The sequence below is a fragment of the Shinella daejeonensis genome (genome assembly GCF_024281235.1).
Classification (GTDB): domain Bacteria; phylum Pseudomonadota; class Alphaproteobacteria; order Rhizobiales; family Rhizobiaceae; genus Shinella; species Shinella daejeonensis.
In genome coordinates, this window is record NZ_JAHWXY010000009.1 from 113157 (window position 1) to 163602 (window position 50446).

General features: G+C 63.3%; 45 protein-coding genes and 1 tRNA gene. 35 read left to right on the forward strand and 11 right to left on the reverse strand.

Annotated features, from left to right (window positions below):
• The first annotated feature begins 187 nt into the window (after nucleotides 1-187).
• The 5 genes from KYK29_RS18160 to KYK29_RS18180 all read left to right on the forward strand — a co-directional run bounded on the left by KYK29_RS18160 (nucleotide 188) and on the right by KYK29_RS18180 (nucleotide 5844).
• Complete coding sequence (locus KYK29_RS18160) at nucleotides 188-1603, forward strand: helix-turn-helix domain-containing protein (protein ID WP_254692306.1); 1416 nt, start codon at nucleotides 188-190, stop codon at nucleotides 1601-1603.
• A 181-nt stretch (nucleotides 1604-1784) separates the two neighbouring features.
• A complete protein-coding gene (locus tag KYK29_RS18165; protein WP_254692307.1) occupies nucleotides 1785-2879 on the forward strand; it encodes a polyamine ABC transporter substrate-binding protein in 1095 nt (364 codons plus the stop codon).
• Nucleotides 2880-2959: 80 nt separating this feature from the next.
• The gene (locus KYK29_RS18170; RefSeq protein ID WP_254692308.1) at nucleotides 2960-4102 is read left to right on the forward strand and encodes an ABC transporter ATP-binding protein; all 1143 of its coding nucleotides are present in this window, start codon (nucleotides 2960-2962) and stop codon (nucleotides 4100-4102) included.
• 4 nt (nucleotides 4103-4106) lie between these two features.
• Nucleotides 4107-5018, forward strand: a complete 912-nt coding sequence (locus KYK29_RS18175; RefSeq protein ID WP_254692309.1) for an ABC transporter permease subunit — start codon at nucleotides 4107-4109, stop codon at nucleotides 5016-5018.
• A gap of 4 nt (nucleotides 5019-5022) precedes the next feature.
• Complete coding sequence (locus KYK29_RS18180) at nucleotides 5023-5844, forward strand: ABC transporter permease (protein ID WP_367881007.1); 822 nt, start codon at nucleotides 5023-5025, stop codon at nucleotides 5842-5844.
• A 12-nt stretch (nucleotides 5845-5856) separates the two neighbouring features.
• On the opposite strand, the gene KYK29_RS18185 is transcribed toward KYK29_RS18180, so the two are convergent.
• Nucleotides 5857-7686, reverse strand: coding sequence for an AsmA family protein (locus KYK29_RS18185; RefSeq protein ID WP_254692311.1), 1830 nt, complete (start codon nucleotides 7684-7686; stop codon nucleotides 5857-5859).
• A 180-nt stretch (nucleotides 7687-7866) separates the two neighbouring features.
• On the opposite strand from KYK29_RS18185, the gene KYK29_RS18190 reads away from it, so the two are divergent.
• Entirely contained in the window at nucleotides 7867-9819 is a 1953-nt protein-coding gene (locus KYK29_RS18190; RefSeq protein ID WP_254692353.1) for an acetoacetate--CoA ligase, read from the forward strand.
• A 26-nt stretch (nucleotides 9820-9845) separates the two neighbouring features.
• Here the strand turns inward: KYK29_RS18190 and KYK29_RS18195 are convergent, their stop codons facing one another.
• A complete protein-coding gene (locus KYK29_RS18195; RefSeq protein ID WP_254692354.1) occupies nucleotides 9846-11426 on the reverse strand; it encodes an ABC transporter permease in 1581 nt (526 codons plus the stop codon).
• Between the two features lie 254 nt (nucleotides 11427-11680).
• On the reverse strand, nucleotides 11681-15139 hold the full coding sequence (locus KYK29_RS18200) for a sensor histidine kinase (protein ID WP_254692312.1): 3459 nt from the start codon (nucleotides 15137-15139) through the stop codon (nucleotides 11681-11683).
• 244 nt (nucleotides 15140-15383) lie between these two features.
• Here KYK29_RS18200 and KYK29_RS18205 point away from each other — a divergent pair, with 244 nt between their 5' ends.
• Complete coding sequence (locus KYK29_RS18205) at nucleotides 15384-15833, forward strand: phasin (protein ID WP_254692313.1); 450 nt, start codon at nucleotides 15384-15386, stop codon at nucleotides 15831-15833.
• A 149-nt stretch (nucleotides 15834-15982) separates the two neighbouring features.
• Nucleotides 15983-16059, forward strand: a tRNA-His gene (locus KYK29_RS18210).
• A 24-nt stretch (nucleotides 16060-16083) separates the two neighbouring features.
• Here the strand turns inward: KYK29_RS18210 and KYK29_RS18215 are convergent.
• The gene (locus KYK29_RS18215) at nucleotides 16084-16344 is read right to left on the reverse strand and encodes a hypothetical protein (RefSeq protein ID WP_254692314.1); all 261 of its coding nucleotides are present in this window, start codon (nucleotides 16342-16344) and stop codon (nucleotides 16084-16086) included.
• Between the two features lie 298 nt (nucleotides 16345-16642).
• Between KYK29_RS18215 and KYK29_RS18220 the strand changes: the two genes are divergently transcribed.
• The 14 genes from KYK29_RS18220 (at nucleotide 16643) to KYK29_RS18285 (ending at nucleotide 32996) form a co-directional block, all read left to right on the forward strand.
• A complete protein-coding gene (locus tag KYK29_RS18220; protein ID WP_254692315.1) occupies nucleotides 16643-17464 on the forward strand; it encodes a carbohydrate ABC transporter permease in 822 nt (273 codons plus the stop codon).
• A gap of 62 nt (nucleotides 17465-17526) precedes the next feature.
• Nucleotides 17527-18828, forward strand: coding sequence for an extracellular solute-binding protein (locus tag KYK29_RS18225; protein ID WP_254692316.1), 1302 nt, complete (start codon nucleotides 17527-17529; stop codon nucleotides 18826-18828).
• A gap of 82 nt (nucleotides 18829-18910) precedes the next feature.
• Entirely contained in the window at nucleotides 18911-19828 is a 918-nt protein-coding gene (locus tag KYK29_RS18230) for a carbohydrate ABC transporter permease (protein ID WP_254692317.1), read from the forward strand.
• A 2-nt stretch (nucleotides 19829-19830) separates the two neighbouring features.
• Nucleotides 19831-22104: a propanediol/glycerol family dehydratase large subunit gene (locus tag KYK29_RS18235; RefSeq protein WP_254692318.1), complete on the forward strand. Its 2274-nt coding sequence runs from the start codon at nucleotides 19831-19833 to the stop codon at nucleotides 22102-22104.
• Nucleotides 22101-22523 carry a diol dehydratase small subunit gene (locus KYK29_RS18240; RefSeq protein ID WP_254692319.1) on the forward strand — a complete coding sequence of 141 codons (423 nt, stop codon included), beginning with the start codon at nucleotides 22101-22103 and terminating at the stop codon, nucleotides 22521-22523. Before KYK29_RS18235 ends, KYK29_RS18240 begins: the two co-directional genes overlap by 4 nt.
• A gap of 14 nt (nucleotides 22524-22537) precedes the next feature.
• Nucleotides 22538-23635 carry an ABC transporter ATP-binding protein gene (locus KYK29_RS18245; RefSeq protein WP_254692320.1) on the forward strand — a complete coding sequence of 366 codons (1098 nt, stop codon included), beginning with the start codon at nucleotides 22538-22540 and terminating at the stop codon, nucleotides 23633-23635.
• On the forward strand, nucleotides 23632-24423 hold the full coding sequence (locus tag KYK29_RS18250; protein ID WP_254692321.1) for an SDR family NAD(P)-dependent oxidoreductase: 792 nt from the start codon (nucleotides 23632-23634) through the stop codon (nucleotides 24421-24423). Before KYK29_RS18245 ends, KYK29_RS18250 begins: the two co-directional genes overlap by 4 nt.
• Before the next feature lie 36 nt (nucleotides 24424-24459).
• Nucleotides 24460-25608 (forward strand): phosphotransferase, encoded by a 1149-nt coding sequence (locus KYK29_RS18255; protein WP_254692322.1) that lies wholly within the window; start codon nucleotides 24460-24462, stop codon nucleotides 25606-25608.
• 6 nt (nucleotides 25609-25614) lie between these two features.
• Complete coding sequence (locus tag KYK29_RS18260; RefSeq protein WP_254692323.1) at nucleotides 25615-26922, forward strand: aspartate aminotransferase family protein; 1308 nt, start codon at nucleotides 25615-25617, stop codon at nucleotides 26920-26922.
• Between the two features lie 109 nt (nucleotides 26923-27031).
• Nucleotides 27032-27688 carry a GntR family transcriptional regulator gene (locus KYK29_RS18265; RefSeq protein WP_254692324.1) on the forward strand — a complete coding sequence of 219 codons (657 nt, stop codon included), beginning with the start codon at nucleotides 27032-27034 and terminating at the stop codon, nucleotides 27686-27688.
• A gap of 498 nt (nucleotides 27689-28186) precedes the next feature.
• Nucleotides 28187-29815, forward strand: a complete 1629-nt coding sequence (locus KYK29_RS18270; RefSeq protein WP_254692325.1) for an L-lactate permease — start codon at nucleotides 28187-28189, stop codon at nucleotides 29813-29815.
• A gap of 13 nt (nucleotides 29816-29828) precedes the next feature.
• Entirely contained in the window at nucleotides 29829-30023 is a 195-nt protein-coding gene (locus KYK29_RS18275) for a hypothetical protein (protein ID WP_254692326.1), read from the forward strand.
• Nucleotides 30024-30084: 61 nt separating this feature from the next.
• The gene (gene ggt / locus KYK29_RS18280; protein ID WP_254692327.1) at nucleotides 30085-31746 is read left to right on the forward strand and encodes a gamma-glutamyltransferase; all 1662 of its coding nucleotides are present in this window, start codon (nucleotides 30085-30087) and stop codon (nucleotides 31744-31746) included.
• Between the two features lie 140 nt (nucleotides 31747-31886).
• Nucleotides 31887-32996 (forward strand): mandelate racemase/muconate lactonizing enzyme family protein, encoded by a 1110-nt coding sequence (locus KYK29_RS18285; RefSeq protein WP_254692328.1) that lies wholly within the window; start codon nucleotides 31887-31889, stop codon nucleotides 32994-32996.
• Between the two features lie 124 nt (nucleotides 32997-33120).
• Here KYK29_RS18285 and KYK29_RS18290 read toward each other — a convergent pair whose 3' ends face one another.
• Both KYK29_RS18290 and KYK29_RS18295 read right to left on the reverse strand, forming a co-directional pair.
• Nucleotides 33121-33822, reverse strand: a complete 702-nt coding sequence (locus KYK29_RS18290) for a GntR family transcriptional regulator (RefSeq protein ID WP_254692329.1) — start codon at nucleotides 33820-33822, stop codon at nucleotides 33121-33123.
• Between the two features lie 375 nt (nucleotides 33823-34197).
• Complete coding sequence (locus tag KYK29_RS18295) at nucleotides 34198-35079, reverse strand: LysR family transcriptional regulator (protein WP_254692330.1); 882 nt, start codon at nucleotides 35077-35079, stop codon at nucleotides 34198-34200.
• A 104-nt stretch (nucleotides 35080-35183) separates the two neighbouring features.
• Between KYK29_RS18295 and KYK29_RS18300 the strand changes: the two genes are divergently transcribed.
• From KYK29_RS18300 to KYK29_RS18310, 3 genes are all read left to right on the forward strand, one after another.
• Nucleotides 35184-36680, forward strand: a complete 1497-nt coding sequence (locus KYK29_RS18300; RefSeq protein ID WP_254692331.1) for a CoA-acylating methylmalonate-semialdehyde dehydrogenase — start codon at nucleotides 35184-35186, stop codon at nucleotides 36678-36680.
• A 142-nt stretch (nucleotides 36681-36822) separates the two neighbouring features.
• Nucleotides 36823-37914, forward strand: a complete 1092-nt coding sequence (locus tag KYK29_RS18305; protein ID WP_254692332.1) for a YjgN family protein — start codon at nucleotides 36823-36825, stop codon at nucleotides 37912-37914.
• A complete protein-coding gene (locus KYK29_RS18310) occupies nucleotides 37904-38980 on the forward strand; it encodes a M48 family metallopeptidase (RefSeq protein ID WP_254692333.1) in 1077 nt (358 codons plus the stop codon). The genes KYK29_RS18305 and KYK29_RS18310 overlap by 11 nt, the downstream gene beginning before the upstream one ends.
• A gap of 61 nt (nucleotides 38981-39041) precedes the next feature.
• Here KYK29_RS18310 and KYK29_RS18315 read toward each other — a convergent pair whose 3' ends face one another.
• Entirely contained in the window at nucleotides 39042-40088 is a 1047-nt protein-coding gene (locus KYK29_RS18315) for a Fe(3+) ABC transporter substrate-binding protein (RefSeq protein WP_254692334.1), read from the reverse strand.
• Nucleotides 40089-40299: 211 nt separating this feature from the next.
• Between KYK29_RS18315 and rirA the strand changes: the two genes are divergently transcribed.
• Nucleotides 40300-40797, forward strand: a complete 498-nt coding sequence (rirA, locus tag KYK29_RS18320) for an iron-responsive transcriptional regulator RirA (RefSeq protein ID WP_254692335.1) — start codon at nucleotides 40300-40302, stop codon at nucleotides 40795-40797.
• A 132-nt stretch (nucleotides 40798-40929) separates the two neighbouring features.
• On the opposite strand, the gene KYK29_RS18325 is transcribed toward rirA, so the two are convergent.
• Entirely contained in the window at nucleotides 40930-41652 is a 723-nt protein-coding gene (locus tag KYK29_RS18325; protein WP_254692336.1) for a helix-turn-helix transcriptional regulator, read from the reverse strand.
• 386 nt (nucleotides 41653-42038) lie between these two features.
• Here KYK29_RS18325 and KYK29_RS18330 point away from each other — a divergent pair, with 386 nt between their 5' ends.
• The 6 genes from KYK29_RS18330 to KYK29_RS18355 all read left to right on the forward strand — a co-directional run bounded on the left by KYK29_RS18330 (nucleotide 42039) and on the right by KYK29_RS18355 (nucleotide 47744).
• The gene (locus KYK29_RS18330) at nucleotides 42039-43634 is read left to right on the forward strand and encodes an ABC transporter substrate-binding protein (RefSeq protein WP_254692337.1); all 1596 of its coding nucleotides are present in this window, start codon (nucleotides 42039-42041) and stop codon (nucleotides 43632-43634) included.
• A 90-nt stretch (nucleotides 43635-43724) separates the two neighbouring features.
• Entirely contained in the window at nucleotides 43725-44729 is a 1005-nt protein-coding gene (locus tag KYK29_RS18335; protein ID WP_254692338.1) for an ABC transporter permease subunit, read from the forward strand.
• Nucleotides 44730-44738: 9 nt separating this feature from the next.
• Nucleotides 44739-45629 (forward strand): ABC transporter permease subunit, encoded by an 891-nt coding sequence (locus KYK29_RS18340; RefSeq protein ID WP_254692339.1) that lies wholly within the window; start codon nucleotides 44739-44741, stop codon nucleotides 45627-45629.
• Nucleotides 45629-46483 carry an ABC transporter ATP-binding protein gene (locus KYK29_RS18345; protein WP_254692340.1) on the forward strand — a complete coding sequence of 285 codons (855 nt, stop codon included), beginning with the start codon at nucleotides 45629-45631 and terminating at the stop codon, nucleotides 46481-46483. Before KYK29_RS18340 ends, KYK29_RS18345 begins: the two co-directional genes overlap by 1 nt.
• The gene (locus tag KYK29_RS18350) at nucleotides 46480-47337 is read left to right on the forward strand and encodes a dipeptide ABC transporter ATP-binding protein (RefSeq protein ID WP_254692341.1); all 858 of its coding nucleotides are present in this window, start codon (nucleotides 46480-46482) and stop codon (nucleotides 47335-47337) included. Before KYK29_RS18345 ends, KYK29_RS18350 begins: the two co-directional genes overlap by 4 nt.
• Nucleotides 47338-47399: 62 nt before the next feature.
• Complete coding sequence (locus KYK29_RS18355) at nucleotides 47400-47744, forward strand: RidA family protein (protein WP_254692342.1); 345 nt, start codon at nucleotides 47400-47402, stop codon at nucleotides 47742-47744.
• Between the two features lie 75 nt (nucleotides 47745-47819).
• Here the strand turns inward: KYK29_RS18355 and KYK29_RS18360 are convergent, their stop codons facing one another.
• On the reverse strand, nucleotides 47820-48617 hold the full coding sequence (locus KYK29_RS18360; RefSeq protein WP_254692343.1) for a response regulator: 798 nt from the start codon (nucleotides 48615-48617) through the stop codon (nucleotides 47820-47822).
• Nucleotides 48618-48761: 144 nt separating this feature from the next.
• Between KYK29_RS18360 and KYK29_RS18365 the strand changes: the two genes are divergently transcribed.
• Nucleotides 48762-48962, forward strand: a complete 201-nt coding sequence (locus KYK29_RS18365; RefSeq protein WP_254692344.1) for a NepR family anti-sigma factor — start codon at nucleotides 48762-48764, stop codon at nucleotides 48960-48962.
• A gap of 179 nt (nucleotides 48963-49141) precedes the next feature.
• On the opposite strand, the gene KYK29_RS18370 is transcribed toward KYK29_RS18365, so the two are convergent.
• The gene (locus tag KYK29_RS18370) at nucleotides 49142-49402 is read right to left on the reverse strand and encodes a YMGG-like glycine zipper-containing protein (RefSeq protein ID WP_254692345.1); all 261 of its coding nucleotides are present in this window, start codon (nucleotides 49400-49402) and stop codon (nucleotides 49142-49144) included.
• A gap of 31 nt (nucleotides 49403-49433) precedes the next feature.
• Complete coding sequence (locus KYK29_RS18375) at nucleotides 49434-49589, reverse strand: DUF3309 family protein (RefSeq protein WP_254692346.1); 156 nt, start codon at nucleotides 49587-49589, stop codon at nucleotides 49434-49436.
• A gap of 181 nt (nucleotides 49590-49770) precedes the next feature.
• Here KYK29_RS18375 and KYK29_RS18380 point away from each other — a divergent pair, with 181 nt between their 5' ends.
• Together KYK29_RS18380 and KYK29_RS18385 are read left to right on the forward strand one after the other, a co-directional pair.
• Nucleotides 49771-49977 (forward strand): CsbD family protein, encoded by a 207-nt coding sequence (locus KYK29_RS18380; RefSeq protein ID WP_254692347.1) that lies wholly within the window; start codon nucleotides 49771-49773, stop codon nucleotides 49975-49977.
• A 68-nt stretch (nucleotides 49978-50045) separates the two neighbouring features.
• Nucleotides 50046-50210: a DUF1328 family protein gene (locus tag KYK29_RS18385; protein ID WP_254692348.1), complete on the forward strand. Its 165-nt coding sequence runs from the start codon at nucleotides 50046-50048 to the stop codon at nucleotides 50208-50210.
• The last annotated feature ends 236 nt before the right edge of the window (nucleotides 50211-50446 follow it).

Consider the following 50446-nt stretch of genomic DNA (forward strand, 5'->3'; position numbering starts at 1 on the left):
TTCGTCGCTGGATAATATGTGACAGTATTTACATCGCAGCGCACAAAGGCGCGATAGGAAAGCGAAAAACCCACCTTATAAAGAAGTTATGATGTCTTGTGTTTGTCGAGTTCCACATGTAAAAAAGTAAAGATTGTAAATTTCGCCATTTGACGCTTGCCTGAAGAGATGTAAGGAATTTTGACGGATGGCGGAAAACAAGATCTTCGCCGGCCCCCGGATCCGGCGCATTCGCAATGCGCTCGGCCTGACCCAGACCGCGATGGCCGAGGAATTGTCGATCTCGCCGTCCTACCTGAACCTCATCGAGCGCAACCAGCGGCCGCTGACGGTGCAGCTCCTGCTGCGGCTCGCCTCCGTCTACAAGGTCGATCTCGATGAGTTGCAGGGTGAAAGCCGCGGCAGCGTCCGGGCGTTGCGCGAGGTTTTCGCCGATCCGCTTCTCGCCGGCGAATTGCCCGGCGATCACGAACTCGTCGAACTGGCGGAGGCCGCGCCGAATGTCGCCGGCGGCGTCCTGAAGCTTTACCGCGCCTATCGCGAGCAGGCCGGGCGATTGTCCGACCTGGCCGAACTTCTGGCGCGGGAGGGCCGGGGCGCCGTGCTGTCGGGAGCGCTTCTGCCGCTGGACGAGGTGCGTGGCAAGCTGGAAGTCCGGCCGAACTATTTTGCAGCGATCGACGAGGCGGCGGAACGCTTTCATGCAGCCCTTGCCCCCGGAGACGACCTCGCCGCCGCGCTGAAGGCGTGGCTGCGCAAGGAGCATGGCGTCGTCCTGCGTACCCTGCCGGTCCATGCCATGCCGACGCTGCGGCGGCGCTTCGACCGCCATTCCATGCGGTTGTTCCTGTCGGAGCGCCTGTCGCCTTTCGACCAGTTGCGCGAGATCGCCATGGAGGCGACGCAGATCGCCCTGCGGGACGAAATCCTTGCCGAACTGGATCTTCTGGCCCTTTCCACGGACGAGGCGCGCCGCATCGCCCGTTTCGAACTGGCGCGCTATGCCGCCCATGCGCTGATGATGCCCTATGAGGCCTTCCACGCCACGGCGCAGCGCCTCCGCTACGATATCGACCTGCTGCGCTCGCGTTTCGGCGTTTCCTTCGAGCAGGCGGCCAATCGGGTGACGACGTTGCAGCGACCGGGCAAGGCCGGCGTTCCCTTCTTCCTGCTGGAGATCGACAATGCCGGGCATCGGTTCCGCCGCGCCGGTGCGCAGGGTTTTCCGCAGGCGCGCTTCGGCGGCGGCTGTCCCCGGCTTGGCGTCCATGCCGCTTTTTCCCAGCCGGGCCAGATCCTCGTCGACCGGGTGGAGATGCCGGACGGGCTTTCCTTCCTCACGGTTTCGCGCACCCTCGAGGGGCCGCAGGCCGCCTTCCACGAGCGGTTGCGCCGCACCGCGATCCTCCTGGGTTGCGAAGCGGACCATGCGGGCGAAACGGTCTATGCCGCGGGCTCCGCGGAAAATGCGGCCATTCCCGTCGGTGCGGCCTGTCGGCTGTGCGAGCGGCAGGGATGTCTTGCGCGGGCCGAGCCGCCTGTCACACGGCCGCTAGGTCTCGATGAGATGGTGGCGGGCCTCAGCCTTTTCGACTTCCAGTAAGTTTAGGCTTGATTTCCGTCACCGATGCGGGCCACATATGATACAAAGACTGCCAATGTGATACCAAAACCAAAGCCTTTCGCAATGGAATGAAACTTGTCGCGACCAAAAAAAGCTTCATAATCAGCGACTGTTCCTCATGCGATTTCACAGGCGCAAGTTTAAAACCGGGAGAAAATCTATGAAGAGAAACGTTCTTTTGGCGGCCGTTGCGGCGGGTGCCCTGCTGGCCGCCGGCAGCGCCTTCGCACAGGAGAAAGTCGTCAACGTCTACAACTGGTCGGACTATATCGATGCGTCGATCATTGACGACTTCACCAAGGAAACCGGCATCAAGGTCGTCTACGACGTCTATGATTCCAACGAGATCCTCGAGACCAAGCTCCTGGCGGGCGGCACCGGCTATGATATCGTCGTGCCGACCAACACCTTCCTGCAACGCCAGATCGCAGCCGGTGTCTATCAGAAACTCGACAAGTCGAAGCTGCCGAACCTGAAGAACATGTGGGACATGATCAGCGAGCGCATGCAGCCGTTCGACCCCGGCAACGAATATTCGATCAACTGGATGTGGGGCACCGTCGGCATCGGCTATAACAAGGCCAAGGTGAAGGAAGCTCTCGGCACCGACGAAGTCGATAGCTGGAAGATGGTCTTCGACCCGGAATACGCCGCCAAGCTCAAGGATTGCGGCATCAACTTCCTCGATTCGCCGACCGACATGATCCCGGTGGTGCTCGCCTATCTCGGGCTTGATCCCGACAGCCACGAGCCGGAAGATATCGCCAAGGCCGAAGAAGCGCTCCTCAAGGTGCGTCCTTTCGTCCGCAAGTTCCACTCCTCGGAATTCATCAACGGTCTGGCCAATGGCGACATCTGCATCGCGGTCGGCTGGTCGGGCGATGTCTTCCAGGCGCGCGACCGGGCCGATGAGGCCGAAAACGGCGTCGAACTGGGCTACAGCATTCCGAAGGAAGGCACGCAGATGTGGTTCGACCAGATGGCGATCCCCGCCGATGCGCCGCATGTCGACGAAGCGCACGCCTTCCTCGATTACGTCATGCGGCCGGAGGTGATCGCCAAGTCGACGGAATACGTCCATTACGCCAATGGCAACAAGGCGTCGCAGGCGATCCTGCCGGCGGACATCATCGAAGACCCGACGATCTATCCGGATGAGGAGACGCTCGCCAAGCTCTTCAGCAACACCACGCTGGACGCCAAGACCCAGCGCCTGTTCACGCGAACCTGGACCAGGGTCGTGACCGGGCAGTAGCCCTTGGGATGTGGATTGCCCGGAAGCTCGCTTCCGGGCAATTTCGTCCGCATGCCAGACATACGATACAGGGGCAGGCAATGAAATCTCTCGGCAACACCCGTCGGTCTTTTGCGCCTTGGACGGATCCGGACGCCACGCCGTTCATAACGTTTCGCAATGTCACCAAGACGTTCGGTGATTTCACCGCCGTCGATAATCTCACGCTCGATATCTATCACCGTGAATTCTTCGCATTGCTCGGCGCGTCGGGCTGCGGCAAGTCGACCTTGCTGCGCATGCTGGCGGGCTTCGAGAAGCCGACGTCGGGCGAAATCATCCTCGACGGGCAGAACATTGCCGGCATCCCGCCCTATCGGCGGCCCGTCAACATGATGTTCCAGTCCTATGCGCTCTTTCCGCATATGACGGTGGAGAGCAATATCGGCTTCGGCCTCAGGCAGGACGGCATGCCGAAAAGCCAGATTGCCGAACGGGTCGCGCAGATGCTGAAGCTCGTGAAGCTCGAGCAGTTCGCCAAACGCAAGCCGCACCAGCTTTCCGGCGGCCAGCGTCAGCGCGTGGCGCTCGCCCGTTCGCTCGCCAAGCGGCCGAAGGTGCTGCTGCTCGACGAGCCGCTCGGCGCGCTCGACAAGAAGCTGCGCGAGGAAACCCAGTTCGAGCTGATGGACCTGCAACAGGAACTCGGCCTCACCTTCGTCGTCGTCACGCACGATCAGGAGGAGGCGATGACCATGGCCGACCGCATCGCCGTCATGAGCCATGGCGAGGTCATCCAGGTGGCGACGCCCGCCGAGATCTACGAGGCTCCCAATTCCCGTTTCGTGGCTGATTTCATCGGGGACGTGAACATTCTCGAAGGCAAGGTCACGGCGAGCGGCAACGGCCGGGTTGAGCTTGCCGGCGCCGATGGGCTGACCATTCGCGCGGCAAGCGGCGAGATCCCGGCCAACGGCGTCAGCACCGGCTTCGCCATCCGGCCGGAAAAACTGCGTGTCGATCGCGCGGCGCCCGCGGATCCCGGGGTCAATGCCGTGGAGGGCGAGGTCTGGGATATCGGTTATCTCGGCGATATGACGGTCTTCCACATCCGGCTTGCCAATGGCAAGGTGCTGAAGGCCTCGATGCTGAATGCGAGGCGCGAGGTCGAGGACCCCATCGTCTATGACGAGAAGGTCTGGGTGTCGTTCGACGAGACCGCCGGCGTCGTACTGAGGGATTGACGACATGCGCAACCTCGGCTCCGCTCTCTTCAGCCGCCTGGTCATCATCGTTCCCTATGTCTGGCTGCTGTTTTTCTTCCTCGTTCCCTTCTTCATCGTCTTCCGCATCTCCTTGTCCACCATGGCGATCGCGCAGCCGCCCTACGTGCCGGTTTTCGGATTTGCCGACGGTCTGTCCGGGTTCATCGGCAAGCTTGGCGAACTGCATTTCGATAATTTCCTCTGGCTGACCGAGGACGCGCTCTATATCAACGCCTATCTCTCCAGCCTCTGGATTGCGGGCGTTTCGACGATCCTGGCGCTGCTGATCGGCTATCCCGTCGCCTATGGCATGGCAAAGGCCCCCCGCGCGCTGCGCCCGACGCTGCTGATGCTGGTGATCCTGCCGTTCTGGACGAGTTTCCTCATCCGCGTCTATGCCTGGATCGCCATCCTCAAGCCGGAAGGCCTGCTGAACCAGTTCCTGATGGGGATCGGCGTGATCAACGATCCGCTGATCATCATCAACACCAACTGGGCGCTCTATATCGGTATCGTCTATTCCTACCTGCCCTTCATGGTGCTGCCGATTTATTCGACGCTGGAAAAGCTCGATCATTCGCTGATCGAGGCGGCGCAGGATCTCGGCGCGCCACCGGTCTCGGCCTTCTGGAAAATCACCTTCCCGCTGTCGGTTCCCGGCGTGGTGGCGGGCTGCATGCTCGTCTTCATCCCGGCCGTCGGCGAGTTCGTCATCCCCGATCTGCTCGGCGGGTCGCAGACGCTGATGATCGGCAAGACGTTGTGGAACGAGTTCAACGCCAATCGCGACTGGCCCGTCTCGGCCGCCGTGGCGACGATCCTTCTCCTCATCCTCGTCGTGCCCATAGTGTTCTTCCAGAATGCGCAGGCGAAAGCCGAAGAGAAGGGGAGGTAGGCCCGTGAACAATACCTGGTCCCGTTTCAACATCGTGTCGGTGGTGCTCGGCTTCGCTTTCCTCTACCTGCCGATCCTGCTGCTGGTGATCTTCTCCTTCAACGAGTCGAAACTCGTCACCGTCTGGGCCGGCTTCTCCACGAAGTGGTATGTTTCGCTTTTCCATAATCAGGGTCTTATCGATGCGGCCTGGGTGACGATCCGCGTGGCGCTTCTCGCCGCCAGCGTGGCGACGGTGCTCGGCACCATGGCGGCGCTGGCGCTCGTGCGCTACACGCGCTTTCGCGGCCGGCTGCTGTTTTCCGGCATGGTCTATGCGCCGCTCGTCATGCCGGAGGTGATCACCGGCCTGTCGCTGCTCCTGCTCTTCGTCGCCATCGGTTTCGATCGCGGCTTCTGGACGGTGACGCTTGCCCATATCACCTTCAGCATGTGCTTCGTCACGGTGGTGGTACAGTCGCGGCTCCTGTCCTTCGATCGCTCCATCGAGGAGGCGGCGATGGATCTCGGCGCCACGCCGGTGCGCACCTTCTTCCAGGTGACGTTGCCGATCATCGCGCCGGCGGTGCTTTCCGGCTGGATGCTGGCGCTGACGCTGTCGCTCGACGATCTCGTGATCGCCAGCTTCACTTCAGGTCCCGGCGCGACGACCCTGCCGATGAAGATCTACAGCCAGGTGCGTCTCGGCGTGACACCCGAAATCAACGCGGCCTGCACGATTCTCATCGGGCTCGTCGCCATCGGCGTCCTTGTCGCGTCGATTCTCACGAAACGGCGCGCGGTCCAGCAGGAGCGCGACGAACGGGCGGCCTTTGCCGCCGGCTGACGCCCGTTGTCGTCAGTTGTCGCCGGTAAGGGCGGAGAGCGGCGAGATCACCGCATCCGGCCAGGAGCCGCCGACGAAGAAGTTGAGCGCGGGAGCCGCGGAACCGGAGCCCTCGTCTTTCGGCGTGTCGGCGAGCCGGCCGGCGAGCGCGAGGCTGCCGCTGCGGTAGGGGACGATACCGGAAAGCGACAGCGTCTTCTCGCTGCCGGTGATCGTGGCGCGGGTCAGTTCCGCAAGCCCCCGGTCCAGCCGCGCATCGACCTCCGCGCTGGTGAAGTCGAACGTCCCGCCGGCGGCCTGCCCGATGGTGAAGAAGCGCCGCTTGACGGCCAGGTCTTCGAAGGTCTGCCTGTCGAAACGCAGCAGGGCGCCCTGATCCATATGCAGGCGGAACCGGCCCGAAAGGTCGGAAAGCCCCGTAAGCGGCAAGGGCCGGTCGGTGGCAAGTTCGATATCCGCCGTACCGCGCCCGGACGGTAGCGGCCCTTCCAGCTTCAATGTCTGGATGAGGCCGCCGATATCGATGTCGCGCAGGCTTGCCTGCAATTGCCCGCCGCCCTGGAAGCCCTGATCCGTCAGGGTCAGGCGCCCGGAAAGCGAGCCGCCGAGAAGCGTGGCGTCGCCGATGTCGAAGGCGGCGCGTCCATCCTCGGTCCGCACGCCGGCGCCGAGGTTTTCCAGTGAAAAGGGTCCAAGCACCGCGCTTTTTGCCGAAAGACGCAGGTCGAGGCCGAACTGGCGGATGAAGGCGGTGTCGATACCGGCGGCGGCGACATCGGTTTTCTCCGGCGCCGGAGAAAGGGTCGCAAGCACCGCCATGAAATCGATCCGGTCGAAGGCGAGCGTGCCGCCGATGCGCGGCTTGCGGCCGGGAGGCATGCTGACGTCCAGGACGCCGGTCGCCTGCGCGTTCTCGAGGCCGAGGCGCAGATCCTCCAGTTTCGCCGCATAGTTTTCCGCGGTCACCCGGGCTTCGACGGTGATCGCCCCGGCACGTTCCAGAGCCGGGATCTCTTTGCCCTGCCAGGCAAGCAGGCGGCCGAGCGAGCGGGCCGATAGTTCCAGCTTGCCGGAGAGAAAGGTTTGCGTCGACAGGTTGGCCACACCGTCGAAAGCGATGGTGGCCGGATCGGCCGAAAGCTTGATCCGCATCGCTGAATCGCGGCCGGCGAGAAGCGCCAGCGGCTTGTCGCAGGTGACGGTCCAGCGCGTGACTTCGCCGTTGATCACCGCGGAGGCGGCAAGATCGAGCCGGCCGCTGATCGTCGGCCAGTCGAGCCGGCCGTTGATATCGGTGATGCGATAGACACCCCCCCGTCCGGTGACGATGAGCGCTCCGTCGACGATATTGAACTCGCCCATGCGCTTGTGCCTCAGGGGCGGTGTCTTTCCATCCCGTGCGGCCGCGAACGCGTCCACCGCCTCTGTCATCCAGCCACCGCGCCGCCAGTTGAGCGCGCCGCTTTCATCCGGTTGCAGGCGGATGACCGGGCGGGCGAGTTCGAAGTCCGAAAAGGCGGGGCGGCCGCGGACGGCTCCGAGAAGATCGAAAGTCGCAGACAGGCTGTCGATCCGGCCCAGTTCCTCCCGCCCGGCGCTTGCGGAGAGGAAGCGCACGTCCCCGAGCGTCACGCGTGGATAGGGCCAGAAGGAAAATTGCGGCTCGACGCCGATGACGACGTCGGCGCCCGTCCATGCCTCCAGCGTTTCCTCCACCGAACGGCCGACAAGATCGGTCTGGACGAGGAAGGGCACGGCGGCGCGCAGACCGAAGACGGCGGCAAGAACGGCGAGGATGCCCCACACGAGCTGTTTCGAGCGGATGAAACGGGAAAGGGTCATTCCGGCGCGATCCCCTGTCGCAAGCGTTCTGTTGTTCCGAGGTAAAGGGGGATAGGCGCTTGCCGGCCGGAAATCAAATGCGCCATCGCGCAAATGCGTCCTGTGACGACGCGATCCGTCGCCCGGCGCTTTTTATGGCAGCGCAACATGCTATAGAAATCCGTGGAGTGGAGGGACATGATGACGACGGAAAAGCTCCTGTGGGAACCTACGGCCGAAATTCTGGAAAAGAGCCCGATGGCCCTGTTCATGAAGGCTTGCGCGTCGCGTGCGGGGCGATCCTTCGGGTCCTATGACGATTTTCACGCCTGGACGGTTGCGGATCGGGAGACGTTCTGGAGCGCCATCTGGGACGACTGTGGCGTGATCGGTGAGAAGGGCGAGGAGATCCTCGAAAACGGCGAGCGCATGCTGGAGGCGCGGTTCTTTCCGCAGGCGAGCCTGAACTTCGCGGAAAACCTTCTCCGGCATTCCGGTCCCGGCGACGCCATCGTGTTCCGCGGCGAGGACAAGCTGTCCTATCGCTGGTCCTGGGATGAATTGCGCGCCCGGGTCTCGCAACTCCAGCAGGCTTTCGCCGCCATGGGAATAGGCGAGGGCGACCGTGTCGCCGCGATGATGCCGAATATGCCGGAAACCATCGCCTGCATGCTGGCGACGGCCTCGCTTGGGGCCGTCTGGTCCTCCTGCTCCCCGGATTTCGGCGAGCAGGGCGTGCTCGACCGTTTCGGCCAGATCACGCCGAAACTCTTCATCGCCTGCGATGGCTACTGGTATAACGGCAAGTTGCAGGACGTCTCGGAAAAGGTGCGGGTGGTTTCCAAGGCGCTCGGCGCGGCGGTTCTCGTGGTGCATTACGCGGGCGATGCCGAAGCCCTCGCCGCCTCCCTGCCGGACGGCCGCACCCTCGATGCGCTGATGGCGCCCTACCTGCCGAAACCCCTCAGCTTTGCGCGTCTTCCCTTCCGCCATCCGCTCTATGTCCTGTTTTCGTCCGGAACGACCGGCGTGCCGAAATGCATCGTCCATTCGGCCGGCGGAACGCTGCTGCAGCACCTGAAGGAGCATCGCCTGCATTGCAGCCTGACGGAAAACGAGCGTCTGTTCTATTTCACCACCTGCGGCTGGATGATGTGGAACTGGCTGGTCTCGGGCCTCGCCCTCGGCGCGACGCTCTGCCTGTTCGACGGCTCGCCGTTCTATCCGGACGGCAACGTGTTGTTCGACTATGCGCAGGACGAAGGCTTTGCCGTCTTTGGCACGTCCGCCAAATATATCGACGCGCTGCGCAAGGGCGGCTTCACGCCGCGCACGACGCACGACCTGTCGAAATTGCGGCTGGTGGCGTCGACCGGTTCGCCTCTTTCGCCGGAAGGCTTCGATTTCGTCTACGAAGGTATCAGGCCGGGCGTGCAGCTTGCCTCCATTTCGGGTGGAACGGATATCGTCTCCTGTTTCGTGCTCGGGGTTCCGGTGAAACCCGTCTGGCGCGGGGAAATCCAGGGGCCGGGCCTCGGGCTTGCCATGGATGTGTGGGATGAGGACGGCCGGCCGGTGCGCGGGGAAAAGGGCGAACTTGTCTGCACCCGGGCGTTTCCCGCCATGCCGGTGATGTTCTGGAACGATCCGGACGGTGTGAAATACCGCGCCGCCTATTTCGAGCGCTTCGACAATATCTGGTGCCATGGCGATTTCGCCGAATGGACCGCCCATGGCGGCATCGTCATCCACGGCCGTTCCGATGCGACGCTCAATCCGGGCGGCGTGCGCATCGGTACGGCGGAGATCTACAATCAGGTCGAGCAACTGGACGAGGTGGCGGAGGCGCTCTGCATCGGTCAGGAATGGGATGACGATGTCAGGGTCGTGCTCTTCGTGCGCCTGGCCGCCGGCAGGCTGCTGGACGAGGCGCTGGAAAAGACGATCCGCACCCGCATCCGCACGGGCGCCTCGCCCCGCCACGTACCGGCGAAGATCGTGCAGGTGGCCGATATCCCGCGCACGAAGTCCGGCAAGATCGTCGAGCTTGCCGTGCGCGAAGTGGTGCACGGCCGGCCGGTGAAGAACAGGGAGGCGCTCGCCAATCCGGAAGCGCTGGAGCTTTACGCCGGCCTGGAGGCGCTGAAGACCTAAGAAGGGGAGCGGCCCTCAGGCTCTGACTAATCCTCCCTGCCGCCGTCGAGCGAGCGCGAGACGAGAAAGACCGGGATCAGCCCGGCGACGACGATGATGATGGCCGGCACCGAGGCGTCTTCCACCTTCGCGCGCGAGGCGTCCTCGTAGACGAGCGTCGCCAGGGTGTTGAAGTTGAAGGGGCGCAGCAGGATCGTTGCGGAAAGCTCCTTCATCGTCTCGATGAAGACGAGAAGGGCGGCCGTCAGCGTCGCGGGACGCATCATCGGCAGAAGCACGCTCCGCAGCGTCTGGGTGCTCGTGCGTCCCAGCGTGCGCGACGCCATGTCGAGATGCGGCGAGAGCTTGTGGAAACCGGCATCGATCGTTCCCTCGGCCATCGTCAGGAAGCGGACGGTGCAGGCATAGACGATGGCGAAGCCGGTGCCGGAAAGAAGAAGGCCGGTGGAAACCCCGAAATTCGCCCTGAGGAAAGCATCGAGCGCATTGTCGAAACTGGCAAGCGGAAACAGCACGCCGATAGCCAGCACCGTTCCCGGGACGCCGTAGCCGAAGGAGGCAAGGCGGCTTGCCACCGCTGTCGTCTGCGAGCGCGTGATGCGGGCGGCATAGGCGAGAACGAAGGCGACCCCGACGGCGATGATGGCCGTGGAGGCCGATACGAACACGCTGTTCCACAGCGCCGACAGCAGGCGCGTCGACGAGAACTGCTCCAGGCGGTGAAGGGCGTAGCCGCCGAGGACGTAGACCGGGACGACGAAGCCGATGATCGGCGGCAGCAGGCAGGCGAGGGCTGCGGCCCATTTCTTCCAGCCGGAGAGCTTCAGCCGTACGGAATTCTGCACGGCGGCGGTGGTCTTCTGGCTGGTAAAGCGCTGGCTGCGGCGCGCGGCGCGCTCGATGAAGAGCAGGGCGGCGACGAACAGGAGCATGATGCAGGCAATCTGCGCCGCGCCGGCGAGGCTGCCGCGGTTCAGCCAGGTGTCGAAGATCGAAAAGGTGAGCGTCTGGACGCCGAGATATTCGACGGCGCCGATATCGTTCAGCGTCTCCATGCCCACCAGTGTCAGGCCGACCATGATGGCGGGGCGCGCCATCGGGATCTGCACCCGTGTGAACACCCTGAACGGCCCCGCGCCGAGCGTTCGGGCCACATCCGCCGCCGCGCGCCCCTGCATCAGGAACATCGAGCGCGTGGCGAGATAGATATAGGGATAGAGGACGCTTGCCAGCACGAGCACCGCGCCGCCGGTCGTGCGCACTTCCGGAAACCAGTAGTCGCGGCTCGACTGGAAGCCGAACAGGCCGCGATAGGCCGACTGCACGGGGCCGGTGAAGGAGAAGAATTCCGCAAAGGCGTAAGCGCCGAGATAGGACGGGATGGCGAGCGGCAGGACGAGAAGGGCGGAAAGGCTCCGGCGCAGCGGAAAATCGCAGCTTGCCACAAGCCAGGCGGTTCCGACGCCCACCGCCGCGGTGACGGCGCCCACGCCGGCAAGCAGCAGCAGGGTGCGCATCGTGGCGCGGGGAATGACGTTTTGCAGCAGATGCGGCCAGCTGTCCGTGCCACCGGTCGCCGCGATGACGAGGATCGCGATCACCGGCATGAGCGCGACCAGCGCGGCGAGCACGGCGGTGCCGGAAAGAAGGGGATGACGTCTTGCGGCGGAGCGTCGGACGCCCTGTCGGGCCGGTATGCTTTCGGAAGAAGCCTGCAAGATGTCCACCTCGGAGAAAGAAGGTCCCTGGGCAAGCCGGGGCCTCCGGAAGCCGTTCCTCATCCGCCTCTTGTGATCTGGCCGACCTTGCGGGGGAGGCGGCTCCGATGGGGCGTGCCGTCTCCCGCTCTAATCCAATCGGCTCAATCTGCCAACACGCGCGGTGACGGGAAGGACACTTCGATCAGTGTGCCTTCGTTGGGCGTGGAACTGATGGCGAAGCTCGCCCGGTTGGCTTCCACCATGGCTTTCGTCAGCGGCAGGCCGAGGCCGGTACCGTCGCCGCGCTTGCGGCCACCCCCCGTCGTCACCTGGCGGAACGGCTTCATGGCCTGTTCCAGTTCGTTGCGGGTCATGCCGATGCCGGTGTCGCGGATGCGCAGGGCGACGCTGCCGTTGGCTTCATAGACGGTGGAGACGACGATCTGGCCGCCCGAGGGGGTGAAACGGATGGCGTTCGACAGGATGTTCAGGGCGATCTGCTTGATCGAGCGCTGGTCGGCGACGATTTTCGGCACGGTGTTGGTGAGCGAGGTGCGGATGATCACGCGTTGCGCATTGGCCTGCGGCTGCACCAGCGAAACCGCTTCGGCGACCGTTTCGTTGAGGCCGACGGCGGTGAAATCGAGATCCATCTCCCCTGCCTCGATTTTTGAAATATCGAGCAGGTCGTTGACGATATCGAGCACATGGCGGCCGGAGCGGCCGATGTCATTGGCGTATTCGATGTAACGCGGATGGCCGACCGGCCCGAAACGTTCCGTCGCCATCATGTCGGAAAAGCCGATGATGGCGTTGAGCGGGGTGCGGATCTCGTGGCTGACGCGGGCGAGGAAGTCGCTCTTGTGGGCATTGGCCATCTCGGCGGCGCGCTTGGCGTTGCGCAGTTCTTCCTCGGTGCGTTTCCATTGCGTGATGTCGCGAATGACCGCGCAATAACCGGCGGAGGCCGAAAGGCGGCCCATCGTCATGAACAGCGGGATGAAACCGCCCGCGGCTTCCCGTCCGATCACCTCGCGACCGTCGTTGAGCACGCTGGCGACGCCATGGTCGGAAAGGCCGGCAAGATAATCGAGAACGGCCTTCTGGCTCTCATGGGCAAAGAGCATGGCGAAGGGCCGCCCGCGCGTCTCGTCCTCGTCATAGTTGAAAAGGGCGCTGGCCGAGCGGTTCATGGAGCGGATGGCTCCGTCCTGGCCGACGACCACGACGCCATCGGTCGCCGTTTCGAGGATGGAGCGCAATTCGCCGATCTCCACGCGCAGCGCCGTGGTGGCTATCTGTTCGGCATTGCCGGCCTGCTCGCCGTTTTCGTCCTTCCGGCCGTCTTCTGCTTCCGGCGCGGGCTTGCCGGCCGGCGTCAGCGCCAGCATCAGCGCCGTGCCATCCTCCCAGCGAATGGATTGCAGGCGGGCGCGGACCGGGATGGCCGCATGACCGTCGGCATGATGAAGCGCCATCATGCCCGCGCCATAGCGTCCTTCCTCCGCCGGCTGCTCGAAAAGCGTGTCGAGCCCGCCCGCCGTGTCGAGATCGGAAAGCGCGGCATAGCCGGTGAGGCGCAGGAACTCGGGATTGGCATGAATCAACTGGTCGCCGACGTGGATGAGCAGCGCCACCGGCAACGCGTCGACGACGGTGGCGGTAAGCCCGTATTCCATCCGGGTGCGTGCCGGTGCTATCCCGCCGTGGCCGTCGTCTACCGCATCGGCCGGTGCGGCTTCGGCGTCTTCCTCCGGGGCGGCGTCAGGCTCTAGGCGGCGGCCGGCGGCAGCGGCCGGGTCGTCATCGGCCATATCTTCATCGGCAGGCCCGCTGGTGGCCGGGGAGACGGCGTCGACGGGTTCCTGCGGCGGTGGCGTCACGGTTTCCGCGCCCGTTTCGCCGGTCGGGCTTTCATCCTCGTCGGACGGACGATCCTCCGGTTTGCGCTTGCCGAAAGTGTCGCCGAGTTGGCGGGCGATTTCGCGGAAGGCCGCCTGCTCGCTGCTCGACAGTCCCTCGAAAAGGCTGCGTTCGCGCCGCGCTTCAAGGCGCACGATCTTGTCCGGCTCGCGCCGGCCGGGATTTTCGACCAGCCGCAGGGCCGGTCGCTCGCCCTGAAAGGCGTCGTGCGAAAAGGTCTCTTCCTGCGCCGCTGCATCCGGGACGCCGGCCGGAGACGCGCCGGCTTCGTCCGGTGATGTTTCCGGGGGCTCGGCGCCATCGGGGCTGGAGACCGGTTCCGGTGCGGGGGGCGCGGCATCCGCCGCAACGTCTTCCCCTTCGGCTTCGTGCGAGAGGCCCAGCGTCAGGCCACGGGCTCGCGGGTCTTCTTCCGCATCGGCGATGCGCAGGATACCGAACCCGCGAAATCCATCGAACTCGCGCGCGCGGGAATAGGTCGGCAGCGCGGCAAGATCGACCGGCACGACGAGACTGGTGCCCTGAACCGGCCACAGGATGGTCTTGCCCGACCAGGTGTCGCGCCGGCGGAGCAATTCGCCGATCTTGCCGTCCGGGTCGAGATCGAAGCGTTTGGCGACATCGCTGAAGCGTTCATCGGTGATGGCGGCGGCGGCAGGCCCGACGGTGGCGGGGAATTCTTCGGAAATCTCGCTGAAGCGGCCTTCCGCGTCGATCTTCCAGACGAAGCGTACGGGTCGGCTCTGGCGATTGAAGACGAAAGCGGCGGGGGAGGCGATGGCCGCGGGCTCCTGCGCGGCCATGGCTCCGTCCTGTCCCTCGTCCATGGGTGCCAGAGTTTCAGGGGCGGGCGTGTCCTGCGCGGTTTCCGTTTCTCCGGGCTGCGGTGGAATGGTGTCCTCGACGGGCTCGCTCGATATCGAGGTCGCGGCCGAAGTGTCGGGATCGGCCTGCATGGCCGCAGGGGAAATATCCTCGATGCCGGGATCGTCGGAGGCTTCCGCATCGCCGGCATCGGGATCGAGGTGGCCGAGGATGGTTTCCACGGCGAAGAGCAGATGCAGCGCGGGCGCCTCCGAGACGCGGCCGATGGCGGCGGGTAGATGGCCGCGCCCGGTCGGGATCGGCCGCTTCACCAGCCGATCCGCGTCACGGCCGGCCGCTCCCACCAGCAGGCGGCGGGTTTCGGGGCTGATCGACAGGCCGGAGAAGCCTTCGGAGGCGGCGATGACGCCGCCATCCTCGTCAAGCACCGCCATATGCGTATCCGGGTCGTCGAAGCCGGACAGCATGGCTTGCGCCGCCTCTTCCGGGCTCTGCTCGCCCACCGTGACCGGCGCGCTGAACAGGATGGCGTTTTCGGCCGGCCGGAGCGCGATGCATTCGACCTCTGCCTGCACGGGAGCGCTGCGGAACCCGGCGCCGATCCGCATCAGCAGCGTGCGCGCCTCGCCCGGCCGGCGCGCCTGCCGCGCGGTGGCGGAAAGCTGACGGAAGGCGACATTCGCCGTGTCCGGCCCTGCATCGAGGAAATCGTAGATATTGTCGTGGCCGAAGAGGGCCGCGCCACGGCCGTTGGCCCACAGGACGCGCGCCATGTCCGGCGAGAAGAGCACCACGGCATCGCCCCGGGAAAAGGGCGCACGTACCCGTTCATGGACGGCGACGTCGATAAAGGGATACTGCTTGGCGGACATGTTCTGGCCTGTGTCTGGCTTCCGGCATGGTGGACGTCGATTAACGCTTTATTAATAGCCATCCCGCCGTTGCGGGTCCAGCAAAAGCCCCGACAGGCGCGGTGCTTTCGGCAAGAAGGGTTAACGCCCCGCAGCTTTTATTGTGCGCTGCACAATTATGTTGCAATGCAAAATAATATGCGCTATAAAGCAGCCAATCCGAACATGGCGCCTCTGAAGAGGGCCCAACAAAGGAGCGCAGAAAATGGCTACCAGAAAAACCGACGACGCATTCTCCATCGCCGCCCTCGACCCGGCAAAGTTCTCCGAGAGCTTCCGCGATTTCGCCGAAAAAGGCGCGGCGCAGTCCAAGGAAGCCTACGCGCGGATGAAGGAAGCGGCCGAAGAGGCAACGCAGACGGCGGAAGCCACGATGGAAAGCGCCCAGACCGGTACCGTCGAACTCGGCCTCAAGGCCATCGACGCGCTTCGCACCAATGCCGAGAACTCGCTTTCGCATATGGAAGCGCTGCTCGGCGTGAAATCCGTCGCCGAACTTTTCGAATTGCAGACGGCCTTCCTGCGCAAGCAGGCCGAAGTCGCCGTCGAGCAGGCCCGTACCTTGCAGGAAACCTCCCGCAGGGTCGCCGAGAAGGTCGCCGCCCCGGGCAAGTCCGCGGCTGAAAAGGCGATGAAGTCGTTCAAGGCCGGTTGACGCCGGACCGGCCGGGCGGAAGCGCCCGCCGCCATCGAAAAAGGCCGGGCCGTCGTGCCCGGTTTTTTTGGGCCGGCGACCACAAGGGGCTTGCCAAAATGGTCCGCTGCCCGTATGTGACGGCCCAAGCGCGGCTTGCCCGTGCAAGTGCGGTTGTAGCTCAGTTGGTTAGAGCGCAGGTTTGTGGCACCTGAGGTCGGAGGTTCGAGACCCCCCAACCGTACCATTCTTCCATAATGAAATCAGCACTTTAAGCGTCACGTCTCATTGCCGGTCGACGTATCGGATGAGTGCCATGGGCTTCTGGATCACTTCCGGAACATTCCCTGTTCAGGGATCTTGCCAGCTTCGTGAACTCACGGGCGATCTGGATTTCCGCCACGGGCGGTAAAACTCCGCGCGCACCAAATTGATCGTGGCCGACAGCCGGTCGTCCCATATCCAGCCACACCAGTTTTTCGATCTTCCCGACGACGGGCGTGTCGATCCCTTCGCTATCGATGTACGGCATATCCTCGCCGGAACTTTTTCCGCGAGGCACGGCTCATCGGCGCGGATTCGACAGGCGTCCTGATGCCTGACCGTCTCCGGCGCATCCCCGGCTTTGCCGGAAGCCGCGCCTGTCGATCCGCAACATATTGTTTTCACAAAAAATTTTCGCAACTCCCATGGGGTGGCCGCTGCATGTTGTCCGTTTTTTCGGCGCGGCCAGAGAGTGCGGGGATATCGCGAAAAGCGCTTGACAAGCCCCCGATCTTCCCCACAGATGCGTTGCACGATATTTGTTATAACAAATTACAGGCGACAGAATGCAGCCTTCCCTTCTTCTGCGTATCGTCACGCATCTGATCCTCGGCCTCTGCTGCCTGGTGGTGCTTTCACCGCTTTTGTGGGTGCTCCGGACCTCGTTTGCAGACAAGATCGTTGCCTATCAGCTGCCGCCCGCGCTGTTCTTCACACCGACCCTCGACAACTACCGCATGATCCTCGTCGAGATGGATTTCGGTACATTCTTCCTGAACAGCCTGATCATTTCGTTGACCTCCACGTTGCTGGCGGTCGTGATCGGCGCGCTCGCGGCCTATGCGATCGACCGCTACAAGGCCGGCGGTAACGCGATGCCGATCGTCATCCTCGCCACCCAGATGATGCCGCCCATCGTGCTGGTCATCCCCTTCTTCCTGATCTTCAAGGATATCGGCCTGACCGACTCCCGCGCCGGCCTGATCGTCACCTATCTCGCCTTCAACCTGCCCTATGTCGTCTGGCTGATGATGAGCTTCATGAAGCGCGTTCCGCGTGAGCTGGACGAGGCGGCGCTGATCGATGGCTGCACGCCGATGACCGCCTTCATCCGCATCATCGTTCCCGCGCTGCTGCCGGGAATCGGGGCGGCCACCATCCTCAGCTTTGTGCTGAGCTGGAACGAGTTTCTCTTTGCCCTGATGCTGTCGGGCAACGAGTCGAAGACCCTTCCCGTCGCCATATCCAGCCTGGTCACCCAGCAGGGCACGGCGATCGGGGCGGTCAGCGCGGCGACCATTCTCGCCATGCTGCCAATGGCGATCCTGTATTTCGCCATGCGCCGTTTTCTCGTCTCGGGGCTGAACCTCGGAGCGGTCAAGGGCTAACCGGCAACATACGGGACCCACGGTCCGAATTCCGTATTCAACCTCACCAAGGAGATCGAAGCATGCCCAGACTGATCACAACAAGGCTTGGCGTGATGGCCGCCTCGCTGCTCGCCGCCTCGACAGCGCTCGCCGATCCCGCTGCCGTCTGCAAGGGAAAGACGCTGAACCTTCTGCTCGAGACCGTGCCTGACAGCACCGCGCTGATCGAGGTCGCCCCGGAATTCGAGGCCCTGTCGGGCGCCAAGCTGAACATGGAAGCGGTCAACTATTCGCTGATGCATGAAAAGCTGGTGCCGAGCCTGACGGCCTCCTCCGGCTCATATGACGTGCTGGCGGTCGACAGTTACTGGGCGGGCGAGTTTGTCACCGCCAACTGGATCCAGCCGCTCGACGAGCGCATCGCCGCCGACAAGATCGACACCTCGGTCTATTATCCCGCGCTGATGGATGTGAACGGCAAGGTGAAGGACACCACCTATATGCTGCCGTTCTGGCAATATGCGATGGGCATGCTCTACCGGAAGGACATCGTCGAGGATCCGGCTTTCCAGGCTGCCTACAAGGAAAATTTCGGCCGCGACTGGCGTCTGCCCGAAACGCTTCAGGAATATGCCGAAGTCGCCAAATGGGCAGGTCAGCATACCGGCAAGGCCGGCGTCGCCATGTCGGGCCAGCGTGCCGACCCGGTGGTGATGGAAGCCACGAACTATGTCTTCTCGCTCGGCGCGGATTTCTACGATCGTGAAACATGGGAGCCGGCGCTCGGCTCGCCCGAAGGCATCGAGGCGGTGACGATCTACGCCGACCTCCTGGCCAATGCCGCCCAGCCCGGCGCGCTCGGCGCGAATTTCGACGATGTCGCCAATACGCTGAAGCAGGACAAGGCGGTTTTCGCGATTTCCTACCTGTTCCTGATGCCGACCTTGCAGGATCCGAAGGAATCGCAGGTGGTCGACAAAGTGGCCTTCGCGCGCATGCCCGGCGAGGACAGCCTGCTCGGCGCCTGGGGCTGGTCGATCCCGACCAATGCCGCCAATCCGGATTGTTCCTGGGAGTTCATCAAGTGGGTGGAATCCAGGGATGTGGCGATGAAGCGCGCCATGGCCGGCGGCCAGGCGACGCAGGCCTGGATCTATGACGACGCCGAGTATCTGAAGCTCTGGCCGCAGATGGCGGCGGTAGGCGATGCGCTCGCCCACGCCAAGGGCCTGCCGGTCATGTCGCGCGCAACCCAGCTCGTCGAGGTTTTCGCCGAGGTGATGGGCGACGTTCTCGCCAACGGCACGGATCCGGCGACGGCCATCGCCAATGCCGAAGACAAGTTCGCCCGTCTGACGAGGGGCGATCCGCTGCTAAAGTGATCCCCATCCCCCATGAAACCGCTGCGGCCGGATAATCGGCCGGCCGCAGCCCCGATCCTCCCGTGCGACGGATTTCAGAAGCATGACAAGCATCAGCCAGACCACAAGACCCGCCTATTCCGCCGCGTCTCCCCGATCGGACGGGTTGTCGACCGGGTTTTACAAGTTGCTGTTCATGACACCGACCATCCTCGTGCTGGCATTGGTGGTGGCGGGGCCGCTTCTCTATTCCTTCTGGCTCAGCCTGCACGAATATATCATCACCTATGGCATGGGCGATCTCGTCTGGTTCGAGAACTACGCCGTGATGATGAGCGATGAATTCGCCGGCGTATCGTGGGTCACGATGAAGCTGACGGTGATTGTGGTCGTACTGGAATTCCTGATCGCCTTCGGCCTTGCGCTCCTCCTGAACCAGTCCTGGCTGAAGTTCCGCGAAATCTACCTGCTGGTGCTGATGCTGCCGATCCTGATGACGCCGGTGGCGGTGGCGCTGATGTTCCGGCTGATGTTCAACCCCAATCTCGGCATCATCAACTGGCTGCTGTCGTTGGTCGGCATCCCCCAGCAGGGCTGGTTCGGCGATCCCGATCTGGCGCTGGCGACCGTGGTGTTCGTCGATATCTGGAACGAGACGTCGCTGATGCTGATCATGCTCTATGCCGGGCTGAAATCGCTGCCGCAGGATCCGGTGGAGGCCGCGCGCATCGATGGCGCCAGCGCCTTCCAGATCCTCTGGCATGTCACCCTGCCGATGCTGAAACCGGTCATCCTCGTGACGCTGCTGATCCGCATGATCACCGCGCTGAAGAGCTACGACCTGATCTACATGCTGACGCAGGGCGGTCCCGGCAAGGTGACCGAGACGATCAGCTTCTACGCCTACCGTCTGGGCTTCCGTTTCCTCGATATCGGCCAGGCGGCGGCCGTTTCCTTCATCCTTCTCGCGGCGGTGGTCGTCCTGACGGTCGTTCTGCTGCGCATCATGCGGGAGAACTGAGAATGACGCAGGATCAGGCTTCGCGCTGGAAGCGCATGCAGGAATGGGACCAGCGCCCCTTGCGGCTGGACAGTTTCTCGGAGGAAAGCCCGGAAAACGGCTTTGCAGTCTTTCATTCGCCCTGGGATCCCGCGCCCGGGCTGACGCTCGGGCCGGATGGGGCGATCCTTGAGATGGATGGCCGCAAGGCCGCCGATTTCGACATTCTCGACGCCTTCATCGCCGCCCATCACATCGACCGGACCGTCGCTGCCGAGGCGATGGCGCTCGACAGCACCGTGGTCGCGCGGATGCTGGTCGATGTGAACGTGCCGCGCGAGGGTCTCGAGCGGCTGGCGCGCGGCATGACCCCCGCCAAACTGGCCGAGGTGGTGGGCCGGCTTTCGGCGCTGGAGTCGACCTTCGCCTATTCCAAGATGCGCCAGCGTCATAGCCCCGGCAACCAGGCGCATGTCACCAACGCCAAGGACGACCCGCTGCAACTGGCGGCCGATTCCGCCATTGCCGTGGCGCTCGGCTTCGATGAGATCGAAACCACCATGCGGGTGGCGGGCAATGCCTGGGCCAATGCGCTGGCCTGCACCGTGGGTGCGGCCGCCGGGCGCGGCAGCACCCTGTTCCAGTGCTCGATCGAAGAGGCCGAGGAACTGAAGATCGGCCTTGCGGGCCTTGCGACCTATGCCGAGACCGTCTCCGTCTATGGCAGCGAACGCTCTTTCGTCGACGGCGACGATACGCCCTGGTCGAAGACCTTCCTGACGGCCGCCTATGCCTCGCGGGGCATCAAGGCCCGCTGCACGTCGGGGGCGGGCTCGGAATTGCTGATGGGGTTTCATGAAAAATGCTCGGTGCTGTATCTGGAAGCCCGCTGCCTCTGCCTCCAGCGCGCCATGGGCGTTCAGGGCACCCAGAACGGGGGCGTCGACGGTGCGCCGCTGACGGCCTCGATGCCGGGCGGGATCCGGGAGCTGATGGCGGAAAACCTGCTGGCGGTTTGGCTGGGGCTGGAATGCGCCTCGGGCAACGACACCAAGACGTCGGAATCCGAGATCCGCATCGGTGCGAAGATCACGCCCTACCTGCTGGCGGGATCGGACCTGATCACCTCCGGCTTCGGCTCGATCCGCGCCTATGACAATTCCTTCAATCCCTCGCTTTTCAACGCCGAGGAGATGGAGGACTACCTCGTCCTGCAACGGGATTTCGAGGTGGATGGCGGGCTTGCGCCGCTGACCGAGGAGGAAGCGCTTGCGGTGCGGCGTCAGGCGGTGGAGGCGATCGACGATGTGCTGGACGAGCTTGGCCTTGCCAGGGCCGATGCGGGAATGAAGGCCAGCGTCATCCATGCCTCCGGCTCCGATGACACCGAAACCTTTCCTCCGGTCCGCACCCTGCAAATCAGCCGCGATATCGCCGCGCGCGGGCTGACCGCCCTCGATGTGGTGCGGGCGCTGGCGTTGCGCGGCCATCGCGCGATGGCCGAAAACCTGATGAGCATGCTGCGCCAGCGCGTAAGCGGCGATTATCTGCAAACCTCGGCCATCGTCCGCGACGGCAAGGTCGTCAGCGCGGTGAACGATCCGAACCACTATTCGGGGCCAGGCACCGGCTACCGTATGGACGAGGCCCGCTGGAGCCGCGTGAAGGCGGTCAGGGGCACGATCAATCGCAGTCATGTCCTTGACGCCGAGGGTAGCCATGAGGCGCCGACGGGTTCGGCGCAGTTCTACCCGATCGGCAAGGCCGGCAAGGGCCACGATCCGCACGAGGTGGTGGTCGGCATTTCTCCGGCCTTCGGCGAGCGGCTGCATCGCACGACGGCGGGCCATGCGGTCAGCGATGTGCTGGACGCGCTGACCCGGGGTATCCTGGAAGGTGGCGGCATGCCGCGGGTGGTGCGGATCCGGCATACGGCCGACACGTCCTTCCTTGGCCTGAGTGCTGCGCATCTGGCGGGCTCCGGCTACGGAATCGGCATTCAGGCCAAGGGCACCGCGATCATCCACCACCGGGATCGGCTGCCGCATATGAATCTGGAGCTGTTCTCCAATGCGCCGCTGGTGTCGCTGGAGCAATATCGCGCCATGGGCCGCAATGCCGGGCGCATGACCTGGGGCGAGACGCCCGAGCCGATCATCGTGACCAACGACGGGCAGGCGCTCGGCGCGCGCTTCCACCCGCGCGTCGCGCTGCTCTATGCCATCGAGACGGAAATGAGCGAACCCGGCGCCGAGCCGGAAGAGATGTTCTTCGCCAGCGCGGAGCGTAACGCATGAGCACCGATGCCCGCAATCTGTACCCCCTTTCCGAGAAGGCGCCGCATCTGGTGCGCAGCAAGACCGGGCTGGGGCTTGAGGATTTCACCGTCGACGCGGTGCTGGAAGGCCGGATCGTCGCACAGGATCTCGCGATCACGCCGGAGGCGTTGCGATTGCAGGCCGATGTCGCCCGCGCCACGGACCGCGACCGTCTCGCCGAGAATTTCGAACGCGCCGCCGAACTGGTCGCCGTGCCGCAGGAAATGCTGCTCGATACCTACGAACTGCTGCGCCCCGGCCGCGCGAAATCCGCCGATCAGCTGCGTGAGCGCGCCACTTTGATGCGGGTCGATTATGGCGCGACCCGCATTGCGGCGCTGATCGAAGAGGCTGCCGATGTCTGCGAGCGGCGCGGTCTTTTCACAAAGAGATTCTAGAAGAGGAAAGAGAAATGGCTCAGGTGGAAGTCGTCGGGCTCGCCAAAAAATTCGGCGCGGTCGATATCATCCGCGACCTCGATCTGAGGATCGCCAATGGGGAATTCGTGGTGCTGGTCGGTCCGTCAGGCTGCGGCAAGACCACGCTGCTGCGCATGATCGCCGGGCTGGAAGCCACATCGGCGGGCGAGATTCGTATCGGGGAACGCGACGTCACGCGCCTTTCGCCGCGCAACCGCGATATCGCGATGGTCTTCCAGTCCTATGCCCTCTACCCGCATATGACCGCCGCCGAGAATATGGGTTTCAGCCTGAAGCTGTCCAAGGTTCCGCAGGCGCAGATCGACGATCAGGTGAACCGGGCGGCGAAAATGCTGCATATCAACCATCTGCTGACACGCAAACCCCGTGAACTTTCGGGCGGCCAGCGCCAGCGCGTCGCCATGGGCCGCGCCATGGTGCGGCAGCCGGCGGTCTATCTCTTCGACGAGCCGCTCTCCAACCTCGATGCGCAGCTGCGCACCTCGATGCGGGCGGAAATCAAGCGCATGCATCTGGAAGAAAAACAGACGGTGATCTACGTCACCCACGACCAGATCGAGGCGATGACGCTGGCCGACCGGATCGTCGCCATGCGCGAGGGTCGGATCGAGCAGATCGGCGCGCCGGACGATCTCTACAATCGCCCCGCCACCACCTTTGTCGCCAAATTCATCGGCTCGCCGGCCATGAACCTGTTGCCTGCCCTGGTGCGGGACGGTGTCATCGCGGTGACGGGAGGCCCCTCCTTCCCGCTGCCGCAGGCCTTCGCCCATCTGAAGGGCGAGAACGGGCGCGAGGTTCTGCTCGGCATCCGGCCCGAGGCGTTCCATCTGGAAGCGGGTCGTTCCGACTGGCCCTCCTTCGCCATCACCGCGTCGCTGATCGAGCCCTGCGGCGCGGAAGTCTATGTCATCGGCGATTTTGCCGGTCAGGAAGTGACCTTGCGCCTGCAACCCGGCACCGCGCCGCAGCGGGGCCAGACGCGCGACTTCCATATCGATGCCGGTGCCGTGCATCTGTTCGACGCCAGAACCGAGCGCAGCCTGCGCAATGAAGGAGACACCCCATGAGCGACACTCTTCTCGGCGGCAAGATCGCGCTCGTCACCGCCGCCGGATCCGGCATCGGCCGCGAGTCCGCCCGTATCCTCGCCGCCAATGGCGCCTTTGTGATGGTGACCGACCGTGACGCGGCGATGGCGCAGGAGACGGCGGAGGCAATCCAGGCCGCTGGCGGCCTGTCTGCATCCTCGGCGATGGATGTGGCGGATGAGGCCGCGGTCACCGAGGTCTTTGCCCGCGTGGTGCGTGAGCGCGGCGCGCTGAACATCCTGCACAATCACGCCGGCATCCAGATCGGCGGTGCGCTGGAGCAGATCGATGCCGGCGACATGCGCAAGAGCTACGAGATCAATGTCGTCGCGCAGTTTGCGGCCTGCAAGGCTGCGCTGCCGCATATGCGGGCGCAGGGCGGCGGGGTGATTCTCAACACCGCCTCGAATGCGGGCGTGTTTCTCGACAAGGGCATGCTTGCCTATATCACCACCAAATCGGCTGTCATCACCATGACCAAGCAGATCGCGCTGGACTATGCCCGGGACGGCATCCGCGTGAATGCGCTTTGCCCCGGCTGGGTCGATACGCCATTCAACGGCCCCTATGAGGCGCAGCTCGGCGGTCGCGCGGCGCTGGAAAAGGTCGTCCGCGATCTGGTGCCGATGGGGCGTTTCGGCCGGCCGGAGGAGATTGCCGAAGCCGTTCTCTTTCTCTGCTCGGATCGTTCCTCCTTCATCACCGGCCATGCGCTGGTGGTCGATGGCGGCGAATGCCTCGCCGGGGGCAGCAACTCTTCGAGCTGACGCAAACAGCCAAAGCCCAGCAACAAGGATATCGTCGTGCTGATCAATCCCCATCCGGCCGCTGTCGACGCTTCCGGCGGCCTGCCGCCGTTCGTGGCGACGACGGACCCCGCCTGCACGGCAGAGGCCGGCGCCATCGCCGAGAGCGCGCTTCTGTCGCAAGCCCCGCCGGGTGTCTCACTGGAAGAGGGCGCCCGTATCGCCAAGCGTGTGTTCGGCATTTCCGGCGAGATGCGGATGTTGTCCTCCGAGCGGGATTCGAACTTCCATATCCGCCTCGCCGGCGGTGAGCAGGCGTTGCTGAAGATCACCAATGCAGCGGAGGATCGCGCCGTCACGGCCATGCAGACCGCAGCCCTTGCACATCTCGCCGCCGTCGATCCGGCGCTGCCGGTGCAACGCGTCTGCGAGACGCGGGCGGGCCGGCCGTGGGAGATCGTCACCGGTCCCTCGGGACAGGAACATGTGGCGCGGCTGCTGACCTTTATCGACGGTACGATGCTGCATGCGGCCACCGCCGGCCCCGATCTGCATCGCGGCATCGGCATCCTGCTTGCACGGTTGACCAAGGCGCTGCGCGGCTTCTTCCATCCGGCGGCCGGGCACATGCTGCAATGGGATATCAAATGGGCCGGGCGGCTGCGTCCCATGCTGGAGTCCGTCGAGGACAGCGGCTTGCGGCTCAGGCTGACCGCGCTGCTCGACCGTTTCGACGCCGAGATCGCGCCGCGTCTGCCCCACCTGCGCACCCAGATCGTCCATAATGATTTCAATCCGCATAATCTCGTGGTGGACGCGCCGGAGGCCACGCGCCTGACCGGGATCATCGATTTCGGCGATATGGTGCATACGCCGATCCTCTGCGATCTGGCGGTCGCCTGCTCCTATCACGTCACCGACGACGCCGATCCTCTACGCCGGATCGCCGATCTGGTCGCGGGCTATTGCCTCGTCCTGCCGCTGGAGGAGGAGGAATTCGCGCTGCTGCCGGACCTGATCCGGCTGCGCCACATCACCACGCTCGCCATCACCGCATGGCGCGCGCGGCGCTATCCTGAAAATGCCGCCTATATCCTGCGCAATGCCGCCGCCTCGCTGCGGGGGCTGGATGTCATCGACCGCATCGGCGCCCGCGAGACCGCGCAAGCGCTGCGCGCCGCCGCCCTTTCCGCCAAACCGGAGTAAATCGTCATGACCATGGTGAACGCCTTTGACCCGGACCATGCCGCGGGCCTCGAAGCCGGGGACGCGGCGCTGATCGCGCATCGCCGCAAGGTGCTCGGCCCGGCCTACCGCCTGTTTTACGAGGAGCCGCTGCATCTCGTGCGCGGCGAGGGCGTCTGGCTCTACGACAACAAGGGCAGGTCCTATCTCGACGCCTACAACAATGTGGTGTCAGTCGGCCATTGCCATCCGAAAGTGGTCGAGGCAGTCACGCGCCAGCTCGGCACCCTCAACACCCACACCCGCTATCTGCATGAAGGCGTCGTCGCCTATGCGGACAGGCTGCTCGGCACCATGCCCGATGCGCTGGGTCATGTGATGTTCACCTGCACCGGATCGGAGGCCAACGACCTTGCGCTGAGGATCGCGCGCTCCTTCACCGGGCGGCAGGGCGTGATCGTCACCGGCCTTGCCTATCATGGCCTCACCGAGGCGGTCTCCGAGATTTCCCCGTCGCTCGGAGATTTCGTGCCGCGCGGACCACGCGTGCGGCTGATCCCGGCGCCGAATGCGCTCACTGTGCCGCCCCTGGAGCAGGGTGCGAAATTCGCCGCCGATCTGGCCGTCGCCATCGCCGCGATGCGCGCCGACGGCATCGAGCCGGCCGCCTTGATCGTGGACACGATCTTTTCCAGCGACGGGCTTTATCCCGATCCGGCGGGTTTTCTCAAGCCGGCCGTCGACCTGATCCGGGCCGAAGGCGGTGTCTTCATCGCGGATGAGGTGCAATCCGGCTTCGCGCGCACCGGGGATGCTTTCTGGGGTTTTCAGCGCCATGGGCTCGTGCCGGACATGGTGACCATGGGCAAGCCGATGGGCAATGGCTTTCCCGTCGCGGGCGTGGCATTGCGCCCGGAACTTGTCGAGGAATTCGGCGTCAGGGCCCGCTATTTCAACACGTTCGGCGGCAATCCGGTAGCTTGCGCCGCCGGGATGGCCGTGCTCGATGTGATCGAGGAAGATGGCTTGCAGGAAAATGCGCGCACGACGGGCGCCTTCCTCAAGCAACAGCTGGGAGAGATCACATCGGGTCGCGACGATATCGGTGATATCCGCGGCGCCGGGCTGTTCCTTGCCGTCGAATGCGTCGAAGGTTCCGCGGCCAACGCCCGCCTTGCGAGCCATCTGGTCAATTATCTGCGTCGCAACGGCGTTTTGATCAGCGCCACCGGGCCGGGGGCGAACATCCTCAAGATCCGTCCGCCGCTGGTGCTTCGCCGGGCGGAGGCCGAACGTTTTCTGGAAGCCGTGCGAGGGGCTCTGGCGGCCCATTGACGGGAAAGAGCACGTGTTTGGACGAGGCTTTGCAACTCCTGATGAAAAAGCACTCACAGTTCCGTGGAAATTACTCTAGCTTCGGGCAAAAGGCAGGAAAGAGAACCAAATGGAGTTCACACCGCTGACGTCCGAGCCGTTGCATGAACAGGCCTACGTTACGTTGCGCAATGCGCTTCTGACGGGGCGGCTGGCGCCGGGCCAGTCGCCGACGATCCGGGGCCTGGGCGCCAGCCTCGGGATTTCGGCGACGCCGGTGCGCGAGGCGCTGCAAAGGCTGATCGCGGAAGGGGCGCTCGAACTGGCTCCCAACCGGACCATCCAGGTTCCCGTCATGACGCGCAGCCGCTTTGTCGAAGTCACCGAAATCCGCCTGCGACTCGAATGCTTTGCCGCCGAAGCCGCCGCCGCGCGCGCCGACGAGGCGCTGTGCGATCGGCTTCAGATGCTCTCGGAGCGAATGCATGCCGCCATTGCGAAAGGCCGCTTTCCCGACTATCTCGCGGACAATCAGAGTTTCCACTTCCTGATCTATGAGGCATCCGGCCTGCCGTATCTTCAGCAGCTGATCGGCCTGTGCTGGCTCAGGACCGGCCCGTGGCTGAACCGGCTGGCGCAGGAGGGCCGCTTCCATGCCATCGCCAATGAAGAGCATGACAATATAATCACGGCCCTGCGGCGCGGCGACGTTCAGGCCGTCTCGGAGGCGACCAGCCGGGATATCAGCGAAGCCGGGACCGTCCTGATCGAGTTGCTCCCGACATAAATCGGGCGGTTTCACTGCGATGGCCGGAAACTCGCTCAACCCGGCTTTGGGCGACGGCGACGACGAAAACGACCGCCTCCGGCAATGCCGGCGGGCAGGGGCCCTTGCGCGACGACGACCCCTCCATAATCCTTTCCAAAAGACAATCCTCGACGACAGGCAGGTGTGTGCCGCTTGCGCCCGCATATGGAGCATTTCCAGCCGAAGCGAGATCGCTTCGGTTTCCAGTGCGCTGTTGTCCGATAAGGAAATCTGTTTTTGTTTGATTTTGATCAATAAAATAAACGGGCCGTCTGTTAGTTTAGAACGTAATATGCTTTACGTTCATGAATATTCCCCAGTGCTGAAACGAATAAAACTCAGCGCGAAAAACCCGAAAAATCCTTGTCGGAAATTTGATGGATCGAGATTGACGCTCGGTTTCCCGGTGTTCTCACGCGTCCCACGGAAATTACTTGCCGTATGGGGCGGAAAACTGTTCGAAACATAGGCGATAAGATGGAACTCACTCTGCTGCATTGGCTGCTGGCCGGCGTTCCGACGCTCGCGTTGATCGTCCTGATGGTGGTGCGGAACTGGTCCGCGCAGGAAGCCGGCGCCATCACAATTTTCATCACCGCGGCTATCGCATATTTTGCTTTTGGCACGCCCGTGGATGCCCTGCTGGTTGCATCGGCCAAGGGAACCTGGGATGCTTTGCCCATTCTCTACGTAATCTGGCCGGCGTTGTTGCTCTATCACGTGATGAGCAAATCAGGCGGCTATGATGCGCTGCGTCACGGAATATCCGGGATGTCGCAGAACGAGATCTTCATCATCGTGGCGCTGGGCTGGGTTCTGCCGTCTTTCCTGCAAGGCATTGACGGCTTCGGCACCCCGATCGCCGTTGTCGCGCCTTTGCTGGTGGCGTTCGGCGTGCGGCCCATTTACGCCGTGGCGATCCCGATCATCGCCCATATCTGGGCAAAATTCTTCGGCACATTGGGCGTCGGCTGGCTGGCTACGCTTCAGGTGGTCGAACTGGATGCGGCAACGGCGACGTCCATGGGCGTCCAGGCCGGCCTGCTGATGATCCTTCAGGCCCTGCTCGGGGGCTTCACCATCGTGTGGATGTACGGGCGCTGGCCCGCCATCCGGGCCTCCTGGCCGCTTGTGTTGATCATCGGCCTGATCCAGGGCATCGGCCAGACCCTCATGGTCTGGGTCGATCCGATCCTCGCGGCGTTCCTGCCGGCGACGGTCGCCCTGATCGCCCTGTTTCCCTTGTCGCGCATCCCCCGTTACCGGCTGCCGGCACAGGGTATCGAGGAACGCCCCGCAATGGTCGATGGCACCAATCTGGGCGTCGGTGAAGGGCCGGTGCCTCCCATGGGCACAGGGATGGCGCTTGCGCCTTACGGCCTGCTCACGGTCCTCGCGCTGGGCACCTCGCTGATCGGCCCGCTCGCCCAATGGCTTGACGGCCCGAAGTTCGGGCTGGCCTTTCCGCAACTGGGGACCGGCATGGGTCCGGGGATGGAAGCCACGTCTCAATACGCGCCATTGCATCCGTTTTCCCATCCCGGCGCCGTGATCGCGGTGACGGCCCTGGTGGCCTGGATCGTCTATGCCGGCAGGGGATATTTCGACGAATGGTCCAGACGTACGGGCAAGGTGCGGGAACCCATCGTTCCGGCCTGGATCCGGAGTTCGGCGCCGGCTTCGGTTCCCATCATCGCCTTCCTCATCGTCGCCTCCACCATGAAGTTTTCCGGGCAGACGCAGATGCTTGCGCTTGGTATCGCGGCAGTGGCGTCTCCCTATGTGTTCGCCTTCTTCGCGAACGGGCTGGGCATTATCAGCGCCTTCATCACATCCAGCAGCACGTCGGCTCAGGTTCTGATGTCCGAACTGCAACTGGATCTGGCCAAGGCCAATGGCCTGCCGCCCGCCACCATTCTGGGCGCGCAGGCGGCTGGAGGCGCGATCGGCAATGCCATAGCGCCGGCCAATGTCGTTATGGGCGCCAGCACCGCCGGAGCCAGCGGTCAGGAAGGTGCGATCCTTCGCAAGACCATTCCCTGGACGGTGGCGGCATTCGTGCTGACCGGCATTGCCACCGTCGTCCTGGCACTGATCACCGGCTAAGGGAGATCCGGCAATGCTCAAGAAAATCTTCAGTGATAACGCCGCCGCGTTGATCCTCGTCTTCGTGCTTTTCATGGTGGCCATACCGCTGGTCAGCGTCGGCTCCACACAGAGCCAGCCGGCCTTGTCCGGGCTGGGAGGCCTGATCCTGATCGTCGCTGCCGCGATCCCTCCTGCACGGCGTTTCATGGTGAAGAAGGAAAACTGAGAGCGGCGGACCGCCCCGATTGTTTCATGACGGCCCGAAAGGGCGATACGGAGAAAGCAACATGATCTCTGCAAATGGACCGAGAACCGGACGAGCGCCGGCATACGGCAAGCGCGGCATGGCCAGTTCGCCACACTATCTGGCTACGGCTTCCGGCGAAAACATACTGCGTCGCGGCGGCAGCGCGGTGGATGCCGCTATTGCCATCAATGCCACATTGAGCGTGGTCTATCCGCATATGGCGAGCATCGGCGGCGACGGCTTCTGGCTGATCGCCGGCGGCAACGCGTCCGGTGTGGAAGCCATCGAGGCCAATGGTCCGGCAGCCGCGCTGGCTACCCGGGAATTCTACGAGAGAAACGGCCATACGGAAGCCATTCCGATGCGCGGCCCCTTGAGCGTCTTGAAGGCTCCCGGCGCCGTCGACGGCTGGCGCCTCGCGCATGAGCGCCACGGCAGGCTCCCCTGGGAAGAGTTGTTCGCCGATGCGATCCATTACGCTCGCGAGGGCGCCGCCATCACCCGTTCGCTGGCCGACTGGATCGCCGCCGACGAGGAAATCCTGCGCACCGACGCCAACATGGAGAAACTCTATCTGCCGGATGGTCGTCCGCAGCGCGAGGGACAGGTGCTGGTGCAGGCGCAACTGGCCGAAACACTGGAGGGCATTGCCAGGAACGGCGCCCGGGAAGGCTTTTATGAAGGCCGGGTCGCCCGTGAAATCGGCCGCGCCATGGAAGCCATGGGCTCTCCCCTGCGTTTCGAGGATCTGAAAGCCTTCCAGGCCCGCTGGGTCGAGCCGATCAGGTCGTCCTATCGCGGTTACGACGTCTTTCAGATGCCGCCGCCAACGCAAGGGTTTGCAGCGCAACTGATCCTCAACCTGCTCGAACCCTTCGATGTCGGCGCCTGGGGCTGGAATTCGGTCGAATATTATCACCACCTCGTCGAGGCGACCAAGGTGGCCTTCGCCGATCGTGACGAATGGCTGAGCGATCCCGCCTATGTCGATATTCCGCTGGACACGTTCCTGTCGAAGGAATACGCGCGACAGCGCCTGCAACTCATCGACCCCGAAAGGGTTCTGCCTGTCGACGGCATCGAGCCGGGGCTTCGCTTTGGCGACCAGGCGCGCCGCGACAGGCCGGGCGGCGGCACCGTTTATTTCTGCGCCGCCGATGCCGATGGCATGATGGTGTCGAAGATCCAGTCGCCGTATCATGACTTCGGCTCGGCCGTGATCGCCGGCGACACCGGCGTTCTCATGCAAAACCGCGGCTGCTTCTTTTCGCTGGATCCGGCGCATCCAAATGCTCTGGAGCCGGGCAAGCGTACCTTCCACACCATCATTCCGGCCCTGCTGATGAAGGACGGCAAACCCGTCATGGCCTATGGCACGATGGGCGGTGAGGGCCAGCCGCAAACGCAGGCCGCAATGATCACGCGGATGATCGATTTCGGTTTCAACGTGCAGCAGGCGATCGAGGCGCCCCGCTGGCTGATGGGGCGCACCTGGGGCACGCTTTCGCGTGACCTGCTGCTTGAGCCGCAAATTCCCGCCGAAGTGGTGCGCGAACTCACGTTGCGAGGGCATCCGGTGAGGATGGCCACGCCCTGGAATGGCAGCCTCGGACATGCGCAGGCCATACGGCGGCACACCGGCACGGGGCTTTTCGAGGGCGGCGCCGATCCGCGCGGTGACGGTACGGCTTCAGGCTTCTGAAGCTCCGGCGCGTCCGGGCATCCGTCTTCTCAGGAGGACGGATGCTGCCGGAATTTGGGGCAGGTCAAAAGCGTTTGCGAAACTCTGGCGCATATTTTATACAATATTCCGAAGCCAATATCGGCTAAGGGATAACTGCTATGAAAATTATCGGCATCGACGTCTATTCCTACACGGTAGGCTATGCCCACGGCACCTACATCATGTCCGGTGACCGTGTGGCGCAAAGCGAAGACGGAACCGTCGTTCGCGTCCGCACGGATGACGGCATCAGCGGGTGGGGTGAAATCACGACCCTTGGAAAGGTCTATCTTCCGACATTTCCCGAAGGCATCCGCACGGCCCTGAAGGACCTGGGAGAGGCGTTGATCGGGCATGACCCCACCAATATCGCGAAGATCAACCGGGTCATGAACGCAACGCTGATGGGGCAGGAATTTGCAAAGAGCCCGATCGATATCGCGTGCTGGGACATCAAGGGCAGGGCCCTGAACTTGCCCGTTTCCAGCCTGATCGGCGGGGTCATCAACGACCGTTTTCCGATCTATGAAGCGGTTCCGCTCACCACCCCGGAAGAGATGGGCGCTTTCATCGAAGCAAGGCGGGCGGCCGGAATCAACCGGTTCCAGTTGAAGGTCGGCAACAATCCCTTCGACGATATTGCGAGAGTGCAGGCAAGCGTCGAGGCCGGCGACACAAACACCGTCATCGTCGCCGATTCCAATGGCGGCTGGTCGCTCGCCGCCGCCAAGCTCGCCGTGCAGGGCATGGCAGGGCTTCCTGTCTTTGTCGAACAGCCGTGCCGGTCGACTGCCGACTGCATCCTCGCCCATCGCGGCTCTTGCCTGCCGCTGATACTGGACGAGTCGATTGTCAATCACGATGAGGTTTTCCGCGCCAAATATGAGGCCAACGCGGTCTCCATCAATCTCAAGTTCGGCAAGCTCGGGGGGCTGTCCAACGTCGTAAAGGCACGCGATCTCCTCCAGGACCTCAATATGGCGGTTTCGGTCGAGGATATGTGGGGCGGTGACATCATCACTGCGGCAACCAGCCATATCGCGGCGACCACCCGGCCGGAGTCACTCCTGATGACGCCGTTCTTCAACGATTGGACCGATGGCCATCTCGCCAATTATTCACCCCGCTCCTCGGATGGATATGGATCGGCCCCGACAGGCGCAGGTCTGGGTATCGAAGTCGATCTGCAAAAGCTGGGCAAGCCGCTCTTCACCGTCGGAGCGAACTGAAACCGCATCTGGCCCCGTTGAGAACAACGGGGCCAGACCGGAGAATGCCTGAAATCGTCCCGAACGAAGGGCGGCGCGCTCATGCGCGCAAATCGGAGGCGCTGCGCAATATCGAAAGCGGCGGCTATTCCGCTGCCCGGGGCGTTTCGGCGCCAGGTCCGCGATCCTTGAGGAGACCCAGAAGGACAAGGCGGATGTGATCGATATGCTCCCGCATCAGTTGGGCGCCCTCCTCGAATTTTTGCTGCCGGCAAAGCTTCAGGATCGCTTTGTGCTCCTTGACCGCACGGTTCCGGTCCGAGGTGATATTGGTGAGCTGGAGGCGCGTGTGCCGGTCGCATTCGGCGAGTAGATTCTGGACCGTGCTCAAGATACGGGGACTGCGCGCGTGCCTGTAGATCGTCATGTGGAACTCCGTGTTCAGGTCGTTCCATGTGGCGACATTCACGCTGTCCATCGACGCGGTATATGTCTCCAGATTGTCTTCCAGTTTCTCGAAGTCCGCGGCCGTCAGATTGGGGGCGGAGCGAAGGAACAGGAATGGCTCGAGCATGAGCCTCAGGTTGAAAAGCTCTTCGATCTCGTCGATCGACAATTCCACCACGACGGCGCCGCGATGCGGCAGAATGCTGAGGATCCCCTCGCTTTCGAGGCACAACAGCGCTTCGCGGACCGGTATGCGGCTCATGCCGAATTCTTCGGCCAGCGCGTCCTGGCGCAAGCGCATGCCGGGGGGATATGTCCCGCCGAGGATTCGATCACGGAGTTCCGAGGCCGCCGCCTCGGCCATCGTCTTGTGCTTGAGCCCCTTGCCGACGGTCGCCATGCGAAATTGCCTCGTTCGTAAAGAGCCGATTCATACGTTTGTTGATTTTATACAATAACGGGCCGTGCTCGTGCAACCGTCCCTAAATACCGGGGAAGGCTTGAAACCCCGCCTTCCTGTCTCCGCCGTTCTTCGCGCAGACGATCGCATTCCGCTCGCCGTACCATTGGTCGAATATTTTATCCAATCTGCAAAAGTAACTTGATGCGGTTGGAAAGGCCTGCTGTCCGGCAGGCGGGGTTGCGATGCGCTTTCACACTCCAGCCTCGTGAAGGCGCTTTCGCCCGGAGCGCTCCTCCGTCACGCCCTGCAACGGCGAGCCGGAGCATTTCCGGTGAAGACGGATCACCGGAAATGCCCTGTCCCTTTGTCCGTTCACAGGAAGATCGCGTGTTCATCGCGCACCAGTTCCTGCACGAACTCCACTACGGTGCGCACCCGCACGAGGTCGCGCGTGCTTTCGTGCCAGGTGGTCCAATAGGCGCGGCGAATCGCGGTATCCGGCAGCAGGCGCACCAGTTCGCCATACTGGCGGGCGATATAATCGTGCAGGATGCCGACGCCCGCGCCCGAACGCACCGCTTCCGTCTGGCCGGTGGCGCTGGAGATTTCGAAGCCGGCATCCCAGCTGCGCATGATCTCGCCGGTGAAATTCAGCGAGGCGGTGAAGATCAGATCCTCGACATAGCCGACGCGGCGGTGGCGTTTCAGGTCCTCCACTGTTTCCGGCGCGCCGTTCTCCTCGATATAGGCGCGCGAGGCGTAGAGGCCGAGCGTATAGTCGGTGAGCTTGGAGGAAACGAGCCGGCCCTGCTCGGGGCGCTCCAGCGTGATGGCAATGTCCGCCTCGCGCTGCGATAGCGAGAACGAGCGGGGAACCGGCACCAGCTGGATGCGCAATTCGGGGTGACGCGCCGTCAGCCGGCCGAGGCGCGGCGCGAGGAAGGAGACGCCGAAACCATCCGGCGCGCCGATGCGCACCGTGCCGGCGATCGCCGTATCGATGCGGCCGATGCGCGACTGCGCCGCCAGCATCTCCGTTTCCATCCGCTCGGCGGCGCGCAGGAAGACCTCGCCTTCCGCCGTAAGTTCGCAGCCGTTGGTGCGCCGCACCAGAAGCCGCGTTTTCAGTGTCTCCTCCAGCGTGCTCACCCGACGGCTCAGCGTGGCGTGATTGACGCCAAGCCGCCGGGACGCCGCCAGCAGTTGCCCTGTCCGGGCCACGGCGAGAAAAAGCCGGACGTCATCCCAGTTCATTGTCGCTCCTTGTTCGATTTATGCACAACGGTTGCTTATCCAAGGACATTGAATTGCGTAAATTGTAGTGCGATGATCCCCTCACATCAACGGAGGACTTCCCCATGCGTGAGATCGGACATTTCATCGACGGCCAGAACGTCGCCGGCACCAGCGGCCGCACTTCCGACGTCTATAATCCCGCCACCGGCGAGGTTCAGGCGAGGGTGGCTCTGGCCACCGCCGACGAGCTTCAGGCCGCCGTCGACAGCGCCCTTGCCGCACAGCCGAAATGGGCCGCGACCAATCCGCAGCGCCGCGCCCGCGTCTTCATGCGGTTCGTCGACCTGCTCAACCAGCACATGGACGAACTGGCGACGCTGCTCTCCAGCGAGCACGGCAAGACGTTCGACGACGCCAAGGGCGACGTCATCCGCGGTCTTGAGGTCTGCGAATTCGTCATCGGCATCCCGCATCTGTCCAAGAGCGAATTCACCGAGGGCGCAGGCCCGGGCATCGACATGTATTCGCTCCGCCAGCCGGTCGGCGTGGGTGCGGGCATCACGCCCTTCAACTTCCCGGCGATGATCCCGATGTGGATGTTCGCGCCGGCCATCGCCTCGGGCAACGCCTTTATCCTGAAGCCCTCGGAGCGCGATCCGTCCGTGCCGATCCGCCTTGCCGAACTGATGATCGAGGCGGGCCTGCCGAAGGGCGTCCTCAACGTCGTCAACGGCGACAAGAGCGCGGTCGACGACATTCTCGTCCATCCCGATATTTCCGCCGTCTCCTTCGTCGGTTCGACGCCGATCGCCCGCTACGTCTACGCCACGGCGGCGGCGAACGGCAAGCGCGTCCAGACGTTCGGCGGCGCCAAGAACCACATGATCATCATGCCCGACGCCGACCTCGACCAGACCGTGAACGCGCTGATGGGCGCGGGCTACGGAGCGGCCGGCGAGCGCTGCATGGCGGTCTCCGTCGCCGTTCCGGTCGGCGAGGAAACGGCCGAACGCCTGATCGAGAAGCTGGTTCCGAAGGTCGAAAGCCTGCGCATCGGCCCCTATACCGACGACAAGGCCGACATGGGCCCGCTCGTCACGAAGGAAGCCAAGGCCCGTGTCACCGGCCTGATCGGCAAGGGCGTGGAAGAGGGCGCCAAGCTCCTCGTCGACGGACGCAATTTCAAGCTCCAGGGCTATGAGGACGGGTTCTTCGTCGGTGGCTGCCTGTTCGACCACGTCACCGAGGACATGGAGATCTACAAGACCGAGATCTTCGGCCCGGTGCTCTCGGTCGTGCGGGCGAAGAATTACGAGGAAGCGCTGTCGCTGCCGATGAAGCACGAATACGGCAACGGCGTCTCCATCTATACCCGCGACGGCGACGCCGCCCGCGACTTCGCCAGCCGCATCAACATCGGCATGGTCGGCATCAACGTACCGATCCCGGTTCCGCTCGCCTATCATTCCTTCGGCGGCTGGAAGGCCTCCTCCTTCGGCGACCTCAACCAGTACGGCACCGACTCGATCAAGTTCTGGACCCGCACCAAGACGGTGACGAGCCGCTGGCCGTCGGGCATCAAGGACGAGGCCGAATTCGCCATGCCGACGATGAAGTAACCAACCTTTTTACGATTTTCAGGAAAGGGCTCCCGCGGGGGCCCTTTTCATTTGCCCCTGGCCGTGCTCTTGGCGGGAACGGGCGGGCGGACATGCTGCGCTCTTTCGTTTATGTCTTTCAGCACCATTCGAGGGAGATGGAATGTCCAGGACAGACGATTTGCGGCCTTTCGGCCGTAGCGGCGGGTTTCATCGTGTCGCTTTCACCGGCCGGGCGTCGGAATATTTCGGCATCTGGATCGTCAACGTGCTTTTGACGATCGTCACGCTCGGTATCTATTCCGCCTGGGCGAAGGTGCGGCGCAACCGCTACTTTTACGGCAACACCGTGCTGCTCGGCCGCGCATTCGAATATCATGCAAGGGGCTTGCAGATCCTTGTCGGCCGGGTGATCGTCCTCGGCGGCTTCCTCGTGCTCAACCTGCTCGCCGCTCTCCTTCCCTTTCTCGTCATCCTGCCGCTGATCGTCGTGCTCGTGGCGCTGCCCTGGCTGGTGGCGCGGGGATTGCGTTTCAGCGCGCGGGTGACCAGCTATCGCAACGTGCGCTTCGATTTCGTGGGCGGAGCCGGCGGAGCCTTCAAGGCCGTCATCCTCGGCGGCCTGCTTGCCGCCCTCAGCCTCGGCATCCTCGCGCCGCTCGCCTCACGCTGGATGGCGCGCTACGTCGGCGCGAATCTGCGCTACGGCAACCGCTCCTTCGATACCGATCCGAAACTCGGCCCGCTCTACAAGGTGTGGTTCCTTTCGGTGCTGCTCGCCCTTGTCGGCCTCGGTCTGATCGCCGCTCTCGCGATTGCAAATCTGCCGCTGCTTGCGGCCCTGTTCGAAGCGCCGGGGATCCTGTCGCCGGGGGAGCGGATCCCGATCGTCCTCGCCGCGATCGCCGGCTATGCCGTGCTTTTTGCGACATTCGGCGTCGTCAGCCAGTTCTACCGGGCGGGTGTGCGCAACATCGTCTGGTCGGCGACAACCTTCGACGGCCGTCACCGGCTGGCAAGCGACCTGTCCCGCCGGCGCTACGTCTGGATCGCCCTTTCCAACGTGATCGTGACCATCGCGACGCTGGGCTTGATGCGGCCCTGGGCGGCCGTGCGCCTGGCGCGTTATACATGGGAGCACACCGGCGTGACCTTCGATGGCGATGTCGGCGAGATTTTCGATACGATCCGGCAGGAGGGATCCGCCATCGGCGCGGAATTCATGGATCTGGAAGGAATCGAGTTTGGTTTCTGACCCGGCGATCGTCGCCGCCGGCGAGTGGCACCCGCCCGGCTCCAGCCGGTCGCAGGAGGCGCGTCTCGTGGCGCGGGACGGAAAGCTTGTCGTCCTGGCGACGCAAGGCGGCGTGCCGCTTGCCGAAGCCGCGCCGGCGCGGCTTGCAATCTCCGCACGCGTCGGCTCGATCCCCCGCCGCATCACGTTTCCCGACGGCTCGGTCTTCGAGACCCGGGACAATGCGGGGATCGACGCCTGTCTTGTCGCGCAAGGCCGTCGCGGCGCCGGCGTCGTTCACTGGCTGGAGCAGTTCCGCCTTCGTCTCGCGGTGATCGTCCTCGTCGCCTTCGTGCTCGGCGGCGCGGTCTATCGCTGGGGCGTGCCGGCGCTGGTCGAAGTGGCGATATGGGTGACGCCGCCCGCCGTGCCGCAGCTGATGGCGAAAACGACGATGGAGACGCTCGACGTCACCGCCTTCTCGCCGACCGCCCTTGCCGGATCGCGCCGGCGCGAGATCGAGGCGGGTTTCGCGCGGATTGCCGCCCGTTCGTCGCGGGGTGCGGCGGCCTATACGCTGAATTTCTGCGACGGCGGCCTCATCGGGCCGAACGCTTTCGCATTGCCGGACGGCACGCTTGTCGTCACCGACCAGCTCGTCGAGATGGCGGGAACGGATACCGAGCTGATCGTGGCGGTGCTCGCGCATGAGATCGGACATGTCGAACTGGAGCACAGCCTGCGTCAGCTCTACCGCGCCGCCGGCATGGCGGGCCTGATCATGCTGATTGCGGGCGACATCGGCGTGGGCGTCGAGGATATCCTCGCCCAGGGCGGCGGTCTGCTGGCGCTTTCCCACTCGCGCTCCGCCGAAAGGGAGGCTGACCGTCGCTCGGTGGAACTGATGGCGGCGGCCGGATACGATCCTGCCGCCATCGCCCGCTTCTTCGCCCTGCTGGAGGACAGGCTCGGCGACCGTGGCGGCGCGACTATTCTTTCCACCCATCCGGATACGCCGGAGCGCCGGAAGGCCGTTCTCGATCATGCTCGCCGCGTGTCGGAGGCGAGGGGGACGGCCGGACCGTGAAAACGATACGGCGGCCCGAAGGCCGCCGTCCCGTCATGTTTCCTGCCTGCGGAGCGGGGGCCTATTGCTCCGGACCGTCGTTGAAGCCGACCTTGTCGACCAGTTCGGAGGCTTTCTTGCGGTTGGCGGCAATTTCCGAGAGCGCCAGCGTGTCGGGATTGATCGCGCCGAAGGACTTGACGACGTCGGAGGGCTCGGCGCCCGGCAGCACCGGATATTCGTAAACCTGCTCGGCATAGATCTGCTGGGCGGTGCCGGCCGACAGGAATTCCATCAGCTTGATGGCGTTTTCCTTGTTCGGCGCATTCTTGGCGAGCGCCATGCCGGAAATATTGACATGGGTGCCGCGATCCCCGTTGTTGGGGAAGAGAACCTTGATCGCCGCCGCCCAGTCCTTCTGTTCCGGCTCCTTCTCGTTGGTCATCATCAGCCCGACGTAGTAGGTATTGCCGAGGGCCAGATCGCATTCGCCGGCCATGATCGCCTTGGCCTGGTCGCGGTCGCCGCCGTCCGGCTTGCGGGCGAGATTGTTCTTCACGCCCCGCAGCCATTCTTCGGTCTTCGCGTCGCCATGATGAGCGATCATCGAGGCGATAAGGCCGATATTATAGGAATGCTGGCCATCGCGGGTGCAGATCTTGCCTTTCCACTTCGGGTCGGCAAGCTCCTCATAGGTGATCTCGTCCTGCGCCACGCGTTCCTTGGAAGCGTAGACGACGCGGCCACGAGTGGTCAGTCCGAACCAGTTGCCGCCCGGATCGCGGAAGTGCGCCGGAATATCCTTGTTGATGATCTCGTCGTCGGTCACCGGCTGGGTGACGCCGCCTTCCACCGCCTCGGTCAGCCGGGAGATGTCGACGGTCAGGATCACGTCGGCCGGTGAATTTGCGCCTTCCGCCCGGATACGTTCGACAAGTCCCTTGTCGAGAAACAGGACATTCGTCTGAATGCCGGTTTCCTTCTCGAATTCCTCCAGCAGCGGCTGGATGAGATCCGGCTGACGGTAGGAATAGATATTCACCTCGCCGTCCGCGAAAGCGGGGGCGGCCATCGCCATGCCGGCTGCGGCAAGCGAAAGCGCGGCAAACGATTTACGGACTGGTTGCATGCGAGCCTCCCTATATAAAACATGACTTATTTACTCATCTCCACGACGCCGTTCCGCTAGTCAAGGGCTCCCTGCCGGCCTGCACGAAGTGATAACGGGAATGTGATTTCTAACCTGAATGTTATTTTCCGCTTTTTGGAATTGTTCAAAACTGCAAACAGTCCTATATGTCGTATAGACCTGCATAACGAAACAGGATGCGGAGTTGCCAATGCGCCTGACGAAACAAACCAATTATGCCGTGCGGATGCTGATGTACTGCGCGGTCAACGGGGAGACGCTCAGCCGCGTGCCCGAAATCGCCAAGGCCTATGGCGTTTCAGAGCTGTTCCTCTTCAAGATTCTCCAGCCGCTCACCAAGGCGAAACTGGTGGAGACGGTGCGCGGCCGTAACGGCGGCGTGCGTCTTGCCCGTCCGGCGGCCGACATCACGCTTTTCGACGTGGTGCGGGTTACGGAGGATTCCTTCGCCATGGCCGAATGTTTCGAGGCCGGCGAGATCGATTGTCCGCTTGTCGACAGTTGCGGGCTCAATGCCGCGTTGCGCAAGGCGCTGAACGCCTTCTTCGAGGTGTTGCAGCAATATACGATCGACGATCTGGTCAAGGCGCGGCCGCATATCGGATTGCTGCTCGGCCTGGAAACGGAACTCGCTGCGAAGCCGCTGGCGCCCGCGCCCGTACAGGTCAGCCCGCTGCCGGCGGCCTGACGAGGCCCGTCTGAGGACGGCTTTCGGGAACTTCGGGCCCGCGGTCGCGGCGCGGCCGATCCCGTCCGGGAACTGACAGGCCGCCGATCACCCTCCTGCCAGAGAGCCGCCCGGCCGGTCCCGTAGCTGCGGTTACTGGATGATCTGCTCGCGAATGGCCTTGGCCACCATCTGCGTGCGGTTGACCACGTCGAGCTTCTTCAGGATTGTCGCGGTGTGGGAATTGACGGTGTGCTCCGAGACGGAAACGATGAGGGCGATCTCGCTGGCCGTCTTGCCGTAGGAAATCCAGCGAAGGATTTCCGTCTCGCGCGGCGTCAGCCCCATTCCCGCCTTTTGAGCCAGCACCGTGCGGTAGAAATAATCGAAGGCGCAATTGGCCTCATAGGCGATCTCGAAATGCCGGTTGCGGGTGATATCGCCACGGTCGCCGAGGAACAGAACGACATAGCGCATGCCGCTGATCGTATGAACCGGCACGGACAGGACCGTCTCGAAACCGGTCTGATCGAGGAAATCGTCCCCGTCCTGAAGGCTCGCTTCATCCTTCGTCTCGTCAGCACGCCAGAGCGTGGAAATGGTTGAGCGGAAGAAGCTGCGAAAGAGCGCCGTTTCGCCCAGATGGTGACGTGCGTCGTAATCTTCCGGCAATCCCGCCGGCAGGTCGTGCAGCACCAGCCGGCTGGCGAGCGCCGACGAGTCCTGTTCGTTGGTCAGTTGCAGAATGCCGAAATGGTTGAAGCCGCGACGCAGCGCCATGGCGTGGAAGATACGGAAGAAGTCGACGCGATTGAGCGCTTTCTCCAGGTCGCATTCGAAATCATATCGCCTGTACTGCCTGGTCAATGATGACACGTGGCATGCCCCCCGCTCCTCAAGGGCAAATTTAGCGGCGCAATCTTCGTCGGCAAAGGACTTTTGGTGATTTAGGCACCAAAATGCAGGTTTTTTTCTCCCTGTCGCGCCGGACGGGCCGCGCGGCGGGAAGAAAATTCGTGACTTGCAGGCACCGGCTCCGAAAAGGAGCGGGAAAGGGCGTCCCCCAGGATGGCCGAAAGCCTCGTGAGGCCGTTATTTACGCGCATTGGCGGCGATCCGCAGGAATTGTCCATTTGGACAAAATTGTCGGGAGTCTTATTGCATTCCCACGGCAAATGTCGTTCCATCCGCCCAAGGCCGGGGCTTCTTTCGTGCCCGGCGGCCTGACGCAAAGAGAAAAATAACAAGCTGGGAAGCTCACGATGAAAAAGCTGACTACTCTCCTCGCGGCGACTGCGCTTGCCTCCATGATGGGCACCGCAGCCTGGTCCAAGACGCTCGTCTATTGCTCCGAGGCGTCGCCGGAAGGCTTCGATCCGGGACTCTACACGGCCGGACAGACCTTCGACGCCTCTTCGCGCACGGTCTATAACCGCCTCGTCGAGTTCAAGCATGGCGGCACCGAGGTCGAGCCGGGCCTCGCCGAAAGCTGGACGATTTCCGACGACGGCCTCGAATACACCTTCAAGCTGCGCGCGGACGTCAAGTTCCAGACGACCGACTATTTCACGCCCACGCGCGACTTCAACGCCGATGACGTGATCTTCTCCTTCGAGCGTCAGATCCGGGAAGACCATCCCTGGAACAAGTATGTCGCGGGGGCCGCGTGGGAATATGCCGACGGCATGGGCTTCCCGCAGCTCATCAAGTCGATCGAGAAGGTTGACGATCTCACGGTCAAATTCGTCCTCAACCATCCCGAGGCGCCCTTCATCGCCGACCTCGGCATGGATTTCGCCTCCATCATGTCGAAGGAATATGCCGACAAGCTGGCGGCTGACGGAAAGCTGGAGCAGCTCAACCAGATGCCGCTCGGCACCGGTCCCTTCACGTTCGTGGCCTATCAGCCGGACGCGGTCATCCGCTACAAGGCCAATCCCGACTATTTCAAGGGCCAGGAAAAGATCGACGATCTCATCTTCGCGATCACGACCGATGCGGCCGTGCGCGCCCAGAAGCTGAAGGCGGGCGAATGCCACATCATGCCCTATCCGAATGCGGCCGACGTCGCCGATCTCAAGGCCGATCCGAACCTGACCGTTCTCGAGCAGCCCGGCCTGAACGTCGCCTATCTCGCCTATAACACCCAGCAAGCGCCTTTCGACAAGGTCGAGGTTCGCCGCGCTCTCAACATGGCGGTCAACAAGCAGCCGATCATCGATGCGGTCTTCCAGGGCGCGGCGGAGGTTGCCAAGAACCCGATTCCGCCCACCATGTGGTCCTATAACAACGCGATCGAGGATGACAAATACGATCCGGAAGCGGCGAAGAAGATGCTGGAGGAAGCCGGCGTCAAGGATCTGAAGATGAAGATCTGGGCAATGCCGGTCTCGCGTCCCTACATGCTGAACGCGCGCCGTGCGGCCGAACTGATGCAGGCCGATTTCGCCAAGGTTGGCGTCCAGGCGGAAATCCTTTCCTACGAATGGGCGGAATATCTGAAGCTGTCGCGGGAGGAGGATCGCGACGGCGCCGTCATCATGGGCTGGACGGGCGACAACGGCGACCCGGACAACTTCCTCGACACGCTGCTCGGTTGCGAGGCCGTCGGCGGCAACAACCGCGCCCAATGGTGCAACGAGGAATTCGACAAGCTGGTGAAGGCGGCCAAGAAGTCCTCCGATCAGGCGGAACGCACGAAGCTCTACGAGGAAGCGCAGGTGGTCTTCAAGCGTGAGGCGCCGTGGATGACCATCGACCATTCGGTCGGCTTCATCCCGCTGAGCAAGAAGGTGACGGGGTTCCACATGGACCCGCTCGGCATCCACCGTTTTGACGGCGTCGACATCGCCGAATAAGCCGATCTTTCTGCAACATGCCCGGTCAGCCGGGCTTCTCCGGCGGTCGGGATTTTTCCGGACCGCCGGAGACCTTCAGGTAGACCAGCCATGCTGCGCTTTCTTCTCGGACGCCTCGCGGTTCTCGTCCCGACGTTCCTGGGCGTCTCCCTTATCGCCTTCTCCTTCATTCGCCTGCTGCCGGGCGATCCGGTAATGCTCATGTCGGGAGAGCGGGCGATGTCGCCGGAACGGCATGCCCAGGTGATGCACGACCTCGGCCTCGACCGCCCGTTCTATATCCAGTATTTCGACTATCTCGGTTCCATCCTGCAAGGGGATCTGGGAACCTCCATCGTCACCAAACGCCCCGTTTTCGACGATTTTCTCTCGCTGTTTCCGGCAACCCTGGAACTGTCGCTCTGCGCGATCATCCTCGCCATCTGCCTTGGCATTCCGGCCGGGATGCTGGCGGCGGTGAAGCGCGGCACATGGCTCGACCAGTCGGTCATGGGCGTCGCGCTCGTCGGCTATTCCATGCCGATCTTCTGGTGGGGCCTGCTGTTGATCATCTTCTTCTCCGGCTATCTCGGCTGGACCCCGGTTTCGGGGCGGATCTCGCTCATGTATTTCTTCCCGCCGGTCACCGGCTTCATGCTGATCGACAGCCTGCTGTCCGGCCAGGAAGGCGCCTTCAGGTCGGCGCTGACCTATCTGATCCTGCCGACGGTGGTGCTGGCGACGATCCCGCTTGCGGTGATCGCCCGCCAGACGCGTTCGGCCATGCTGGAGGTGCTGGGAGAAGACTACGTCCGCACCGCACGCGCCAAGGGCCTCTCGCCCTTCCGCGTCATCGGCGTACATGCGCTGCGCAACGCGATGATCCCTGTCATCACCACGATCGGCTTGCAGGTCGGAGTGCTGCTCGCCGGCGCGATCCTGACGGAAACCATCTTCTCCTGGCCGGGCATCGGCAAGTGGATGGTGGATGCGGTGTTCAAGCGCGACTATGCGGTGGTGCAGGGCGGCCTGTTGCTGATCGCCGCCATCATCATGCTGGTCAATCTTCTGGTCGACCTGACGTACGGCCTCGTCAATCCGCGCATTCGCCATTAGGAGCGGTCCATGAGCACGGTCACCACGCAAACCGGCCACCCTTCCGCGCTTGCGGAGTTCTGGTATTACTTCTCTCGCAACAAGGGCGCCGTCATCGGCCTTGCGGTCTTTCTGCTTGTGCTGTTCGTGGCGGTTTTCGCGCCGCTCGTCGCGCCGCATGGGCCCACCGAGCAGCTTCGCGACAAGCTGCTGCTGCCGCCCGCCTGGATGGAGGGGGGCGAGGCGAGCTATCTTCTCGGCACCGACGCGGTCGGCCGCGACATCCTTTCCCGCCTTATCTACGGCTCGCGCTTCTCGCTCTTCATCGGCCTTGTCGTCGTGACGCTGTCGGTGATCTCGGGCGTGCTGATCGGCCTCGTCGCCGGTTATTTCCGCGGCCGCGTCGATACGTTCATCATGCGCATCATGGATATCATCCTGGCGTTCCCGTCGCTTCTCCTGGCTCTCGTGCTGGTGGCGGTGCTGGGGCCCGGCCTCCTGAACGCGATGATCGCGATTTCGCTCGTCAATCAGCCGCATTTCGTACGTCTGACGCGGGCGGCGGTGATGGCCGAGAAGTCGAAGGATTATGTCGTCGGCTCCAGGGTCGCCGGCGCCGGCACCTTTCGGCTGATGTTCCTGACGATCCTGCCGAATTGCCTGGCGCCGCTCATCGTGCAGGCGACGCTCGCCTTCTCGGCGGCGATCCTCGATGCGGCGGCGCTCGGGTTCCTCGGCATGGGAGCCCAGCCGCCGACGCCCGAATGGGGAACGATGCTGGCCGAGGCGCGGGAATTCATCCAGCGCGCCTGGTGGGTCGTGACCTTTCCGGGACTTGCCATCCTGGTCACCGTGCTCGCCATCAACCTGATGGGCGACGGGTTGCGCGACGCCCTCGATCCCAAGCTGAAGAGGTCGTGATGTCGCTTCTCCAGATCGAAAATCTCGTCGTCGAGTTCCAGACGGCATCCGGGCCGTTCCGGGCGGTGGACGGTGTTTCTCTCAAGGTCGATCCCGGCGAGGTTCTGGCCATCGTCGGGGAATCCGGCTCCGGCAAGTCGGTCGCGATGCTCGCCGCCATGGGGCTTCTGCCCTGGACGGCGAAGGTCACCGCCGACCGACTGGAATTCGATGGTCGCGACATGCTCGCCATGTCCGACAGGGACCGCCGCCGGGTTGTCGGCAAGGAGATCGCCATGATCTTCCAGGAGCCGATCGCCAGCCTCAATCCGTGCTTTACCGTCGGCTTCCAGATCGAGGAGGTGCTGCGCATCCACACCGGTCTCGATCGCAGGGCGCGCCGGATACGCGCGCTTGAACTGTTTGAGCAGGTCGGCATTCCCGCTGCGGAGGAACGGCTCGGGCACTATCCGCACCAGATGTCGGGAGGCCAGTGCCAGCGCGTGATGATCGCCTGTGCGCTCGCCTGCAATCCCAAGCTTCTGATCGCCGACGAGCCGACCACGGCGCTCGACGTGACGATCCAGAAGCAGATCCTCGATCTGCTGGTCGAGCTTCAGGCCGAGCACGGCATGGGCCTCATCATGATCACCCATGACATGGGCGTGGTCGCCGAGACCGCCGACCGCGTCATCGTGCAGTACAAGGGTCGCAAGATCGAGGAGGCCGACGTGCTGACGCTTTTCGAAAATCCGAAGAACGCCTATACCCGCGCGCTCCTTTCCGCCTTGCCGGAAAATGCCGTCGGCGGCCGTCTGCCGACCATTTCCGAACTGCTGAGCGACGAGCAGATCTTCGCAGGAGCCCCCCGATGACCCCCGTGCTCGAAGCGCGCGACATCACGCGCGACTACCATGTCCCTGGCAGCCTGTTCAAAAAGAGCCGGACCGTCCACGCGGTGAAGGGCGTGAGCTTTTCCGTCGGGGAGGGCAAGACGCTGGCGATTGTCGGGGAAAGCGGTTGCGGCAAGTCGACGCTTGCCCGCATCGTCACCATGATCGATCCCGCGACATCCGGCGACCTGCTGATCGACGGACGCCGCATCGATATCGCCACCGAGCCGCTGACGGCGGACATGCGCAGCAAGGTGCAGATCGTTTTCCAGAATCCCTACGGTTCGCTCAATCCGCGCCGGAAGATCGGGGAGATCCTGACGGAACCGCTGATCATCAACGCGAAGATGCGGGCGGACGAGCGCGAGGCCCGGGCGATGGCCATGCTGAAGAAGGTGGGGCTCGAGGAAAAACACTACGGCCGCTACCCGCATATGTTTTCCGGCGGCCAGCGCCAGCGCGTGGCCATCGCCCGCGCGCTGATGCTCAATCCGCGGCTGCTGGTGCTGGACGAACCGGTCTCCGCGCTCGATCTCTCGGTACAGGCGCAGGTGCTGAACCTGCTTGCCGATCTTCAGAGCGAGTTTCAGCTGACCTATGTCTTCATCAGCCATGACCTTTCGGTGGTACGCCATATCGCCGACGATGTGATGGTCATGTATTTCGGCGAGGCCGTCGAATACGGCAGCCGCGACGCGGTTTTCAACGATCCGCAGCACAGCTATACCCGGACGCTGTTCGCCGCGACGCCGCGGGTCGACATCGAGGCCATCCGGGCGCGGCTCGCCCGCAAATCCGCCGCGGCCTCTGGCGCATCGGCGCCGGCGGCTCTATAGAACAATCGCGCTGGGGCCGGTCACCGCTCCGGCCCGCAAGGAAGATCAGACAGGAACGAGATATGGATATCAAACGCTTTGAAACCGGCCAGCGCATGAGCCAGGCCGTCGTGCACAACGGCACCGTCTATCTGGCCGGTCAGGTCGGAAAACCCGGTTCGGACGTCGCCGGCCAGACCCGCGAGGCGCTGGCGGAAGTCGACCGGCTGCTGGCGCTTTCCGGCACCGACAAGACCCGTATCCTGTCCGCGCAGGTCTGGATGGCCGACATGGCCGACTTCCAGGCGATGAACGCCGTCTGGGACGCCTGGGTCGCCCCCGGTCACGCACCCGCCCGCGCCACCGGCGAATCGAAGCTGGCGACGTCGGAATATCTCGTCGAGGTCATCGTCACGGCGGCTCTCTGAGCCGTCTGCGTGACACGGTGAAATGCAAAGGCCCGCATCGCTGCGGGTCTTTGCCGTTGCGGGGGAGGGGTGGTGTCAGGCCTTCGCGAGGCGGGCGTGCTCGTCGAAGAACAGGGCCTGGCTGATCAGCGCCTTCACCATGTCGGGGTTGAACGGCTTGGTGACGAGGAAGGCCGGCTCCGGCTTCTCGCCGGTCAGCAGCCGTTCGGGGAAGGCGGTGATGAAGATCACCGGGATCGTGCTGTCACGCAGGATATCGTTGACCGCGTCGATGCCGGAGCTGCCGTCGACCAGCTGGATATCCGCAAGCACCATGCGCGGCCGGGTGCGCCGGTAGAGATCGACCGCCTCGGAATGGGTGCGGGCTATGCCGGTCACCGTGTGGCCGAGGCTCGTGACCATGTCCTCGATGTCCATGGCGATCAGCGGTTCGTCCTCGATGATCATGATGTCGGTTGCGACCTGGCGGGAAATATCGTGCGAGGCTTCGTCCAGCAGTTCGCCGAAACGCTCTTCCGAAACGCCGAGGATCTCCGCGCCTTCGGCAAGGCTGAAACCCTCCACCGAGACCAGAAGGAAGGCCTTGCGCGCGGCCGGCGGCATATTGTCGAGATTGGCGGCCGCCTGGCGCTCCCAGCCGAAGGGCGACTGGCTTTTCGGAAGGGTGACGTCGAGGCTTTCGAACAGCTGGCAATAGAGACGGTAGAGGGCGATCCGGTCGCTCGCCTGCTCGGGATAAAGGGAAATGTCGGCGACGAGGGCCTCCAGCATCGCCGCGACATAGGCGTCCCCTGATGTCTGTGAACCCGTTACGGCCCGCGAGAAGCGCCGCAGATAGGCCAGATGCGGGGCGATACGGGTGGAAAGCGACATATTATTCTCCCTGGATATGTTCCGCATCGGTACGGCTTCCGATAAATTAAACCGGACGAAACCAGTTTTAGTGTATTGAATTCGTCTTGCTATAGGTAATCTTTGGCAAAACGAAGATAGTTGACGGGACGTGAGGGAAAGAGGATGGCAACCGGTCGAGATGACGACAAGCGTGCCTCCGTGCGTTACGAGGACAGCCAGACGGCGTTTGATGCTGATGGACCGATCGGGCGCAAGCTGAAATCCTTCTATCAGGTTATCGAGACGGAGCCGGTTCCCGACCGTCTCCTGGACTTGCTGCAACAGCTGGATGAGGCGGAGCGCAAGGCGAAGGCCCGTCGGTAGGCTTCGGTCTCCGGATCTCTTCCATCGGATCGCAGGAAAGCGGCCTTGCAGCCGCTTTCCTGCTTTCGTTCCGCTTTGGCTTCGAGCAATTCCGGTGAAATCCGGCCGGGATTACCCTCATATGTTGTTTTCACCGCATTCTCCGACGCCGAAGCGATCTCGCTTCGGCTGGAAATGTTTTAGCGGCAGCGGGCTTCGTAGCGTCGGCCGTTGCGGTCGCGATAGATGCAATAGCCGCTGCGATCGGACCGGGCGATGAGATAACCGGCCGCGCCACCGATCGCCGCACCGGCCAGCGCGCCGCCGGCGCGGCCCGTGACGGCGCCGCCGATGATCGCGCCCGATGTGGCGCCGATGGCGGTGCCCCGTTCGGTCTGCGTGCAGGCGCCAAGTGCTGCCGTGGATGCGACGAGCGCGAGGATAAGGGCGATTTTCGTCATGTTTCTGCTCCTGCTTGGGCTCGGTGCGGTTCTAGATCAGCCCCATAAGGACAAGGATGAGAAGGATGAGGACGATCAGGCCCAGGCCGCCGGAAGGGCCGTATCCCCAGCTTCGGCTGTATCCCCAGTTCGGAAGGGCGCCGATGAGCAGCAGGATCAGGACGATGAGAAGAATGGTGCCGAGCATTTGCGCCTCCTTTGCGGCCTCGTTCCGATAGAACGTCGCTGTCAGAACGGCGAAGCGGAAAAATTGTTCCGCTTGCTGTCGCGAAAAGGACGAATGCCGCAGCGGGCGCGGGAACCATTGTGACGACGGCGGGTTCTTCCTCCCGTCAAGGCCGTTCAACAAAACCGGAAAGGACAGGCTCATGAACTGGGATATCATTCAGGGCAGCTGGCAGGAATACAAGGGCAAGGCCCAGGCGGAATGGGGTCGGTTGACCGATGACGATCTCGATGTGATCGAAGGCCGCCGCATCGAACTTTCGGGCAAGCTCCAGCAGCGCTACGGCATCGCCCGGGAAGAGGCCGATCGTCAGATCGAGGAATGGGCGGGCCGGCATCCCGGTGCCTGAAGGCAGGCGATCGGGAACATTCGCCGGAAAATGGTGTTTCCAGAATGATCAAACGGAGGATTGAAACGATGCTTTATTACGCTGTGGTCTTTCTCGTTGTCGCCCTCGTCGCGGGCCTGCTCGGTTTTGGCGGTATCGCGGGCGCTTCGGCCGGTATCGCGAAAATCCTGTTCTTCGTCTTCCTCGTCCTCCTTGTCCTGTCGCTGGTGGCGGGCCTTTTCCGGCGGGCATAGGGCGAAAACCGCACCCCGGAAGGCGCCACGCGCGCCGGCTCCGCGGGTGCGGTGGCTTTTTCCATCCCTTCCTTTTCCGGCGCGATGGCATTTTCCAGAAATCCTCAATGATTTCAGCCACTTAAAATATATTTGTTTTTTTCAGTTTTGCGGTGTTGACTGTTCATGGTTGGTGGGCTTATAACGCCGCTCATCGACGAGGGCGTTGGGCGCTTCTGGCGGCCGACGAACTTGTC

Coding starts and splice junctions, on each gene's coding strand:
- KYK29_RS18160 (WP_254692306.1), top strand. CDS start 188: ATGGCGGAAAACAAGATCTTCGCCGGCCCCCGGATCCGGCGCATTCGC.
- KYK29_RS18165 (WP_254692307.1), top strand. CDS start 1,785: ATGAAGAGAAACGTTCTTTTGGCGGCCGTTGCGGCGGGTGCCCTGCTG.
- KYK29_RS18170 (WP_254692308.1), top strand. CDS start 2,960: ATGAAATCTCTCGGCAACACCCGTCGGTCTTTTGCGCCTTGGACGGAT.
- KYK29_RS18175 (WP_254692309.1), top strand. CDS start 4,107: ATGCGCAACCTCGGCTCCGCTCTCTTCAGCCGCCTGGTCATCATCGTT.
- KYK29_RS18185 (WP_254692311.1), bottom strand. CDS start 7,686: ATGACCCTTTCCCGTTTCATCCGCTCGAAACAGCTCGTGTGGGGCATC.
- KYK29_RS18190 (WP_254692353.1), top strand. CDS start 7,867: ATGACGACGGAAAAGCTCCTGTGGGAACCTACGGCCGAAATTCTGGAA.
- KYK29_RS18195 (WP_254692354.1), bottom strand. CDS start 11,426: ATGCCGGTGATCGCGATCCTCGTCATCGCGGCGACCGGTGGCACGGAC.
- KYK29_RS18200 (WP_254692312.1), bottom strand. CDS start 15,139: ATGTCCGCCAAGCAGTATCCCTTTATCGACGTCGCCGTCCATGAACGG.
- KYK29_RS18205 (WP_254692313.1), top strand. CDS start 15,384: ATGGCTACCAGAAAAACCGACGACGCATTCTCCATCGCCGCCCTCGAC.
- KYK29_RS18215 (WP_254692314.1), bottom strand. CDS start 16,344: ATGCCGTACATCGATAGCGAAGGGATCGACACGCCCGTCGTCGGGAAG.
- KYK29_RS18220 (WP_254692315.1), top strand. CDS start 16,643: ATGCAGCCTTCCCTTCTTCTGCGTATCGTCACGCATCTGATCCTCGGC.
- KYK29_RS18225 (WP_254692316.1), top strand. CDS start 17,527: ATGCCCAGACTGATCACAACAAGGCTTGGCGTGATGGCCGCCTCGCTG.
- KYK29_RS18230 (WP_254692317.1), top strand. CDS start 18,911: ATGACAAGCATCAGCCAGACCACAAGACCCGCCTATTCCGCCGCGTCT.
- KYK29_RS18235 (WP_254692318.1), top strand. CDS start 19,831: ATGACGCAGGATCAGGCTTCGCGCTGGAAGCGCATGCAGGAATGGGAC.
- KYK29_RS18240 (WP_254692319.1), top strand. CDS start 22,101: ATGAGCACCGATGCCCGCAATCTGTACCCCCTTTCCGAGAAGGCGCCG.
- KYK29_RS18245 (WP_254692320.1), top strand. CDS start 22,538: ATGGCTCAGGTGGAAGTCGTCGGGCTCGCCAAAAAATTCGGCGCGGTC.
- KYK29_RS18250 (WP_254692321.1), top strand. CDS start 23,632: ATGAGCGACACTCTTCTCGGCGGCAAGATCGCGCTCGTCACCGCCGCC.
- KYK29_RS18260 (WP_254692323.1), top strand. CDS start 25,615: ATGACCATGGTGAACGCCTTTGACCCGGACCATGCCGCGGGCCTCGAA.
- KYK29_RS18265 (WP_254692324.1), top strand. CDS start 27,032: ATGGAGTTCACACCGCTGACGTCCGAGCCGTTGCATGAACAGGCCTAC.
- KYK29_RS18270 (WP_254692325.1), top strand. CDS start 28,187: ATGGAACTCACTCTGCTGCATTGGCTGCTGGCCGGCGTTCCGACGCTC.
- KYK29_RS18275 (WP_254692326.1), top strand. CDS start 29,829: ATGCTCAAGAAAATCTTCAGTGATAACGCCGCCGCGTTGATCCTCGTC.
- ggt (WP_254692327.1), top strand. CDS start 30,085: ATGATCTCTGCAAATGGACCGAGAACCGGACGAGCGCCGGCATACGGC.
- KYK29_RS18285 (WP_254692328.1), top strand. CDS start 31,887: ATGAAAATTATCGGCATCGACGTCTATTCCTACACGGTAGGCTATGCC.
- KYK29_RS18290 (WP_254692329.1), bottom strand. CDS start 33,822: ATGGCGACCGTCGGCAAGGGGCTCAAGCACAAGACGATGGCCGAGGCG.
- KYK29_RS18295 (WP_254692330.1), bottom strand. CDS start 35,079: ATGAACTGGGATGACGTCCGGCTTTTTCTCGCCGTGGCCCGGACAGGG.
- KYK29_RS18300 (WP_254692331.1), top strand. CDS start 35,184: ATGCGTGAGATCGGACATTTCATCGACGGCCAGAACGTCGCCGGCACC.
- KYK29_RS18305 (WP_254692332.1), top strand. CDS start 36,823: ATGTCCAGGACAGACGATTTGCGGCCTTTCGGCCGTAGCGGCGGGTTT.
- KYK29_RS18315 (WP_254692334.1), bottom strand. CDS start 40,088: ATGCAACCAGTCCGTAAATCGTTTGCCGCGCTTTCGCTTGCCGCAGCC.
- rirA (WP_254692335.1), top strand. CDS start 40,300: ATGCGCCTGACGAAACAAACCAATTATGCCGTGCGGATGCTGATGTAC.
- KYK29_RS18330 (WP_254692337.1), top strand. CDS start 42,039: ATGAAAAAGCTGACTACTCTCCTCGCGGCGACTGCGCTTGCCTCCATG.
- KYK29_RS18335 (WP_254692338.1), top strand. CDS start 43,725: ATGCTGCGCTTTCTTCTCGGACGCCTCGCGGTTCTCGTCCCGACGTTC.
- KYK29_RS18340 (WP_254692339.1), top strand. CDS start 44,739: ATGAGCACGGTCACCACGCAAACCGGCCACCCTTCCGCGCTTGCGGAG.
- KYK29_RS18345 (WP_254692340.1), top strand. CDS start 45,629: ATGTCGCTTCTCCAGATCGAAAATCTCGTCGTCGAGTTCCAGACGGCA.
- KYK29_RS18350 (WP_254692341.1), top strand. CDS start 46,480: ATGACCCCCGTGCTCGAAGCGCGCGACATCACGCGCGACTACCATGTC.
- KYK29_RS18355 (WP_254692342.1), top strand. CDS start 47,400: ATGGATATCAAACGCTTTGAAACCGGCCAGCGCATGAGCCAGGCCGTC.
- KYK29_RS18360 (WP_254692343.1), bottom strand. CDS start 48,617: ATGTCGCTTTCCACCCGTATCGCCCCGCATCTGGCCTATCTGCGGCGC.
- KYK29_RS18365 (WP_254692344.1), top strand. CDS start 48,762: ATGGCAACCGGTCGAGATGACGACAAGCGTGCCTCCGTGCGTTACGAG.
- KYK29_RS18370 (WP_254692345.1), bottom strand. CDS start 49,402: ATGACGAAAATCGCCCTTATCCTCGCGCTCGTCGCATCCACGGCAGCA.
- KYK29_RS18375 (WP_254692346.1), bottom strand. CDS start 49,589: ATGCTCGGCACCATTCTTCTCATCGTCCTGATCCTGCTGCTCATCGGC.
- KYK29_RS18380 (WP_254692347.1), top strand. CDS start 49,771: ATGAACTGGGATATCATTCAGGGCAGCTGGCAGGAATACAAGGGCAAG.
- KYK29_RS18385 (WP_254692348.1), top strand. CDS start 50,046: ATGCTTTATTACGCTGTGGTCTTTCTCGTTGTCGCCCTCGTCGCGGGC.